This is a genomic window from Photorhabdus antumapuensis, from assembly GCF_020387775.1.
GTDB classification, from domain to species: Bacteria; Pseudomonadota; Gammaproteobacteria; order Enterobacterales; family Enterobacteriaceae; genus Photorhabdus; species Photorhabdus antumapuensis.
The window spans coordinates 1-57,671 of sequence record NZ_JAHZMK010000012.1; the positions used below are offsets into that span (position 1 = coordinate 1).

Consider the following 57,671-nt stretch of genomic DNA (forward strand, 5'->3'; position numbering starts at 1 on the left):
AATTGCTGAGCAGACCTAACACCAACCTTTCTGTATATTTGTGCCGTATAGTGTTCAACAGTACGGTAGGAAATATTTAACATTCGACCAATTTGTTTACTGGTATATTTATGTAAAGAGAGAAAAATGACATCCCATTCCCGTGGAGTGAATAAATCAGTCGGTGGTTGAAATATAATAGAAGCGGGGAGTTTTCCATGATACAAACGTGTTAATGAGAAATCCTGGACTTCCCATCCGTGGAAAATGACTCCGACACATTCGTTTTCATCATTATATAGTGGGTATTTTTCACAAAAATGAGATGATAAGAATTTATCGTTCCCATACATATGTGTTTCAAGCGAGCATACTGTTGTTTCGCTCTTCATTGCACTTTGATCATGAAGAACGAATTCTTTTGCAAATTCAGCGCCACTCCAAGGAAGTTCATAATCATACCGCCCTTCGTAATCAAATGAGTCTGGAAGATTTTCAAGATGTTTAAGTGCCAGATTGCCATAAATATAGCATGAATTTTTATCTTTAATCCCCCAGGGCTCATTACTTTGCTTCATTGTATTAATGACTTGAGGTGAAATAATCAGTTTATTATCCATGTTATTACTCCTTTTTTCTCTAGTCTTAAAGTTAGATTCTTGATATTTTATCATCAATTTAACTCTCTACTACCGATAGTGACAAACCTTGCTGGAATATAAAGATCAAATTTATTTTCTTTACAGAAATCCTTTAATTCTGCATGTAAGGGCAAATTGAATTTTTGGTAAATTGATTGAATGTGATTAGCCACATCTTCGGGACTTATCATTAATTCTTCACTGATCTTCTCTTCATCTAATGAGCGCAGAGTTAAAAAAAGAACCTCCCATTCAGGTTGCGTCAGTGTGTCATTAGGGGGGGTAAATTCCAGTGTTGCTGGAGGGGTTTTTTCATAGTAGTACGAAATAGAAAAGTCCTGAGTTTTATACATATGAAAGAAGATCCCAATGCAATCATTATTCTCATCATAAAGGGGAAATTTATCACAAATATAAGTTTGTTTAACGTTATGTTTCCCAAACTGATGTGTTTCCAGTGAAGTGACGCGTTGCATAGTTTGAATGGCTTTTTGATCCTGACGATGAAATTCTTCTGCATATTCGGCAATAGGTGAGGGTAATTCACCCATAGATAGCCCTATAATATCGAAATCTTCAGGAAGGTTGAGCAGCTGATAAAAAGCAGGGTTAGCATAAATAAACCTTGACTCGCGATCTCTGGCTCCCCAGGGTTCATTACTTTTATCCCACATCAGCGTTAATTGTGGCGTAATATGACCGGGTTTGTTTCTTATATTTGACATAGCAACTCCTAAATTTATATTTAAGTCATTATCTGAATGAACTGTTTTTTGGTGATACACAAAATAATTTAACTATATAATATAGTATAACAATTATCCAGCCAAAGACTGTATGTTTATTAATTTTATAATGGCATTATAAATACAAAATAATATAAGAAAAAATATTATTTTTATTGAAAATTATTTAAGTAGTTTATTTTACCCATTAAAAATTGCACACATATAACATCGCAATCCATTAAAACTGATTGCCTTATAAAAATATTATATTGCCATATGTTACATAAAAATTTTTAAATTCCGCATCAAATCGTAATCTGACGTAATTTTTCTTCTACACGTGAATTGAATAAGGTTGTTCGTAAAATGCCACAATTTTTCCTAAAATTTTGGCTGTATTGATTACTATAGATTTTTTATTTGTGTTATGCACCCAATTGAGGCTATTCATATTGTCAAATCGAGATGAGATGAATAATTCTTTATTATCTTCAATAAGAAAAAAACCGTTTCCTTTTCCATGCTTATTAACAACCAGAGTTGCCCCTTCCTCAAATAAGTCATTTTGAGATAGTGATATTGCAAATAGATCATCATCTTTATCTGCATATAAATATGGAATGCGAGCCATTTTCATATAACTTTTTTTACTATATTCATTAACTGACGTGTAAAGTGGAATATCGACATATACCTAATAGATTTCGAGTTGCATCGCGACGGCAAGGGAGCGAATCCCCGGGAGCATAGATAACTATGTGACCGGGGTGAGTGAGTGCAGCCAACAAAGAGGCAGCTTGAAAGATAACGGGTATAATGTGTCTCAGTTCCTACGACAGGTAGCCCATCCCCACTTTTAAGCCACGCAATATTGACATTGAGACATTCACTGATTGCGCCTATGTGCTTGGTGTTGCTGATTTGCCCCGAAAGCAGTTTCGAAATATAACCCCCTTGCACACTGATTCGGTGAGCTAGATTTGTTGGTGTCATTCCTCGTAACTCAAGCGCTTCTTTAAGACGTTCGTTAAAGTATTTCATACGGTTCCAGAATCCCCAAAAGTAACTAAAATTTTTGAACATTCTAGTATTCATAAAAGAACATTTCTGAACATTTAATGTTTATTTTTGAACAATTGAAGTTCATTTATGACCTTTTTGTCGTTAGACATAACATTTTCCATTTGGAGAATATTTGGCTGTACTTAGCGGGGTTTAATGTCTTAGTACAGCTATTTTTTAGCATTCCGCCCCAGCGCGGACTCAGGGAAAAAGCTGTAACAACATAAAAATATCAGTCTAAAGAGAGTATGAATATAGCACCTTGAATAACCAAACTGAGGAGAGAAGAAAGGAATGATTGTAAAAATCGACTGGCACCCGGCTGATATTATTGCAGGGCTTAAAAAACGGGGAACGTCGTTAGCTGCTATTTCAAGAGAAGCGGGGCTTGCATCATCCACATTAAGTAATGCGCTGCACCGTCCATGGCCCAAAGGTGAACGGCTTATTGCTGCTGCTTTAAATTGTGAGCCATGTGAAATATGGCCGAGCAGATATTTTAAATGAATTTCTATTTTCAAAATTAACATGAACTTCTCATATAAAAATCAATGAGAGGAAACTCATTACCTGAAACTTTTCTTGTGGAAAGTTTCAGGTGTGATAATAGAGTGAAAACAGGACCATTAACGCCCTGCTTTATTATCGTGCTCTAGTTAAAATTATAATCAGGCCAGTTTAGGATGTTTATCACCGTTAATTTTTTGTATTGTGTTAACATTTCTTCCCATATTTCTACTAATTTCGTAGATATCTTTTTATTTTATGATGTTAGCTGAGCTAAACCCGTGATTGCTTTTTCAAGATATTGACGAGGACAACCTAAGTTTATTCTGATAAATCCTTTTCCCCTGTCGCCAAAACTCCATCCCATTGAAACGACTATTTTGGCTTTTTGTAGTAAGACCTGTTGCAAAGTGTCATCATCCAAACCTAAATTGCGACAATCCAGCCAAGCCAGATATGTCCCTTCCGCTTTAGTCATTCGGCACCAAGGAACAGCAGACGTTAAAGCCTGCTCGAACCAGTGACGGTTTTCCGCCAGGTAATGCTGTAGTTCATCAAGCCACACATCCCCATATTGATATGCGGCTGTGGCCGCAGTCATAGATAGCGCGTTGAATACATCGAGTCCATGAGCATTCAACCGATCGATAAAGGCACAACGAAGTTCAGGGTCTGGAATGAGAAAGTTTGATATACGGAGTGATGAAAGTCCAAATGCCTTACTTGTTGAAGTGGCGGCAATGACATTGCTATGCCATTCACTCCCCAGATGCAGTATTGAAGTGAATTTTCCCCAAGGCAAAATTAAATCAGCCCAAATTTCATCGGAAATTACCGTCGTACCGTAACTTTTGCAAAGCATTAATAACTGGAGCAGTTCGTCACTATCCCAACATCGGCCAGTAGGGTTGTGTGGATTACATAACAATAACAGAGGTGGTTTGTGATACTTCAACATGCGTTCTAAATGATCATAGTCAATTTTGTAACCTTCCAGACTTGCAAGAAGCGGGTTTTCAATCACCATTCTGCCGTTCATAGTAATAATTTTGGCGAATGAAGCATAATAGGGCCCTTGCACAACAACACCTTCCCCCGGTTTACTGAGCATCTGTATCAGTAAAGCCAGTCCAGGAATGACACCTTCTATCGACGTAAACCAATCGCGGTATAAGGTCAATTTATGGCGTCTTGAAAACCAGTCTATTGCTGCTTGGTAATAGAGATCGTCACGTTCGCTATAACCGAAAATACCGTGACCAATGCGGGAGTAGAGTGTTTGCAAGACTTCTTCCGGGCATTGAAAATCGACATCAGACACCCACATTGGCAGCAGATCAGTCTTATTTAAGGGCAAGTAACGATTTAAAAAATCCCATTTAACAGAGCCTGTATTATGACGATCGATGATCTGGTTGAAATCAGGCAATTTCACTTTGGGCTTCCTTTTTATTCAGAGAGTTTTCCGGGGTGATTTTTGCGATACCGAAACCAGTAAAACCATAAATAAGGGCCAAGAAGATGGCAGCATAGCACTGGATTGCCCAAGGTAGCAGTTCAAGCGTACTGACACCCAATGTAGTCGCCATGTAAATACCAGCAGCAGTCCAGGGGATCAACGGTTCTATGACAGTACAGCCATCTTCTATTGTCCGTGACAGATTTTTATTATCCAGTCCCATGCAACGATAAGCATCTTTGAACAGCTCCGCCGGGATGAGGAGAGCCAGCTTTCCATTGCAGGTTGCGCCCGTTACCAGAATGGTTGTTGCCAAGGTTGCAGCGATAAGTTGCCCGGTTGTGTGAACAACTTGTAGAAGCCGGTTAATGATAATAGTCAAAGCGCCAGTGAGTGCTAAAGCACCGGCGAACGCGAATGCACAAAATGCAAGCAGGATAGTACTCATCATCGAGAACATACCACCACGATTGAGCAAGCGGGAAACATCGCTAACGACTCCGGTAATGTTGTGTCCCTGCTCAGAGAACATCGAAAGATTAAAACCATCTATCAACGCATTAAGGCCCTGTTTAAGGGTAAGCCCCTGGAAACCTATGCCAAGCACAATAGCTAATGCACATGCAGCAAGCATGACGGGTATCACCGGACGTTTTGTTATTGCTCCCCACAAAACCAGTATCGGAGGCAAAATCAGCAATAAATTGAAGTGATACAGGCTTTCAAGAGATTGCACGATTTCTGTGACTTTTTCAGGTGTTGCCACGTTACCCGTTAAGCTTGTATGACCCGCAATAAAATAGACAATAGCAGCTAAAACAAAGCCGGGAATAGTGGTATACATCAAATGTTGAACATGACTGTAAAGATCGGTATCGGCAACAATGGCGGCGAAGTTAGTTGAGTCAGATAACGGTGAAATTTTATCGCCGAAATACGCGCCTGAAACAACCGCTCCGGCGGCAGCGGCCAAAGACACATCAAGGCCAGCGGCAACTCCCATAAGGGCAACCCCCGCTGTTCCTGCCGATCCCCATGACGTACCGGTACAAACTGAGATAACGCTCGTGATAAAGAAAGCAGCAATCAGTATGTATTGAGGGCTAATCAACTTTAACCCCCAATACATCATGTAAGGTATGGTTCCGCTGAACATCCAGGTCCCAATTAATCCACCTACGCAAATCAGGATCATGATCACCGGCATCGCTTTAGCTAACTTTGCCACAATAGCATCGATAATGTCATTCCAGCGATAGCCTTGCCAATACGCCAAGGTAGCTGCTATGCCTGCTGATATCAGTAATAGGGATTCAATACGTAAATTCAATTGACCATACCCAATAACCAACAGTAAAAGCATTGCTGCAATTGGCAGTATAGCGAGTCCCAGATTAAGCTTTTTCTTGTCATCCATATTTAAACTCCAGTTTCAGGTGGGTTTTTGAGACAGAATAGAATAATGAATTTATTTTGAATGAGATGTGACAGATATTACTTGTTCATGTAATTGGTTTCATGAGATGTGAGATATGATCGGTATATCACTTTTACTCTTATGTTTATGTGTGATGTTTTTTATTACTCTATCCGAAAAACGGAATCTCTGATGACAAACATATTCCCGCATCTTTTCGCTAATGCAAGCGCGGCAGAATTACGATGGTAGTTGAATTCACGCATAGCTTTCTCCACACGCTCACGAGTACCCGGTTCAACATAAGCCGTGTTGTTGATGACGCGGCTTACAGTGGCTACGGATACTCCCGCTTGATATGCTACGTCTTTCATAGTGGCCATACTCTCGCCTCCGCAGTTATATAAAACTTAGTCCAGAAAGAAATGATTCATAGATTTGAAGTATTTTGGTGGAATATAGAGATCATAATTATTTTTCCCGCAAAATAGTTTCAATTCAATAATTGATCCTATTGATAATTTCTCATAGATACTTTGAAAATGCCCTTGCAAAGTACGACATGAAATTTTCATTTCATTAGCAATGCCTCGATTACTGATGCCACGGCAGAATAAAAAGATTACTATCCATTCTTTTTCTGTCAATATATTATTAGGGGGTCTAAGTTTAACAGACATAGTTGTATCATTTCTAATATAATGATGCACTGAAAAATGATTTATTTCTCTAATGTGACAAATTATTCCAATACATTGATCGTTTTCATCCATTAACGGGTATTTTTCACAAAAATAGGGCTTAAGTTGTTGGCTATCGCTTTGAAGATGAGCCCCAATAGATGATATTCGTTGCATAGACTGTAAGACTTTACAGTCATGTTTTTCAAAAAGGTGAGCAAGATAATGAAACGGTGTAGGTAATTCCTTAGCAGTATATCCCATGACATCAAAGTCTTCAGGTAACTTACTTAATTTGATAAATACTTTATTTGCATATATAAAACGAAGATTCTTATCTTTTACAAACCATGATTCATGGCTTTTATCCCACATATTTATTAACTGAGGGGTGATTTGACTCATATATGACCTTCAATAACTATTGAATATAAATAGAAAAATATTTTAACAATCAGCAAGAACAGCTATTCGTTCTATAGGGAATTCCCTCATAGTCAGAAGTTATAGTATTACTATACTCTCAATAATATAATTGGCCCCAAATTAAGATTGTTCTTAATCATACAGTTCAAACTCCAGTTTTGAATTGTTTGTTAAAATAGAGTAACAAATTTATTTTAGATGGAATGTGAGATAAGTTTGCTGTTCATGTAACCGGTTTCATGAAGTGTAAAAATGTGACTTGTGTATCGATTTCTGATCTTGCTTATAATCCATTGCCAAGTGTCAAAAAATTTTTGACGATTAAAGTAAATAGAACTCGTATGGAATATTCCAGTTTATCTAAAACACCGGAAATTTAAGGTCATGATTAAGTAACTAGTCCTATTTAAACATTATATTTAATTTTCCTATAATAGGAAATTATATTAAAACAGTTAGATATTCAATATAGAAGATTATTTAGCGGAGCTATTTTGTTAATTATATCAAGCATCATTGAGAGCGTAAAATGCACTTTATGTAAAATATCACTCCACAATTCACTAACATATGGGAAAAAAGTGATGAACCGTGGGGCGTAAAATAGGAAATTAAAACAATAAGTTAAATAATAAACAAAAATTCAGTCGGCCATAACATATAAAACTAGAAAATTCTTATGAAAAAAGTCAATTTTATTGCTATATCCCAGAAAACACTAGGGAATCCAAAAGTAGAACGTTTATTTAATTTTCAAATTATCAAGGAGTTTTTATGAAGCACTGTACGATATTACCTCAGATTATCAATACAATGGAAATAAGTAATGAACCTTGGGGAGTAAAAGATAGTTCTTCATGTTTTATTTATGGTAATAAAGCGTTAAGTTCTATCAAAAATTTCTCACCATCATTTGATTACAGTGGGCTTTATGATCATGAACTCCCTTGGGATAGCGCTGAATTTGCAAAGGAATATATTCATCATGATCAAAAAGTAATGAAAAAAGGGCAAAGAATATGCTCACTTGAAACACATGTATTCGGTAAAGAAAAAATTCTATCATCTTATTTCTGTGAAAAGATGCCTTTTTATCATGAAGATGGAAGTTGTATCGGCATTATATATCATTGTTGGAAGGCGAAAGATTATTCATTAACCTGTCTGTATCAATATCATAATAAACTTCCCTCATCCATTTTACTCCAACCACCGACAGATCTTTTTACTGAGCATGAATGGGATATTATTTTCCTTTTCTTACAGAAATACTCAAGAAAGCAGATTGGAACAATATTGAATCTTGATTCTAGTGTAATCGAAAACCATATGACCAAGATATATCATAAAATAAACATTAACTCCAATCTTCAATTAGAAGAATATTGTCGAGTCAATAATCTTTATCACTATATACCTGAGAAATTTTTATTAACTTAAAAGGCTTTTTCTGCGGATTCAGTGGCCTTACTTCATTATGACGCGCATCACTGACATGCCTGAGGTATGAACAGAATTTTCTTATGTTAAAACACCTCTCATTGACTGTAGTGGAATAAGAATCCCAGGCACCTCACAAGCCTGCTAATCTGATTAATATATACCCTTCATCTTTCAAGCTGCTGCTTTGTTGGCTGCTTTCACTCACCCCAGTCACATAGTTATCTATGCTCCTGGGGATTCATTCACTTGCCGCCTCGCTGCAACTCGAAATCTATTAGGTATAAAATTATAGAATAAACTCTTATTGATAAATTTAAACGAGCTCTGTCATCACTAATTTAGCGATTTCGAAATAGATAATCAGACCTGTACCATCAATAAACGTGGCAATAAAAGGAGCAGATACAACAGCCGGATCAACAGATAGCCTTTTCAATACCATCGGAATAATGGAAGAAACAATGGCACTCCAGACGGTGATTGCAATGATGGTCAAACTAACAACAATCGTCACTTGAATACCGACACCTAATATCCAGGCACGGATAAGCGCGGTAAAACCTATCGTTATTGCAACTAAAAATGAAGTGGAAACCTCTTTACGTAACACCGCCCATAGATTACGCAAACTCACTTCCCCCAATGCCATTGCTCTGACCAAGGTCGAGGTAATTTGCGTCCCACTGTTGCCCCCCGTCCCGATTAATAACGGAATGAAAAATGCGAGAGAAATTGCCGCCTCCAATTGATCTTCAAATGCTTTAAGCACAGCACCGGTATAAGCTTCCGCAACAAATAGCAATAATAACCACCCGACACGCTTACGCCATAATGTTATTGGGCTGGTACTCAGATAAGGCTGGTCCAGAGGTAAAGTTGCCCCCTGCAAATGAGCATCCAACGTATTTTCATCTTCAATCAATTCAGCAATATCCCGCGGTCGTAGCACCCCAACCAATTTGCCAAAATGAGTAACCGGGACACTATCCATGCCACTGTGATTTATCAAATGATAAACATCATGACGCGACTGTTCCGGTGATACGGAAAAATAGCTTTGCCTCATAATATCTGACACAAATAAATCATCGGCTACAGTTAATAACACTTTCACCGGTAATATGCCATTAAGATAGCCCTCAGCATCAATAACATATAAGTAGGTTGGGATCTGCTCACCTTCAAGCTGATCAATCAAATGACTTTTTACCGACAAAACAGAATCAGCAACAGATACAGAAATGAAACATTGGCTCATATATGCGCTGACCGTTGCCTCTTCATTTTTCAATCGATGTTTCCGCTGCTGATCAGCATTTATTTCATTAATAGAATGATTAGCAATCGCTAATGCATCCATTTTTTCATGGGATGAGATTTTCATGATGTTGGTCCCTATTACTGTTGTGAACTTCAAACAGCACTCACATAGGGGCGAAACCAGATGAGAGAATGCAACGACTATCTCTACGTCTCGGTTTTAGCACTATACAACGTATCCTGAATGATCAGAAAGTTACATGGGGATATACCTTGGTTCGATATATCCTGTCCTAATCTTGGGCGTCTCTCGACGTCGTCAGATCAGCAACCTGTGTTTGTATAGGAGCCTCGCCTAACGAGATACTGCACTTAGAATGCGGTGCATATTATAAACAAAGGTCGTAATAATTCAAAATTGAAAGTTGGCTTGTTTAAGTTTCATTTAAGTTTCTGATAATAATAAAAAAACGGCTTAGATTTCCACCTGTTGCCGTTTAATGAGAATAATCCTATGAAGGAATTATTCATTTTCTGATCTCTTAGACTCAATTTTTTCAACTTCAGCAATCAATTGGTCAGCAGTTTTACCATCCAGCAATTTATAAAACTTTTGTTTCGATTCCTTCATGTCACCATTAGAACCTGATTTAACCAAATCATTAAAATCGATACTATTAAACATAGCCGATTGAATTGATTCATCAAACTTCACTTTTTTATCATCAGGTAGCCTATCTCTTACTTTCTCAATGGATGCTTTCAACACGATTTCATTAGAAGCATCAATTTTAGGTTGGCTATCACAGCCCGCTAATACACATGCTAACAAACAAATTACTAATAATTTTTTCATATTCATCCCCCACAGAATATTAAACAAGGGAATAATAACAGAAGCAGAAACAATAAACCGTTTATATCCGTTATCTTTCAAGTTGCCTCTTTGTTGGCTGCACTCGCTCACCCCGCGGTCACATAGTTAGTTATGCTTCCGGGGATTCTCTCCCTTGCCGTCGCGATGCACCTTAAAATCCATAAGGTATATAATTAGTCAAATTGATAAAGAATAGCAAATAAGATGAAATTTCTCATCATGCTATTCCAGAATAATTATCCTTGTGATTAGCCACTACGATGCCAAAATACAATCATTTGTTATTTCTTCAACAACATAAAAACGACTTTCTGCCAAATCAACCAGATGATTAAAACACCCAACTAACCAACAACATGACAGGTCCAGATACGACCACAGTAACTGCCGATATTCAGATCAATATGTAGTTGGAACCATCACAATTAGATGAGATCATACTTGCGTTTATCGCTTCGCTTAGCCATTGAAAAACCAACACCGAAAACAAAGGAGAAATAATGGCAATCATCCACTGCACTGCAAAATATATTCTGACTGCCATATTGATATTACTGCCTGTCTTTGCGCAAGCAAAAGAAATTACAGTCAAAGACGTTGCTGGCCGGGAGGTTAAAATTGACGCACCGGTCAATCGGGTTATGCTGGCTGATAGCCGAGTATTGATTGCACTGAATATTCTTCACCCTGATAATCCGCTTAAAGGTATTGTCGCCTGGGATAATGCACTGGAAATTAAATCTCCAGATTTGGCAACTGCTTATGAAAAAGACTTCCCGCAATTGCGGGATATTCCGGTATTCCCTAACCCTTATCAAAGCGATTTTAACGTCGAAAAAGCGCTGACTTATAAACCCGATCTGGTTATTTTTGATATCGCTCTTCAAACCAAGCTCAATGATAGTGGAACCATCATTTTACTGGAAAAAACGGGTATCCCGGTTATCTTTATCGATTTCCGTCAATATCCGCTAATAAATACGATTCCAAGTATGATTCTACTTGGAAAGATATTCAATGAAGAAGAAAGTGCACAAAAATTTATTGAGTTTTATCAAGAGAGGATGAAAATCATTAATCAACGCGTTGGCACGCTAGGTAAAGAACAGCGCCCTCCGGTGTTTATCGAACGCCATGCAGGCATGTTAGGTGCGGAACATTGCTGTAAGACTTTCGGAAATGGCAATTTTGGTGAATTTGTTACTGCCGCAGGAGGTGATAACCTCGGTGCTCGCTGGTTCTCAGGTATAGATGGTGAGGTAAACGAAGAACAATTAATCGTCAGTAATCCTGAATTTTATCTGATGACCGCCGCAGATTGGGATAAAGTTCGCTCTGGAAGCTTCTCTGTGCCATTAGGTTACACCGGCAATTTGAAACAATCACAAGAACGACTGAAAAAATTACTGACACGCCCCAAATTAAGCGTATTAAGAGCCTTCCGCGAAAAACAAGTAATAGCACTGTACCACCAATATTACGATACGCCATTTAACATCATTGCTGTTGAAATCATTGCTAAATTCCTGCATCCGAAGTTGTTTGAAGATATCGATCCACAAGCTGACAGCCTATATTTGCATAAAACCTTTACCGCCCTTGATGGTAACGGGGTATTCTGGGTTACAGCAAAATAATATTGCTTTTCAATCTGTTGGCATATTCCAACGGATACTTAATCTCACCCTTTATTTATAATTTCCGTTCGTTAATATACCTGATATTTTATATAACAGGCTAATAGACATCTATTATTTTGTCATCTACTATAGTTGATGCTAAAAAAAATATAAAACATGACAAGATAAATTCGGTTAAGTAATAAATATAAAGTACAAATATATTCACATAATGAAACTATATAAAACTTGCTAATTAAGAATTTATCCCAAACAGGAACGATTAATTCAGGACCATTATTATCAATAAACCATGTGCACAGGCAAGGTACAAAAATCAGGCTATGCACATGATATGCGAGGAATCATTTGCTCTTTACTAACAAGAATGGAAAATAAAATAGCCTAATGAGATAGATTCTCGATGTAACTATTCTTAAACCAAAGTACTCGGAGTATGTTAATGAAACGATTACATGATATTGAGAAAGAGATGTTGCCCGTTGAATCCTACAAAATGCTTATTGGTGGACGATGGGTGGATAGTGTATCCAAAGAAACAACCAAAAGTTATAACCCAGCGACAGGAGAACTACTGGCTGAATATGTATCCGGTAATGCTGAAGATGTCGATCTTGCTGTCAGCGCCGCAAAAAATGCCTTCCCCGCATGGAGCCAAACCTCGCCAATCGAAAGACAATCAGTTTTGCTGAAAATTGCTGACCTATTAGAAGCGGAACAAGAACGTTTTGCTATCCTCGAATCACTGGATACCGGAAAACCATTAAATGAATCCCGGGATATGGATCTACCCGCCTGCATTGACCAGTTCCGCTATTTTGCGGGTGTGATCCGTTCCCATACCGATGAAGCTTCAGTTCTGGATACCAAGACACTCAGCTTGGTGATCCGTGAACCCATTGGTGTTGTCGGACAGGTAATTCCCTGGAATTTCCCACTACTGATGGCGGCATGGAAACTGGCTCCTGCTCTTGCAGCGGGCAATACCATTGTTATTAACCCAGCAACACTGACACCAATCACGCTGCTTGAATTGGGTCGAATATTGGATAAAGTCCTGCCAGCCGGGGTGGTTAACATTGTTACAGGTCGTGGTTCAGTCGTTGGTCAAGCCATTTTGGATCATAAAGATATCGAAAAAGTGGCATTCACTGGTTCCACCAGAGTAGGTTATACCGTAGCCGAAGCCGCAGCCAAAAAGTTGATCCCTGCAACACTGGAGCTTGGTGGTAAATCAGCCAATATTATCTTCCCTGATGCCAATATGAAAAAAGCAGTAAAATATGCGGCCAGAGCTATTTTGCTGAATCAGGGTCAAGCATGTGAATCAGGTTCCCGGTTGTTCCTGCATAAAGATATTCATGATGAATTCCTCAAGTCGCTGAAAGCAGAATTCGAATCTGTCCAGGTTGGTGATCCGCTGGAAAAAGAAACTCAGATGGGGAGCCAGGTTAGCCAGGAACAAATGGAAAAAATTCTCGGATATGTCGAGATTGCGAAAAAAGAGGGTGCAACCATTCTAACCGGCGGTAAACGCATTACTGGAGAAGGTTATGATGATGGTTTCTTTATCCAACCAACCATCATTACCAATGTCACTAATGACATGCGAGTCGCGCGTGAAGAGATTTTTGGCCCTGTATTAACCGTGATTCCATTCAGCGAAGAAGAAGACGTGATCAGAATGGCAAATGATTCTGATTATGGCCTGGCCGGTGCTGTCTGGACACAGGATATTGACCGTGCACTACGCGTAGCTAAAGCTGTCAGAACCGGTCGTATGTGGATTAATACTTACCATGAACTGCCAGCTCACGCACCGTTTGGTGGCTACAAGAAATCAGGCCTTGGCAGAGAAACACACAAAATGATGTTGGATGCTTATACCCAAGTCAAAAACATCTATATCAAAACTAGTGAAGAATAATCTCAATCAGTGATGAGAAAGCCTTCCAAATGGAAGGCTTTTATTCAATTTTTTGCTTTAATATCAATACTATCCGCATTCACATCTTTAATATGTTCTTTCGTCAACCGATAAACAACTGGGCTTAACAATGCTAATGCAATCAGGTTCGGTATTGCCATCATCGCATTCAATGTATCTGCCAATAACCAGACAAAATCCAATGACTGAGTAGCACCAACCATCAAAGCAATAATCCATACTACACGGAAAGGCGTAATGGCTTTTTGCCCAAATAGATACTGAGTACATTTTTCACCGTAAAAACTCCAGCCAAGAATTGTGGTAAAGGCAAATATTACCAGAGCACCCACGACAATATAGTTGCCACCAGGAATCGCCATAGCGAAAGAAGTCGCTGTCAGTGTCGCTCCTGTCTGACCGTTCAACCAACCACCCGTAATGACGATAGTTAAGCCAGTGATAGAACAAACAATAATGGTATCGATGAAAGTACCTAGCATAGCGATCAACCCCTGGCGAATCGGGTTTTGGGTTTTAGCTGTTGCATGAGCAATCGGCGCGCTTCCCAATCCCGCTTCATTAGAGAAAATACCACGAGCTACACCAAAACGAATTGCCGCCCACACTGCTGCGCCCGCAAAACCACCTTGTGCCGCAACAGGTGTAAATGCAGATTTAACAATCAGAACAAATGCAGCGGGAATTTCACTGACATTTATCCCCAGAACAATAATCCCGGCAACAAGATAGGCAACCGTCATAAATGGCACTAATTTACCTGCTACATCAGCAATACGTTTAATACCCCCGATAAGCACTGCACCAACTAGAATTGCCAATACGATGGCCGTTACCGTGGTAGAAACGCCGAAGTTACTTTGCAACACATCAGCGACAGAATTCGCCTGTACGGTATTACCGATACCGAAACAAGCAATACTGCCAAATACCGCAAACAACGTCCCCAACCAGGCCCACTTTTTTCCTAAACCGTTTTTTATGTAATACATGGGGCCACCAACATAGTGACCGTTTTTGTCAACCTCACGGAAACGGACTGCCAGTACCGCCTCTGAATACTTGGTTGCCATGCCCACTAATGCCGTTATCCACATCCAAAACAGTGCACCTGGCCCACCCAATACAACCGCGGTAGCCACGCCAGCTATATTACCTGTTCCTATGGTGGCAGAAAGCGCAGTCATCAGTGCGTTAAACGGCGATATCTGCCCTTCTCCCCGCTGATGATTACGCTCAAATAGTAATTTAAAACCCGTTCCCAATTTACGTATAGGCAGAAAAGAGAGACGGAGCTGCATGAACAACCCAACCCCTAGAAGACCGACCATCATCGGTACTCCCAATACTACCCCGTTAATAGCACTCAGCCATTCTGTGATTAATCCCATATATTCCCTCGGACATTTCATAACAAAATAACAACATATACGCAGCAACTTAATAAAGAATATTTATAGAAAATATGCGAGAAAAAATTTCGTAAAAATGGAAAAAGATTTAATACTTGTGAGTGATATCACTCGATAGAATTTTAAAATTAGAATGTTCAAAAGTTTATCACGCCCAATACATTAAAAAATATTTAGGTATAAACCGCTCTCTTAATCAAAATAATTTACTTTAATATTTAACCTTTTCAACTAATTAAAGCAAAACAACAAAATATTATTTTTAAAATCGATTTTTTAAGAAACAAATCATTGAGTAGAAATTATCAGCGATTTTTATGAGAATATCTTGCTCGCTCTACCTATCATGTTTTTCTTTTAAACAAACCACTATCCGAAATATATTTATTACATCAGTCAAAAGAACAATAGAAAATATCTGTGATATTTTTCTATCATCATAAAACCACCGAATCTTTTTCGAGCCGCTTCACAATAATTGAAGAACCTCATTGTTTTATTGTTCCACCCAACTCATTTTATCAGCCTGGGTTAATGAATAAGGGGAGAACTTTATGGTGGAACAACAATATTTCATTGGTGTTGATGTTGGCTCCGCCAGTGTCCGTACTGCGGTTTTTGACCAACACGGCAAACGGCATGCATTCTCCGCTCGCCCTATCCAGCAATTTCATCCAAAAGCTGATTTTGTTGAACAATCTTCTACTGATATCTGGGCACAAGTATGTGCAACAGTAAGAGAAGCTGTTGCACTGGCAAATATTAATCCTATTGATGTTAAATCAATCGGCTTCGATGCCACCTGTTCACTAGTCGCGGTAACACCAGAAGGACGTCCCCTTTCTGTGGCCGAAAATGGCAATCCTGAACACGATATCATCATGTGGATGGATCATCGTGCAATCAAGGAAGCCATCACGATAAATCAAACTAATGACCCTGCACTCTGCTATGTAGGTGGTGAAATCAGCCCTGAAATGGAACTACCAAAAATCTTATGGCTAAAAAACCACTTTCCCCAACGTTATCAGGATATATGGCGTTTCTTTGATTTAGCTGATTTTCTGGTGTGGAAAGCAACTGCCGCTGATGTAGCCAGTATCTGCACGCTCACTTGCAAATGGAACTATCTGGCTCATCAAAAACAATTCAGCGAAAAACTACTTTATGATGTGGGGTTAGAAGATTTAACCCATAAAGTTCCATCTACTATCCTCGAACTTGGCGAAAAAGCGGGTTACCTGACTACTAAAGTGGCTAAAGATTTTGGACTGCACACAGGAATCATCGTCGCCAGTGGTATTATTGACGCACATGCCGGCGGATTAGCACTGGCTGGCGCCTATCCAGAGGGCAGCCTGATCATTATTAGCGGCACCTCAAACTGCCACATGATTGTCAGTCCTCACCCTGTCATGGTACCGGGGGTTTGGGGCCCCTATTTCGGTGCAATGCTACCCGGTTACTGGCTCAACGAAGGTGGACAAAGCGCCGCCGGTGCATTAGTTGAGTGGTCAATTCGTCAACACAATAGCTGGCTAGAGCTGGAAGCCGAAGCCGAGGAATCTGGTCATCATTACTATCAGCGACTAAATGAAGCTGTTGCACAGTTAGAAAAACAAGAAATATATCCGACCGCACAGCTTCATATTTTAGGTGACCATCATGGCAACCGTTCACCAAGGGCAAACCCTAATGCCAAGGGAATGGTAAGCGGGCTGACGCTGGCAAATGGTCGTGATGATCTGGCCCGCCATTACTTAGCAACACTGCAATCTATCGCTTATGGTACCCGCCATATTATTGATGCATTAGTAGAAGCAGGACACCAGATAAACAGGCTAGTTATGTGTGGTGGCGCAACTAAAAACCCACTATGGTTACGTGAATATGCCAATGCCACTGGGCGCGAAATCCATCTCACTCAGGAAAAGGATGCTGTCAATCTTGGCTCTGCTTTGCTTGGTGCCGTTGCTTGCGGTTCCTTTGCAAACTTCGCTCAAGCAACGAAATCGATGGTACGTGACGGCAACATTATTAAACCGGAAAAAGAGACATTTTTATTTCATCAAGCCAAATATCAGGTTTATCTACAAATGTACCGAGACCAACAGCGATATAACGAAATCATGCAAGCCGATAATTAGCCTTTAATAATCAAAACTGGAATATAACAAGATAAAATACGCATTGTAGGTGGCAACTCAAAAAATGAATCAACAGCCGGTTGAAGCAGCCAACAAAGAGGCAACTTGAAAGATAACGGGTATAAATATTTCATCGCTTTCTGGCAATCAGCGTAGCGAAATTTAATTTTATTCTATTACCATTTTCATCTGTTTTATGAAGATGACCAGGGTTTTCATTATATTTAATGATTTCCCAACCAGAATAATAACTCTCCAATTCACCAGGCATAAGGAAACATTTGAATGGCAATAATGAATATGGTGCAAAATCTGTTTCAACCGGGCAAACAATCAGATTAATCCCACATTCATTCGTCTGTTTTTGCATATTATAAATAATATTATCAATCTTTTCCCGTTGCAGAAACATCATCACTACAGTTGAAATAATCAAATCATATTTTTCGGTGATATTGTACGAGTTGATATCATAAACAGCAGTGCGGATATTTTTAATCTGCTGTTTTTCTTTAATATCATTAATTGAGCCAATATATTGTGGACTAATATCCACGGCTGTAATGTCATAACCTCTTTCTGCCAGATAGAAAGTATTCCGGCCATAACCAGCCCCCAGATCTAATGTCTTACAAGGAGAAATAATATCTGCCAGATATCTGATTTCAGAGTGAGGTAATGACAAATTATTTTGTTTATAAAACAGATATTGTGGTTCACATAAAAAAGAGAGCTGGCATTTAATATCATCACTTACCCATTTGATTTTATGCCAAACCTGTGGCTGAATAATGGGAGGCTGTTTTTGCACATTAAAATAGGCGGTTTCTTCCTGATCACCATCGAAAATCACGAATTCCAGTTCACCTTCAAAGATCTCAAGAAAAGCGTAAGTCCCCTCTTTAGTATTATGCCTTTCAGTAAACATTTCAGGAATGGTATTTTTCTGCCAGATTGGTATTCGTTTATAACAAATGAGGTCGCTCATAGAAGGTTCCCTGACCATAAATTACATTTAAAATGCATCTTATAATGACATTCTACAACTGTAAAGCTATAAAGTAACAGGAGGAAAAGTCTCTGGGTTTTACCATACCTATGCTTGCAAGATGAAAGGAAAAATAATCCATTTTCTCTTAAATTGAACGAACTGACTCACTATTAGGAAATATATGAAAGAAAATAAGAACTCATTGATAAAATTTCTCCGGCCTCATAAGCCGGAGAAAAGGCGATCAATCCTTATAACTGTATTGATAATATCCGCCAGAATCATAATAGAGACCAGACTTCTTCTCTACCGCGTTTAGCAACACACCTTTAATATGAATGCCATTTTGCCTAAACCGGCGAATAGCAACATTAACTTCTTTAACCCTTGTTTTATGATAACGTGCAATTAACAATGAAGTTCCCGCATATCTCCCAATAATCGCAGCATCAGTTACAGCCAAAATAGGAGGAGTATCTACCAAGACATAATCATAATGCTCTTCTGCCCAAGATAATAATTCTTTAAGCTTGTTATGCATAAGCAATTCCGATGGATTAGGCGGGATAACACCTCGATTGACAAAATCAAGCTCAGTAAGGTAAGTTCTAGTAATAATATCTTTTAGCTGATGCTGACCAGCCAAATATTCAGAAAGCCCCAGAGATTGAGGACTTTCCAACACTTTATGTAAACGACCTCTTCTCATATCTGCATCGATTAAAAGCACGCGTTTATTACTTAATGCCAATACAGCGGCAAGATTTACTGAAATAAAAGATTTTCCTAGTTCAGGAGCAGAACCTGAAAGAAGAATGATTTTGTTTGCAGATTCCATCATTGAAAAATGCAAGGTTGTTCTAAGGCTGCGTAATGCTTCAATAGCTAAATCAGTGGGATCTTGAATAGCTAATAACCGACATTTCTGACGATGAGTTCGCTTTTTCTGTTGTTGCTCAAGTTTAATCTGGGTCCCAGATAGTGGAATAGTGGCATAAACAGAAACACCTATTTCTTCCAATTGTTCAGGACTTTCGATTCCTTTACGAAACATGACTCGTATACAAATCAACCCAGCAGACAATATAAATCCCAATGCCATCATCGATGCAATAATCAGTGACTTCTTCGGTTTTACCACTGAACTTTCTACAATGGCCTCATCAATAATACGCACATTACCAACTGTCCCCGCTTTCACGATGTTCAACTCTTGCTGTTTATTGAGTAGCTGCACATAAATTTCTTGGTCAACTTGAACATCTCTGGTCAAACGTAAAATTTCCTGCTGTGTTTTAGGTAACCGTTTGATTGACTGATTCAGCTTCTTTTTGGTATCAACCAAAGTTTCACGTTTATCAAGCAACGCAACATAAGCGGGATGTTGTTTGGTATACAATTGCTGTAATTCAGCTTCTTTGAAAGTCAATTCATTAATCTGTTTCTCAATTTGGACCAATGTCTCCAGAGCCGATTTTGCTTCAAGTGATAAATCGATAGATTCATTCGCTTGACGATATTGGTTAAGCAACTCTTCAGAACGATTGAGCTCAATTTTAACTTTAGGTAAATGATTTTTTAAAAAATTAAGACTACTTTCAGCTTCTTCCGTCTTTCTTGTCACATTTTGTTGCAAGTAATTTTTACCGATACTATCAAGTGTCGATTTTATTCTTGCACGATCATCACCTTCTATTTCAAGCAAGATAATACCGGTATTATTACCTTTTTCTTTTACCCGCAAAGCTTGTTGCAGCCCGCGAATAACACCCAATTGTCCCCGTTTAACCAACGTGAAACTTTGCCCTGAAGAAGCTGAAATATTTGAGATAAGCAAATTTATGCCATCAGTATCAAATACTTTGTTCACTTGCCCGTGGAAAACCTGATCGTCAAACAACAACCGATAATTTTCTGCATCGTCAATATATATTTTTATTCCTCTATTAATATATTCAGGTGATACCGTAAAATGTTTAATAACAATATCAGGCTTCGGCATACCACGAACACGGGCAATTCCCCTACCTATCACAGGAAAATAATCTGCTGTAACCTGAACATCCAAATTTAGATCCTTTACTGTCTTTCCTAATATCATTCTGGAAGTCAATAACTCCAATTCTGCCGATGTATCTGATGGTCTTCCAGAAAGCATATCCGACATATCGCCGATTAAAGGTAATGCACTACTTCTCTTTTCAACCTGCAATAAAGCATTTGCCTTGTATATCGGAGTCGCAATCAAGGAATAACAAAGGCCAATAGCTGTGAACAATAGGGTAATTCCACCAATCACCCAGCGATAATCGAATAAGGCACTAAGAAGACGGCCTAAATCAATTTCATCACCATCCGTATGAGTGTGACTTGATTTATCTGATGTAGTCATAAAAAGCCTATAATTACTTTATTGATAAGTAATGAAGAACAGCAAACCCAGAATATAAAAATACTTATAAGTTATAATTTCCCTAACCAACTATTAGCACTCTTAAATAACAATTGATATACATATTCATAAACCTCGATATCAAACTTATAAGGATCGGGGATTGCCATTTCATTTAACCAATGACCTAAAAGCATTGTTTTCCCCCTTGCCCCTAGATTTATCCTATTTACAGCCTCAATATGTTTTTTTTCCATAACCAAGATCAAACTTGACTGCTGGCATAATTCACTGGTTAGTTGGCGAGCTATATGCCCTTCTAAGGATAATCCATGTCTAGCCGCAATCCTACTTGAGAACTCATTTGCAGGTTTACCAATTAAAGCCGATATTCCCGCAGAATAAATCTCTTTCTGAGGAAATAGTTGCCGCAATAAACGCTCTCCTGTTGGCGATCGACAGATATTACCCACACAAACAATCAGAATAGAATTGAACATTAATTCGGCCACTTACGAATCCACTTAGTTGTTTCAGTCAGGCTATTAATGCTTGATATCGTTGGCACCAACTGATTGATAACTCGATTCCAGCGAACGACTGGTGCACTGGTAACATAGACAATATCGTAAGGTTGCAAGTTAAACTCTGTTCCCAGGACTAACGCCGTCGCATCCTTCGCATTAAGCTGATAGATATTGGCTATTTTCCCTTTATTATCAGGTACATTGCGCAGTGAGCGGATGACAAAGATGCCATTAGCATCACTTGATAATTGATCTATACCCTCAGCATTACCCAATGCTTCGGTCAAAGTCATCCCACTGCGGTCCATACGTAGGGTGGTTTGTTTTTTAACTTCCCCCATAACAAACACTTTCAAATCATCATTACGAGGAATGTATAAGATATCGCCAGAATAAAGCAGACGATTTTGCTTCAGATCACCATTTTGCATCAAATCATGAAGAGAAATAACCGTTTCTTTTCCCTTATGAGTCAAAATGATCCTCCTCCAGTCAGCATTTTCAGTTAAACCGCCAGCATGGTTAATCGCATCAATAATCGTTAAAGGAACGTTAGTGATAGGTTGTTGAGCAGACCTGGCAACTTCACCTGTTACATAGGCTTTTTGTGAACGGAAAGCAGCAATATTGACATCGACTTGAGGTGACTCGATGTACTTCGATAACTTATCAGTAATCATCGTACGCACCTGAGTGACCGTTTTCCCTTTCACATGAAGTTTACCAACATAGGGATAAAAAATCGTCCCATCAGAATGCACCCAATTACCCGTATCACTAGCACTACGATATTGTCCTGCCGGTATTGTCAATTCAGGATGATCCCAAACAGTGACCATAATGACATCACCCACACCAATACGGTATTCATACTGTTGTAATTCTTTATCTAATTCAGGATTAGAACGTGCAATAGCAGAACTCACTCGTAACTTTTCAATTAACTGTGGTGTTACCGGATAAACATTTACCAAATTATTAATATCATAGTTACTATCATCATCATTGATTATTTCTTTATTATAAATAGTAAGGCCACTCCCAGGTATAACCGTACAACCACCTAATAGCATAGAACAGGACAATGCCAGTACTATAATTAATTCCTTAATATTCATCAGAAATTTATCCTTAAAAAATAATAAACAAAAAAGAATACAGAAAATAGTATTAATTATAATCTCCCTAACAAAACCAGATTATAATATAATAAAATATAATATAATATAAAAATTTTGCTTAAGGGCTAAAAGCCACTAGATTACGAGTCATATCACTTGGTAAAAACAATAGAAATCAACTTAATAGCTTTGAAAAATTCAAACTACTAAATAATAGGTAATAAATTTATTAATTATTTTATCATTTAATATATCTTATAAGATATTATTACAAACAGAAAGTAAGAGCTACCCCTCAAATAAAAGATAGCGAGGATATTTATCAGAATTTATCGAAACCGAATACATACTCTCAATGGTATTGTGAAAAAAACACATACTTACATCAAATCAGTGTTCATATAATCAACTTTGGTGCTTAAAATGGTGATAAAAAATAAAAAAACAGACAATCAATTTATCAAACAACTCCAATTATAAAACCCTAAATTTAGTCATATTATAAATAATAGCTCGGCAGTATCAGATATTTTTATACCCTTCATCTTTCAAGCTGCTGCTTTGTTGGCTGCTTTCACTCACCCCAGTCACATAGTTATCTATGCTCCTGGGGATTCATTCACTTGCCGCCTCGCTGCAACTCGAAATCTATTAGGTATAGATTGTTTTAATTTTGAAGATCACCACTTTGTACTTTTCACGTTTATCAACTACCATTACCGGTTGTTTTATATAGCAATAGAAGATCTAAGAATTGGACATATTCCATAAAAACTTTATCAACTGGGATTACCATGAAAAAATCAACTATACTAAGAATCGCCAGGCCAACTGACAATTTAACTCAAATTGCTGAAATGTACTGCCGAGGTTTAGGATTTATTATCCTAGAGAAATTCGAAAATCATGAAAATTTTGATGGAATCATTCTAGGGCATCCAAATCATCTCTGGCATCTCGAATTTACGCATCATCGTGGCACTACAGTAGGAAGATCTCCCACACAGGACAATTTATTGGCCTTCTATATACCAGACCATCCAGAATGGTTAGATCAGATATCACTAATGAAAAACGCTGGCTTTATTGCAGTCCCCTCTTACAACCCATATTGGGATATTGATGGTAAAACATTTGAAGATATTGATGGTTATCGGGTTGTGTTACAAAACACAGTATTCCCTGTTTGATTATTAATCGACCTTAAGCATACTTACCCTAATAACCAATCCATACCTACGTTGTTTTACATTACGCAATAACATTATCAAAACTCAGCTATTGACACTGAGTTTTGATATATTCTTGCAAGTATTTCGTTTGCTGTTCGTTCTCAACAATCATTCTTCGGAGATCGAAATAATCTTGTTCAGTTGCCGGGTTAAGTCTTGGGGTGGCTGCATGGCCCACGCTGCCGGAGGAGCCGGTTTCGCCTTGATGACAGGTGGCCGCGATGCGCAACCGGCGATGACCAGCGGCAACATCATTGCGAAGAACATCAATTTCAGATTTCGCATGAGCAAGCTCCTTTGTATGCTGATTATCCAGTTCAGACAGGAGCCTTATCCGCTCCTGCTGATTGACGATTTCACTCTGCTGCTCCAGCAGTTCACTCTGTAGCTGAACTGTCGTATCAAGCTGTTTGGTATACTTACCGTAATAGTGATAAGCCAGAAGCGAGACAAGCGCTAGTGCAATAACAGTATAACCATGAGAGTTAAACTTCATAATATCGCTCTACAAAAGTGAAAAGGCTTTATCAATGACCTCATCGTTATAGGGCTGACCCCCATTTTCTACGGTAATAATGGCTTTGATGAGCTTTGTCATGAATATCTGATTAAATACATCAACAACCTGAGCGCCAGTCGTTCCCGTGTCTTCACATACACGGTTAATATAGGCATCAGTATTATTTTCATTAGAGGGAGCCCATCGTGAAATAATGCCGTTGACAGTATTAATACCGTACTTCCTGTTATAATTTCTGATAACCTTCACTATTGCCCGAATACCATACTCAGGGCTGACAAACTGACAGAAAGATTTGTCGGTACGTTGTGATTGAGGGACCAATCCTTGCCAGTCATCACCCCAACGAATATTACCTGGGTTATTATTTCGAATACCTCTGCTCATAATTCACTCCTTTTGTTTATTACCTGTTCTGTTATTAACAACTTTTCTTAAGATCTGACCAAAATAGTCAGTTCCCAAATAACCAATAATGACACTGCCGATGTAAGCCAAATCCGTGCTCATACCAAAAAAATTCAACACATCACGGATAAACCAGGCAATCATGGCACACATAATAGAATCCATAATTGTCGTCCAAAATTTACCGCCGTTATATCGACCTCTGAGATAAGCCATTGCGGCAGCCAACGCCGCACCTATACCTTGTTCTTTGACTGACAGCAGCCATAACCATAGCTGCATCCAGATGTCAGGCTGTTTATCCATGTATTTCATCCTTTACTCCCATTCACATAAATGGGAATCCATAGGCTGCCGTGTAGCCTTAAATTTGAGTTAATAGGAATACTGCGAAATCAGTAGAATAAGAAAAGGCCACACATAGTGCAGCCTTAAATTTTATAAGGTGATTACTTACATTTAATATAATACCGAGCTCATCAACAAACTCTGCTGGTGTATCATTATGTGTAAGGGAATGATAATAATTAATAGATAGATAATTTATTAAGGCATTGACTATTCCAACGCCCTATCCCTAAATTAAAAAAACAAGCCGCTATTACCTTACCTTGAAATTACTTATTTTGAGTAGCAACATGATCGCCTTAAATTCTGAAATATATTGTGGCCTTGTCATAGTACCTCCTATTTATGTTGATTCATTTAAAAAAACAAGTACCAGATAAAGGCCAAGTCACTTTCCCACCCTTCTAATATAAATATCTTTATTTCCTATCAAGTTGCTCAAACATCCCTAAATGTAGGCTGATATTTTCAATCATTTAACCTGAAAAAGTGAATGTTTACCGGAAGATTTTTTCTACACAAGCAAATAATCATATCGGAAATATTTAATCCTCACCGTCAAAATTAAATGTTGGATTACCTGTCACAATAGATTATAAAAGGACAAAGTAGTCAGGTGAAAAAAATTAAGAAAAAATCATCTAACGTATCATAGCTGCTTGCCCATAAACCTCCTCAATACTAAGATTAGATTACAACGTATAATAAACCACAGCTCATGATAATTATGCACTCCGGGTAATAAATCTCTAAAAGCAATTTGATCAACAAAACGTTTCGCAAGTAATGTTTTTAAGGAAGGATCTTGTATTCTTTTTCTATACAAAATAAAAAAACTGCCTACCTCTCTTATTGCATGACGACTAAGTGCTCTTCTTAATGGCTTTTCACCTTTAATCTCTTTTGAGATTTTAATAATTGAATTAACGACAGTAATATAGCTATCAGCTCGATGATATAATTTTTTACTTTCTCTTGTTCGAGTTATTGATTGCAAATTATGTCGATAACAATACAATAGCTCCTCACAAAAACCGATTCGATTCGCGATGAGTGACAACTTAATTGTCCATAAGATATCTTCATGAAGGGTATTTTCCATAAAACTCAGTTGGTTATTTACAATTAATTCTTTTTTAATGAGTTGTAACCAAACAAAATGTGGCCACTCTCTACATTCAACACAATATTTTATCCACTCTTTACCCGTTAACACCCTACCATAAGGCTGTCTGCGTGTTATTCTTCTATTCTCTTGTGAGAATGGATCTTCTGTAAAACTAACTCCATTACCAACTAACACATCTAATCCCTGTTCAATAGCCTGATCAAGCCACTTTTTTAATATTTGTGGTTTTAGCCAATCGTCACTATCAACAAATAAAATCCACTCTCCTCTGGCATATTTTACTCCATAATTTCTAGCTATTGAAACACCACTATTTTCTTGATTAAATATCCGTATTCTATTATCTCTTTTTTTATATTCATTAATTACTTCTAAGCTATTATCCGTTGAGCCATCATTAATAATGATGACCTCAAAATTAATGTTTTCTTGCGAAAATATTGAATCCAATAAATAGATTATATTATTTTCATCATTAAAAACAGGGATAATGATAGTAATATCAAACTGAAACATCTATCGTCCTTTTAATGAGTTAGTTGTTTTTGATAAAAATACCATTTTCATAATAAAAATGCGCCTTTTCCCCATTGCTATTCACATACCATACAATATTTTCAGTATCAGTTATAGATGGAATTGACAACTTCCACCAAAACAGTAAACCATTAAGTATGACAATGACAGAAGAATACATTAGGAATTTAGGTATTACTATCTCCTGTAAAGATAGCAACGGTAAAAAAATCTATTGGAGCAATTCAAATAAATCGGCAAATATAGCAGATAAAATTAAAACAATTAAAACAATTAAAAGTGATATTAATTTAAAATGGCTTATGTAATCTACATTAAAAATATAGTTAAATACTTTGAGGATAAAAATCGAATATAATCAAACATGAGAAACAAAAGGAAATAACAGAGGAGGGAGAGATAAAATATTCCATAAAATTATTAGATATAAGGCCATGTAAATTAAATAATATTTGGAAATTCACAAAACAATATTATTCCCTTATTAATACAGAAATATTCAAAATTCACAGACATTCTGGATAACACGGTAAGGGAGACAATTGCACTACAATTCTTTTTCCTGTAACGATTCGTTGTTGGCTTTTCGCCTGCACTGCCCGTTTCTCATCCCAACGTAGACGAGTTCTTAAGAATAGCTCACTATGAGAAAACTGCGGACTTAAACGCATAGAAAAAGTGACGGGTAGCATGTCCAAACGATAATGCATCTCACCTACTGTCAACACTTTTCCTTCAACCACAGTCAACAATGACACCTCAACGTTTGCCGTTCTGGGTAGAGAGGCCCGCATGGTCACATCGCCCTCAATCAGATGTGATTCTTCATGCTCAATAGCCTCACTAACACAACCGGTAATCAACAAACACAACAAGACCAACCCTATTTTGGTCATGTTAGGCTGATCTTGCGTTGTGACAACGGAGTATGCTGCCCATCCAATAAACGCTGTAATGTTGTCTCATGTTCAAGCCCCATGACAAGACCTCTACTCAGCACCGCAGAAAGCGGCTCATGAACGTTTTGTGGTATATACCCTGATGTAATCCGACGACCACAACAAAGGCTATCATTTTCATGGGGCACATTTGTTAAATGAATGGGTAACGAATTCTCAATTTTCATACTCGCATTCCCAAAGATTCGTTCTGTTGAGAGCCAATCGGAAGTTGAGCTTGCAATAATTCCTGCCAAAACTCAGCATGATCCAACATACTTGAAAGACTCTCTTCAAAAACAGCCTGATTCAGCCGACTTGCTGACATTTGCCGATAAAGCTGCACCATCAGCGTTGACTCATCAAAACCAAAGTGAAGATCAAACTGATACCAATGACGATTAAAGCTAGCTAATTGACGGAAAATCCCCTCTCCGACCGCAGTGATATCAGCGACATCTATCTGTAAAACGAGCTGGTCACGTTCAGGAATTAAGATCAAAGAGAGGTGAAGGTGCTCATCAAAACAGAGAGCAGCCACACCTTCATGATTTAAAGCTAAGTGCGGCAAGCCGAATTTAGCAGCAAATTCAGCCAAAACTTGATTGACGATGGCTATCACATCCATGGGTTACTCCTGCTAGAGAAGGCAATCAGACCAACTTGAATTACCGAGTAGTCAAACAAACGGGTTACTCCCGCAGAAAAGGGGCTCAGTTTACTACCATCGCCTTTTGTGCCTCTGTCACTCACGGGCAATTCTTTTAATAAAAAGGTCACCCCAGTGATTATCAGAAACCAAACACCGGAGCATAGGAAAATGCTTTTTTTCCTTAACACATTCTGCCTGTTAAGGAGTGAAATCTTGATTTGATATTTTCGCTTTTCGGTACCTTTGACGGTATGAGTAAATTTTAAAAACGAGATCAAATAACGGTATCCATCAATAAGAGCGCACCCCTCGGTGCGCTCAGACTTATTATCCAACGGGTCTACTCTGCCAGCATTACACCACACCAGTCGCTGCACGAAATGCCTGGACATGGCTCTGATAAAGCTGCTGTATCAATTGCAAAACATCTCTCATGAAATTGTTATTCAATGAAATCTGATCTTCACTCTTCTGTTTTTCATGTTGAGCAATAGATGAATCCACTTCATGTTCCTTAGCTTTAGCCTGAGAAAGTCCCTGTTCTACCTGCACCGAACTATTAGACATACCCTCTAAAGATTTCATCACTGAAGTTAAGAATTGCTGCTTGCTGTTACGATTTTCAAAAACCAGGGTAAGAGATTTCAAAGCCTTTTCATCAAAAAGCTGATCTTTGTCCCACACCTTACCAATCACCGCTCGATCCGCATCGCCATTCTTACCTAGCTGTTGCAATTTAAGATCGATTAATTCGTTACGACCAGCAATATTATTTTCCAACGTCTTCTGCTGCTTAACCGCCTGACTGTTTTTAACAACGGAGAAACCACCTATCAGCCCTGATCCCACCGTCATTAAGCCTGAAACCACAGCCATAGCAATCATCAGCTTAGCACCATGTCGCATTTCATCTACTTGTGACTTCTGCGCATCAATGGACGCTTTATTTTCGGTATCACGCTGTAAAATCCCCAGTTCTCGCATCCTTTTGGTGATCTCAAAAAGCAGAGACATCATATCCAACGTGTTACTTAATTCTCGCGCGGCATTTCCTAAACGACTGATATCAAAACTCTGTTCCGGTGCAGGCAATTCAACCTGAGCTGTAAGCCCAGCTTTTCCCGGCTGTTGAATAGCGGCTTCATGTGCTGTCGGTGTCAACACCGAGTTGTCAGTTCCAACTTCAACACCGTGGCTGGAAGTGATCCCTTGACTACTGACGTTATCATTGATTTTCATCTTTTTTACTCCTTAAATTTCCTGTGGTCGGCTGGCAAGGTTATTTATCATGTCGCCTCTGGCATTAAGCATCTGGAAAATCATTTCCATCACATTCTGGAAAGACTCTACCAGTTGAGACAATTCCTCTTTGAGCTTATCCATAACAGCCTGAAATGCAGTCAATTCGCTACGTGAAAGCTGTACATCAGCTTGTCGGTTAGCCGCTTTACTCTGGAAAGCAGCATTGGTCGTTTGAGCAGCACCATTAGCAGCATCAACCAACAAATCACTCGCCTGCATACCCACTTTCAAGCTACGAGTCATAGTATTTGCCGTCGTACCAGCAACTTTTGCAGAAAATTCCGCCGCCTTTACTGCGACCTTGGACGCTACCTCAGCCGCGACCTTAGCCCCTACCTCAACAACTTTACTACCAATCTTAGATGCCACTTCAGCGACTGCGTTGCCCATCTTAGCGCCCATCTTGGCTATCATTCCGACTGCCGAGCCACCGAAACTGACCGCCGCCGCCGCTACCGCCATCGTAATCTCAATCGCAGTTATGACTGGCCCTAGCCATTTCATGGTTTCCTTGCTGATTAAACCATCTTGAGCCGCTTGTTGTAGTCCTTGAGAAACCACGCCCATTACCCCACCGGCAATCAGCAAAGCGCCTGCTACCGCACCAACGCCGGTAGCAACCATAATCGCACCAACCACAATTGAAGCAATCGCACTGATCCAGCCAAAGATCTTGGAAAATAATCCAGATTTCTGCGCCTCTTTAGCAGAATTTTCAGCCTCTTTAATCTTCTGCTGGTTCTCATCCATTTTCTGCAAGCTTTGTTGACGTGCTCGATGGATATCTTCGATTTTGAGATTCGTCTGATTACGCTCAATCTCGCTGGTCAGTTTGCTCAGTTCAATCTCTATTGCTTCAGATGAGAGCAAATCTCCTCTCTTCCCCTCTGAGGCCAACAACGAAGCTCCTGCTGTTAGCTTTATTATCACCGCCTCTGTCAGCTCTTTTGCCTGCTTAACCTCTTGCTTCACCTCTTGCATAACTGATTCGAGCCTAGCCATATCTTCTGGTTTAAGGTGAGCATTCATCACTGCCAATGGCGCTGGCAATGATACTCCTCGTGACTTAGCGGCATCAGAAGACAGCAAGTTACTAGCCTGACTAGGCGTAACAAGCTCCTCGCTTTTAAGGGGTGTATTTGCAGGGATCCCATCAACCTGAAAACTATTGACCCTCAGTTGAGGAACTTTAGATTCACTGACTTGAACCATTTTCCTGAGTCCTTTTTATTGTGATGGCTTCTAACATTGCACTAGAACTAGCAGCCAAAGCGGCCTGTTCCGGCAAAGCTACCGCAAGCTGTTGGGCCGAGTAGAAGCCACTCTCAGCCCCATCAAGTTCTCCTAATTGCAGGAGACATTCGGCAGCATGAAATGGAAAACGAGGCTCATTAATATCAAGCATCGCTCCGTAGCTATAACTTTGAACTGCCTGTTCCAATTGCCCCATTGCCTGGCGACATGCACCCAATCCAAGGAAGAACCGGGAATCGTAGTGATCCAACATACACAAAGCCTGGAATATCTTATGCGCATCCTGCCATTTGCCTGACTTGTACTGGTTGAACGCTAATGAGTAAAGTTGCTCCAACGTATCACTAGAAATATCCCTCAACATGGAAAGGGTGCCACCATCATTAAAAAAAGCTTCCAATTCTTGTGCATACTGGTCAGAAGTCGTAGATGTTTCTTGGTGCTCCATAATCATTCCTTAAATTGCGCCGAGAATATTGCGCATAATGCTGTCGTATTTCTGGATAAAACGGTTTAACGCTTCAATAGCCGCGTTATAACGGGAACTAGCCTCATTTAAGCGTGTTGTTTTTTCTTGGACAGTATTGTTTAGTGGATTTACACGATCGTTAACTGAAGTCGAAAAGTTAGCTAAACGATTATTTTCTTTATCATATTCGTAAGAATTCTCCAAACCTGTCATAGCGCCACTTTGCTTATTAGGGCTTGCTAAAAATTCCTTAATAGAGATTTTTTTTCCTAATTCAGGGAACATCTTTTTTAACAGATCATATTCACCACTATCTTTAAAAGCGTTCTCATCGCTAAAGCCATATTTCTTATAGTCCCGTAAATTGAAAGATATATCATTAATATCAAGTTTCTGTTTATCTTTCCCTGCTGATAATTTCGCATTAATCTCCGACTGGATAACACTGTAAATCTTTAATTCTGCGGTCAATGCAGCTAGTTCATCACGCAACTCAAGTCGTTTTTTATCATGACCTGACATAACAGAAACAAATATATCGATTACATCATCATCAAGACGATCCGCCGTTAAATTAAAATGAACAGCAGCCAGAAAATCTCTTAATGTCCAAGTTTTTAATGTCGTGCTATCCAAGAAGGATTTAAGATTCTTGATTCCATTCTTTATTTGGCCATCTAAATGACCATCTTTGACAATAGCGTCCGCTGGCAGAAAATAGGCAATCAGCTTTTTCAGGAGTTCTTTATCGTTAGTGATAACATCAGAACCAGATTCAATCTTGATCCCCTTACCAATAATAAGATTAACCAATCCATCAAGCTCTGAAGATCCAGAACCTTGTAGTTGATCCAGCGAAACATCTTTCAAACTGTTCCAGAAAAGCTGTGGGTCATTTTGATATGGCTTAATTTCCACCTTCAAATCCTTATACAATAATGCCACGCATACGAGGTGGGCGACGGAGACGCTTTCCCTCTTCTAAAGAGTGAGGATGGTTGCTTCGTAAGCGATTAACTTCTGTCAGCAACTCTTGTTCAGCACTCTGAACCAAAGTAACGTCAGTATGACCAAACAGTTCCACACCCACATTTGGGTTGATGCCAAGAGACTGCCACATCTCCCGCAACAGTTGCAGTCTGTGATCACTGTCCTTAATGGCTGCCTCAGCAGCTTGCTGTACTTTGGCGTTGGGTTCCTCTTGCATCAGTGACTCCTATAATAAAGAGAGATATTGATTCTTCCTGTCAAAGTTAGACTTTTTTTTGTTGTTTTCTCATTTGATGTAACGATATAACGCAACTGGCTTCTAACTCGAACCAGCCAGACGCGACCTCACTCGCGCCTGTCCAGCGGTGATAGAACCGGGCTAAACGTTCATCATTAAGGGGAGAATCAACCAAAGTATTAACTTGACCATAAAGTCGGCTACCCGGCCCAAGCACAGCCATCGTTGCTGTTGCCAACAGATAAAGAGGCGCAAACGGATTAGCAAGCCCTTGGCGCTGCCGAGTACGACGTAACATCACGATCCAAACTCGCGGTGCATCATAGCGCCAGGCAATTTCACAACCTTCACACCACACACGCCAGCCAAGAGGAATTGAGCTGCTCCCCATACAGTGAGGCTGTACCGAATAACCTTGCTCCTCAAACCAAGGAGTCAACGGATCACGGTTCATAGACACACCCTACCAAGCGGTTGGATATTGATCTGTTGAGTCAACTCTTGATACGAGAGCACTGGCAAGCCGTGGTGATCACCTTCAATTAACTTACGTACATAACGGCGAATATCCATTGATACGATCAACACCGGCTTATTTTGCATTTGCGTTAAATCGCCCACCGTTTTTTTCATCTGTTCAAGGAAGCTTTGCGTTACCGCCGGATCTAGTGCCAGATAACTACCCGCGCTCGTTTGACGAATACCTCCCCGGATCTGCTCCTCTACCTGCTGATCCAACAGATAGGCGGGCAAGATGTTGTTGCCATTAGCATACTTGTAACAAATGTAACGCTTAAGGCTACTGCGAATATATTCCGTCAACTGCACCACATCTTTTTCCTTCTGGCCCCACACCACCATAGCTTCGAGAATCGTACGTGTATTACGAATAGAGATGTCCTCTCCAACCAATCGTTGCAGTATCTCCGTCATCCGTTGCAATGGGATTATGCGCATAGCCTCCTTGACCAACTCCCCATAACTACCTTCCATCTGTTCCAGAAGATAACGGGTTTCCTGCACACCAATAAAATCTTCAGAGTACTCCCGCAACACATGTGACAAATGCCAGGTGATCACTTGAGACATGGATAAAAACGCCAGCCTTGACTTAGCCAAACGTTCCTGATGTGCTTCGGCTACCCACAGGGTAGGCTGATTAGGTAATAGCGGTTCCCCTTCTTCATAAGGGATAGCCAGTAACTCCAACTGACTGACCGGTTCCTGTACCAACAAATGTGCTGAACGCAACCGACCTCGGGCAACAGGTACCTCTTGTAGCTGGATTAGGTATTCTCCCGCCTTCATTCCCTCATTAAAGCGTAAGTGGATACCTGGAAAGGGTACGCCCAAATCTAAATAGAGCGCGCGTCGTACTCGTATTAATTCATCATTCAGTGAAATAGCTTCCAGTTCAGCCTGTAATCCCGCATCCACATCAATAAGTAAAGGAACCGTCATAGCAAATTCCTCTTTCTCACCCAATTTTCCAGTTTTGGCCTTACTGCCGCTCTTAGGTTTAGGTTTGGCCGCTGGTGCACCTGCCCCCTGAGCTAACAAGCTAGGAAGATCCGTTTGCTGGCTGGCATTAGCTTGTCGCTGACGCTGAAACAGAAAATAACCGCCACCCGCCACCACCAGTGCAAGGATTAAGAAAGTTAATGTAGGGAATCCAGGAATAAGGCCAAATAGCACCAATAAAACACCGCCAATCAATAGTGCCTTTGGTTGAGCAACGACCTGATCACCAATCTCACTACCCAGATCAGAGGAGTCTTCCGACGAAACTCGGGTAACAATGATGCCTGCCGTAATCGCAATCAACAGGGCAGGAACCTGAGAGACCATACCATCACCAACGGTCAAAATGGCGTAGAGCTGCAATGCATCGGACGCTGACATCCCTTTCTGGGTGACACCTATGGTTATCCCGCCCAAAATGTTGACAAAGATGATGAGGAGACTCGCAATCGCATCACCCTTAACAAATTTCATCGCACCATCCATCGAACCAAACATCTGGCTCTCTTTTTCGATAATGCTACGCCTCTCCCTAGCTTCATGGACGTCAATAACACCAGCACGCATATCTCCGTCGATACTCATTTGCTTGCCAGGCATGGCATCAAGAGAAAAGCGAGCACTAACCTCAGCCACCCGCTCCGAACCTTTGGTTATGACGATAAATTGTACAATAGTGATGATCAAAAAGATGACTATCCCGACAACCAAGTTGCCACCGACAACGAAATTACCGAAGGTATAGACTATCTTACCGGCATCCGCTTGCAGGAGAATCATCCTGGTGGTACTGACGGAAAGCGCCAAACGAAATAGCGTTGTCACCAGCAAGACCGCAGGAAAAGCGGAAAATTGTAAAGGGGAATTTATATAGACAGCCATCATCATGAGCACAACAGAGATGGTCATATTAATGGCGATCAAAATGTCAAGCAGGATAGGGGGAAGCGGCAACACCATCATGAAGACCACAGCTAGCAACAACATTGCCAACATGATGTCTTTACGCTCGCCAATCAGGCGCAATAACTCAAACCCACGGTTCATAACAGGGCCTCTTGAGCGAGATAACGCTGATAAGCACTGCGTGCTTCTTCCAGATTCCCTTCCTGTTGACAGGCACGGCTAACACAAAGCCAGAGGGCGGCGCTTTGTTCACCCTGCTCTTGTAAGAGAGTGCAATGTTCTTTTGCTATGCTTCCCTCTTGCAGTTTAAGTAATGAAACCACCAAGGCACGACGCCCTTCCTGATGTTCAGGATGCAAAACCAGTAATGCATCCAATAAAATACGAGCTCGGTCAGGATGACCGTATTGAAGTTGAAGCCAGCCGAGTAGCAACAGAGCGCTCTGCTGTTTAGCACTGAGAGTCATGGTCATACCTTGTGCAACAGGTGCAGAGCCATCTGCAACAACTGTTCATCTTGATTCATCTTTTCCAACAGGGAGACAGCATGCTGTACCCTAATGTCATTACCTTGTTGCAAAATTGTACGCAGACCACTAACAGCCTGACGAAAATCATGTGGACGCAACAGAGAGTGAAACCCATCTTGCGGGCAAGCAAAAGCCAACAAAGCCTGATCAGCCTTGTTGGCCGGATAAAGACGTGCGGCGTGAGTCTCAACGGATTGACCATCGGGCAATAACGCGTAACGATCGGGTAAGCTAACCTCTATCTCTTCCCGACTGATCGCCGTTAGTTGTTCAATTCCTATATGGGCGGCAGCGATTTTGCTCACGAAGCGAGCACCTCACTCTGTACTCTTAGCAAAGAGCGAAATGCCTGATGCAGCAAGGGCAAGGTTATATGTCGTTCATCTAATGTCACGAACAATAACAGACGATCTTCTCCCAGCCAGCCACAGCGCAAGGGCAGTTCGGGCCCCTGACCACTGAAAGTGAGCAGCATCGCCTTAACCATTACCTCTTTTCCCTGATGCCAAGGAATCTCACGAGCCAGCCAAAGTGTTAACGCGCCACCATAGTGCTCAATTTGTAACGTACCAGAATATTCAAAATCGATTTGGATCAAGGGGCTAGAAGCATCAGACATCTCCATACCTAAATCCTGACAAAACTGGAGTAACTGTGGCTCTATCCAGTTCATGATGCTCCCTCTCCCGACCACAATTCGTCTTCTTCTCTCTCAATTGCTGTATCTAGCGCCAGTTGACAAGCATTAAGCAGGTTTTGGCGCTGTTCTTCATCACTGAACACTTCTACCGGAATCAATCGAATCAATCGTTTCAACTCCCGGTAGAAATGAATTTGAGCTTGGCTATCCTGCAATCCCAAAGCATGACCGAGCATTTCAACATCCCGCACATTGGCCCAACGTTTCTCAACCAGAGAAACGACATCCCCCATAAGGTCAGAAGGCCCGTATGCCATGATTTTCTCCCTCTACCACGCTTTTCCATAAATGCTCAACCTGAACCGATAAACTGTTAAGCAAACGGAGTTTATGCATGTCACTCATCACACGTTCCAACTTAATAGGATCAAGTTGCCGCTGTTGGCTGTCCAGATCAGCACTCAACGCTTTCATGATGAATCCTGTTACTTCCATCAGGGAACTACTCTTGAAATTGGATTGAATATCCCGCCAGGCAGCCGACAACCCTTGATAATCCATAACTGCATCACGATAGATGTTGCGCAATGCTTGCAAATTACCAACCCCATTTCTAGCGGCTGCCGTGGCATCAGGCGTAATGCGAGCTCCCAACTCGATAGCAATTCCCTGCTCTTGCGCTAAACGTGACAATTCCTGTTCAACTAATGTCAATATGGCATGTGCCTCTGGCCTGCCTGCCAGCGCATCGCGGGCCTGACTTAGCGCATAGAATTGCTCACTCACCTCTCCAGAGAAACTTTCCAGATAAGCCTGTAGTTGAGCAATATTAGTCAACTGAGCGCTATTTAAGTGAGAGATCAATGCGTTGACTTTTTGTTGACGCTCTAAATCTGGCACCTTCTGCAAATATTCACCCACCAGCGCCTCAATTTCTCGCACCCTGGCATGTCCATCGCTAACTTTACGTTTAGAAAGTGGCATATCCTTGCGTTCCGAAAATGCAAAAGTCATCTCTTCGGCCGCATCAGCAAAAGACTGGGATGCTGATACCAACACGACTTTCTCTCCCTGAAATTGACCTACCTTAGCCTGTTCTTGTTGTGCGGTAACCCCGGCACCCAGTTCTGATAAAGTTACCGAATGAAGATGATTCTGGATAATATCCATAGTCTACCTTGTCATGTCAGAGTTAATAATGAACAAATTATAAAGATACCGTCCCAGTGCCTATGCCAAAATCAGTCGTGAATTTTTAGCAAAACCCGCCGTAACTCAAGGAAAAGCCCTATTGCTCTGATATAAGACTTATAAAACATGAGCAACACGCTGTGAATAAAATAGAAAATTTCACCGATAAAGCAGAGAACAGCCAGGTAAACTCCAACCATTTTCTAAAAACTCCCGACTCAGATTGCAATCTCTTCCTCCTTCCCTTCTTTATAGTATTCGTAGCAGAGGTTATATAAACGATCATGAAGCTTTCCCTTGACCATATTCCCGGCAAAATGCGCCACGCCATTAATGAATGCCGACTAATTCAGATTCGCGGCAGGGTTACTCAGGTCACGGGTACACTACTTAAAGCCGTTATTCCCGGTGTGCGGATAGGTGAACTTTGTCATTTACGTAATCCTGATAACTCGCTGTCACTTTTGGCAGAAGTCATTGGGTTCCAACAACATCAAGCCTTGCTAACACCTCTTGGCGAGATGTTTGGTATTTCTTCAAATACTGAAGTGAGTCCAACCGGAGCCATGCACCAAGTTGGCGTAGGTGACTACCTGTTAGGGCAAGTCCTTGATGGGCTAGGTAATCCATTTTCCGGCGGTCAATTACCAGAGCCACAAGCCTGGTATCCAGTTTACCGAGATGCGCCGGCCCCCATGAGTCGCAAACGGATTGAGCACCCGCTTTCTCTCGGTGTACGAGCTATTGATGGCTTACTCACTTGTGGTGAAGGTCAACGTATGGGGATTTTTGCCGCAGCCGGTGGCGGAAAAAGTACGCTGTTATCTACGTTGATTCGTAGCGCCGAAGTCGACGTTACTGTGCTGGCACTCATCGGTGAACGTGGCCGTGAAGTGCGGGAATTTATCGAATCAGATCTCGGTGAAGAGGGGCTAAAACGCTCAGTGCTGGTGGTAGCAACCTCAGATCGCCCAGCAATGGAGCGAGCTAAAGCAGGATTTGTCGCTACATCAATCGCTGAATATTTTCGTGATCAAGGCAAACGTGTACTCCTACTGATGGATTCAGTGACCCGTTTCGCCCGAGCGCAACGAGAAATAGGTTTAGCTGCCGGCGAGCCGCCAACCCGACGTGGTTATCCCCCGTCCGTGTTTGCCGCTTTGCCACGGCTAATGGAACGTGCTGGTCAATCCGACAAAGGTTCGATTACCGCCCTCTATACCGTCTTGGTGGAAGGCGATGACATGACAGAGCCTGTGGCAGACGAGACCCGCTCTATTCTTGATGGTCACATTATTTTGTCACGTAAGCTGGCTGCGGCTAACCACTATCCAGCTATCGATGTGTTACGTTCCGCCAGCAGGGTGATGAATCAAATTATCACTCCTGAACATCAGGCTCAGGCTGGCCTGTTGCGCAAATGGCTAGCTAAATATGAAGAAATTGAGCTCTTGTTGCAGATTGGAGAGTACCAAAAAGGGCAAGATCCCGTTGCCGACACTGCCATTGCGCGCATTGAAGCAATACGTGGCTGGTTACGCCAAGGCACCCATGAGCCAAGTGATTTACCGCAAACCTTAGCTCAATTACAGCAGATAACAAAATAATGATTAGCCGTTTACAACGCATAAAAGCCTTGCGAGTTGAACGTGCTGAAAAACATTTTTCCTTGCAACAAACGAAACTACAAACGGCCCGTCAGCACCATCAGCAGGCTTTGCAAACCTTGCAAGATTACTGTCAATGGCGAATAGAAGAAGAACAACGGCTTTTTGAATTATGTCAGGGCCAACCTATTGACCGCAAAGGTCTTGAACGCTGGCAGCAACAAGTTGCCCTGTTACGCGAAAATGAAGCGCAACTGGAAAAACAAGTGGCTGAAATGACCGAAAAAGTGGAGCTGGAACTCCGTCAATTACAAGAATGTCAACGTGTACTGCACTACGCACGCCAACAGCAAGAAAAATTTAATGAATTGGGTCGCCAGCAACAAGAGGCGATCCGTGCCCAAGGTGAATACCAGGAAGAGCTGGAACAAGAAGAGTTCCATCGCCAAGAAAGAGTGTAAAACAGAAGAGTATGAACCCACTGACAGCCATCAGCAAAGGTGTCTCCTCCCTCCCAACGTCGTCCCCCACAGAGGCAGACGCAGATTTGCAACGCCGTTTCGAGCTAGCTATCACCTCTCACGCAGCCAACACACGCCAGTCAACCACACGACGGGCGGAACAACCGTTAACCAACACGACAACAAACAGTAAAACTGCCGATCAACATGCCACACATGACTCAGATGAGGAGCAGCCCTCATTCGACTCTCCCCAACCGGCAATTCTGGCACTTGATGATCCACGCAAGCAAGCCCTAGCATTGTCAGGTCATAACAGACCTACATTGCCTGAAAATCAGAAAAAAAGCTTATCAAGCTCCGTTCATCACCTTAGTGAGATCGCTAACGAGATAAGGCAGTCTCTGCCAACACCCGAAGTCCCAACACGTCAGTCAAACCTGAACACCTTGTCAGCTTCTGACCTAAAACCGGTTGATATCATGTCCTCTTTGACTTCTTCTTATCCTGACACAACCGAGATTCCTGTACTGCAAGACGCAAACGATGAACTGGCATATCATACAGTTATGCAAACAACGCCTGGCCGATCCCCATCTCAGCCAGACACACAACACGGTTCCACTCTTCATCAACAGACAGACCCGACTTTATCTATACCTGCCCGCTATGCCAACGAAATCAACACTACAGAAAGAAAAACACTAGCTGAAATCGAGACATACCATTTGTTGGTATCAAAGCCAAAAGAGTCCGACTCTCAATCCTCTCACTCTGGTGGATCAGAAGGGAAAACACCTTTCTTCCCACAAACACAACTTCTGCCGGGGGAGCGCATCCTCGCCTCGATGCAAGCAACTTCAACCATATCTCCTCTTTTGGAAGCGTTGATCGACAAACTGAGTGTGGAGATCAGTATCGAACTAACACAGCAGCAGCGTCCGGCGACATTACATCTGACACTCCCTAGCTTGGGGGAGCTTGAGATCCAACTCACCAACGAGCATGGCAAACTTCAAATAGAGATTTTGGCGAATCCCGCCGCTCAACAACTCTTGAAACAGGCACGTTTTGAACTGATTGAACGTTTACAGCTTCTTTACCCAACACAAACTGTCGAACTCTCCCTTCCGTCTCAAACGGATGGTGAACACGGATCACGTCAACGTCGCAGTGTATATGAAGAATGGAAAAAAGATGCATGAATAGCCTGGCCTTATCCAAAGTTTCATTGGAAGAATTAACGCTGCATCAAACCCTGAGTCGCCACCAGCAACAATTTAGTTGGGATAATAGCCATCTCTCCCTAGATGTGATCTCCCCTCCCCAAACGTTAGACAGGGTACTGATCGCCCATTGGCAGGGACAAACTTTTTCCTTTTACTGCCATGCAGCCGAGCTAGCGCTGTGGCTCGCTCCTGATCTACAACAAGCGGACCTCACATCACTCCCTCAAGATCTGCTGTTGGCACTACTGGAATATCAGAGCAAAGTGCTACCCACTCTGTCATGGTCAGCACTAAGTACCACGTCAGAACGCCCTTTGTCAGCTTGTTTACGACTACGCTTTGAACGGTCAGGGGCCACATTGCCGCTCTGGTTACCAGAGCCATCCCCTTTAATTGCCATATTGCCAAAACGTCAACTTGGCGAATGCCTGCCTATTCCATTACGACTTTCTCTACAATGGGGGGCAATAATCCTGACTTTAGATATGTTTCGTACTCTGGAATCAGGGGATGTGCTGCTACTGCCCCCACAGCAACAATCAGATGACCCTTTATTAGTACATCTGGAAGGACGCCCTTGGGCCTATTTTAAATCCCATGACCATAAATTGGAGTTAATCACTATGCACACACCTTCTCCTGACAGTTCTGACAACACTCTGCCAGTAACAGACTTAAACAATCTGGAGGTTCATATCAGTTTCGAAGTGGGCCGTCAGACCTTGGATCTACAGACACTCACCAGCCTGCAACCCGGCTCATTACTCGATCTTGGTGTTCCTTCAGACGGTGAGGTTCGTATTCTCGTCAATCAGAAATGCCTGGGCTCAGGGCGGTTGGTGGATATTGAGGGACGTCTGGGAGTAAGAGTCGAACATCTCTCCGTGGAGAAACAATCATGATCCAACTACCGAACGAATTGGATCTCATCATCGGTCTGGCTTTACTGGCTCTGCTTCCCTTTATTGCCGTGATGGCAACCTCTTTTCTCAAACTGGCTGTGGTATTTTCCTTACTGCGTAACGCGTTGGGCGTACAGCAGATCCCACCCAACATGGCTATGTACGGATTGGCCATTATCCTCACTATCTATGTGATGGCTCCAGTGGGTTTCGCTACTCAAGATTACCTGCGTCAAAATGAAGTTTCATTCAGCAATGCGCAATCAGTCGATAAATTTGTGGAAGAGGGCCTGACACCTTACCGGAATTTTCTCAAACAACATATTAAGCCCAGTGAACGTACTTTCTTTATCGATAGTACCCGACAAATTTGGCCAAGCCAGTATGCAGATCGGCTAGAACCAGACAGCCTATTGATACTGTTACCTGCCTTTACCGTCAGTGAATTAACCCGGGCTTTTGAAATTGGGTTTCTTCTTTATCTACCGTTTATTGCAATCGATCTCATTATTTCTAACATTCTGCTCGCAATGGGGATGATGATGGTTTCTCCAATGACTATCTCTCTTCCTTTCAAATTACTGTTATTTGTCCTGCTTGATGGCTGGACACGCCTGACACATGGCCTTGTTATCAGTTATGGAGATTGAATATGAGTAATGCTGATATTTTGCATTTCACTAGCCAATCTCTCTGGTTAGTGTTAATCCTTTCCCTACCACCGGTACTCATGGCTGCGGCAGTGGGAACATTGGTCTCGTTGATCCAAGCACTCACCCAAATACAAGAACAAACATTGGGTTTTGTTATCAAATTAGTTGCGGTCATTATTACCCTGTTCGCTACAGCTACCTGGCTTGGCAACGAACTCTACAGCTTCGCCAATATGACCTTTCTTAAGGTGCCACTGATCAAATGACCCTACCAGAGCTCCAGCAGCAAATACTTGCTTATACCCTGTTGTTACCACGCATCATGAGCTGCTTTGTGATATTTCCTGTGCTCAGCAAACAGATGCTAGGTGGTGGGTTAATTCGCAACGGCGTTGCCTGCTCACTGGCCCTTTATGCTTACCCAACAGTAGCCGGTAGTCAGTTGCCCACATTAGGCAGCCTGGAATTGACGCTGTTGCTCGGTAAAGAAGTCCTGCTTGGTCTGCTCATCGGCTTTATCGCTTCTATCCCATTTTGGGCTATGGAAGCCACGGGTTTCATTATAGATAACCAACGGGGAGCAACAATGGCTTCAGTGCTTAACCCTTCCCTGGGAAGTCAAACCTCCCCCACAGGTCTGTTATTGACTCAAACACTGATCACACTTTTTTTCTCCGGCGGCGCTTTTCTTGGCCTGCTTGGTGCCCTATTTCAGAGTTATAACAGTTGGCCGGTAACGCAATTTTTCCCCCAAATTACCGACCAGTGGCTCCACTTTTTCTATGGACAGTTTAGCTATCTACTACAACTCTGCGCTTTAATGGCAGCCCCTTTGCTAATTGCCATGTTTCTGGCAGAGTTCGGACTGGCACTGATTAGCCGTTTCGCTCCTTCTCTCAACGTTTTCGTGTTAGCAATGCCGATCAAAAGCGCAATTGCCAGCCTGTTACTGGTTATCTATATCCAGTTATTGATGCACCATGCCCATGATAAGGTGCTGTTAATTCTCTCCCCGGTACGTATGTTAATCCCTATCCTGGAGACGCCATGAGCGGAGAAAAGACTGAAAAACCTACCCCAAAGAAACTCAGAGATGCCCGGAAGAAAGGCCAGGTAACCAAAAGTAACGAAGTGGTATCTAGTTCCTTAATCCTAGGGCTGGTCGGCATGATGATGGTCATGTCTGAATACTATTTGGAGCATCTGAGTAAACTGATGCTGATCCCAGCTAATCTGCTGGACAAACCTTTTCCCCAAGCCTTCAACCATGTGGTTGAAAACCTGATGCAGGAGATGGTCTACCTCTGCCTGCCAATTCTAAGCGTTTCCGCTTTGCTATCGCTGGTATCACACTTCGCTCAATACGGTTTTCTACTTAGTGGACATTCCATCAAGCCTGATATTAAAAAGCTCAACCCTGTTGAAGGTGCTAAGAGAATCTTCTCTATCAAGAGTCTGGTGGAATTCATCAAATCGATACTTAAAGTAGGGCTGCTCTGTACCTTGGTCTGGGTGACTCTGGCAGGCAATCTACAAGCATTACTGCGCCTGCCAGAGTGTGGGGAAGAATGCATTATCCCTGTACTCGGAATAATGTTAACCCAACTAATGACCGTATGTGGCATGGGGTTTATCGTGATTTCTATTGCCGATTATGCCTTTGAACATTACCAACATATTAAACAGCTTAGAATGAGCAAAGACGAGATCAAACGGGAGTATAAAGAGAGTGAAGGTAGCCCAGAGATCAAAAGCAAACGACGCCAATTTCACCAAGAATTACAATCAAGCAATATGCGCGCTAGCGTCAAGAGTTCATCAGTTATCGTCGCCAACCCAACTCACATTGCGGTAGGTATCCGTTATAAGAAAGGAGAGACACCGTTACCCCTTATTACACTCAAGTTCACCGATGCGCAGGCCCTACAAGTTCGACGTATTGCCGAAGAGGAAGGTATTCCGGTATTACAACGCATTCCTCTGGCACGAGCACTTTATCAAGATAGCCTGATAGATCACTATATTCCGGCTGATCTTATCCAAGCTACCGCAGAAGTTTTACGCTGGCTAGAACAGTGGCAAGATCGTGCTTCCGAGCCGTAACCTGTTCCTAAACAACGTTTTTTGGCGGCCATACTAAACATATATAAACTGAACATTGGCGTTTAAAATACTTCGCCAATATTCAATACAAATGAAATATAATTCAGATTCGTTTCTTAAGCATTACGATTCAATTACATAATAACAACAAATTTAATATAAATAAAAATTACTGCTAATAACCTAACATTATATAAACAATATTATAATAAACAATCCAATTCGGTTAGGTTGATTTTATATTTTTATCGATTGATCAAATAGCTGAAACCAGATTGAATTTATTATTAAGTGATTTATATTACACGTAGCTATTTGGATTTCACTTTGCGCTGACTTCTATACCAGTTAATTCGTTAATATTACTCTAGCAATCATCCATTACAATTACTAACGTATTATGCATCACTAATAGATTGCCTGAATAAAAAGGAGATAACTATCAGTATCAGCCAAGACACAAGGCTCGGTTTATAACTATCGGTTTATAATTATCGGTCTATAACTAAGGGTGCAAAATTTATAGGCAATCGTTATCGTGCAAAAAATGATCGCTTTTTTACTCTTCGTTTATAAAGTGTTTATAAAACGTGAGAATAATACGATATTTGGACCAAGGAACATAATAGGCCCACTAGCAAAAATCATTTTAATTAAAAGGTGCTATAGTTAACCATCAGGTTAAATACGTAGAACTATTCTTGCTGTCTATTTAAGGCAGCGAAACTAAAGAAAATATCTATTAATAATAATAATGTGATTTGTATTTTTAAGACATACACCAACAGATCCAGGACAATAGAATGAACGGCATCACAACATCAGGGAAGGGAATGGATATCTCGCTATTCCAGCGTAGCATGCCTGCTTTTAACGTTATAGAGCACCCTCAAGAAGGGATATATATCCTGCTCGAAGGTGAAATGACATGGCAGGACAGCACCAATACCTACGATATCTCCCACAACGAATTGCTTTTTGTTCGTCGTGGCAGTTATGCAGCAAAAACGCGCAGTGATACCTGTAAGCTACTCTGGTTGCCCCTGAGTACCCCTTTTCTCCACAGTTTTCTGCAACGTTTTGGTACTCTGCTCAGTGAAGTTGAGCGGCACAATATGTCAACATCCGAATTAATTGCATTTACCTCGTCGCCTCTGTTATCTCAAAGTATAAATGGGTTGGTCGATCTACTGGCTCACGATTACCCCACAGCTTTGGGTCAACTCAGAACAGAAGAGTTGTTATTGTTATTAGCATTTGGAGAGCAAGGCACTTTGCTCATGTCAGTATTACGACAATTGAGCAATCGCCAAGTGGAACGTTTGCAAAGTTTTATGGAAAATCACTACCTTAAGGAGTGGAAACTCAGTGAATTCGCTAAAGAATTTGGTATGGGATTAACCACTTTCAAGGAGCTGTTCCGTTCGGTATACGGGATATCACCACGCGCCTGGATCAGTGAACGCCGCATTCTTTATGCACATCAGCTACTACTCAACAGCGAGATGAGTATTGTTGATATCTCGATGGAAGCAGGATTTTCCAGCCAATCCTACTTCACTCAAAGCTATCGGAGACGCTTTAATTGCACGCCCAGTCGAGCCAGGTATGGCAAAGAGTAACGATTGGCTAAAATAATCTGACGTTTTTTACAAGTTAACCGTTGGCCTGACAGATAAAATAAGGCCATTCCTAATTTAATCGACAAGAGTGACTAGCAGCAAGATGAGCATAGCATGAGCCAGCAAGACCATAATCAGACTCGAACCAGCATGTTTCTCGGCCGCAAGATCTCTGTCACGCAGTCGGGAATACCACGCCGAGATAAATTACTCGGAAAATCATCGGCTATTCAGTATCAGAATAGAGACATTATTAATAGCCAACAGTTTATTTTATTACAACGCTTGCTACCCAGACACCTGCTGGAAAGCTTGATGAAGTCCGTCTGGTTTCGTAGACGGTTAAATTGTGGGCAAACTTTGCGGCGTGACGACCTACAACAGCTCATCAGAGCGGTGGCAGAACCGGAATGTGACTGGAATAAAGTACTGGGTGACCACATAAACCTGGCTGACAGACATCTTTTACAGCACTGGGTATTACAGCCGCTATTTGACTGGTGGCTCCGTTTGTTGGAGCCAGAGATAGACTTCTGGTTCACTGAATTTGATCAGTTACAGATCCAAGAACGGCAACTGCGTGCTAAAGCGCATTTTTGGCAACAAGCCGAAAGCGTCTCATCTCAATGCCGGGAACAACAACATGAAGAGGTTATATCTTTGCAAACAGCGCTTAACCAACGCAAACAACTATTAGAAAAACGGCTGTTGACAACGGAAACCCAGGCTCGCGAAGCATGGCCTAACTGGTTTACTGGGCTAGATGCACTCCAGACTGGCGGTGACCTAACCGCTTTTATGCCGGTTCCCGAAGCACTGTCATCCTGTTGGGCGTGGTTGACGACTTTAGAACATGACACCGAGGCGGCTACTCACTTGCAAAAATGGCTTTGTGCCCGTTTTCTGTGCCTGCCACAGGACAATTTTCACTGGCAATCGACGACCTAATTATTAGAGGAAACATGCAAACTCTACTCAATCATTTGGCCAGTCGCTTAGGCCAGAAGCCCTTTGTTTCCGATAGACAAGGGCATTACCATTTGCACATTGATAACTACAACCTATTTTTTCGCCAACAGGGAACTGAACTTGTGTTATCCAGCCCGCTAAGCTGGCGCCATAACCCAAAAGATCCGTCAGGCGCTGAATTACTGAAAACACTATTGCAACAAGTTACACGCTGGGGACGCCATGCTCCCCATGCACTGACCTTAGATGAATCAGAGAATCTTATTCTGGAAGCACGCCTTGACCTTGATAGTTTGGATATTCAAATACTGGAACAGATGCTAACCCTGCACGTTGATCTACTGGAACAAGTCATGGCTTTATTGTCGGAAACCCAATCCGCCCCTCAATGGAAACAGGTAATATGGCAACCATGAAACCATTCCAAAGGCTATGCCGTTCCCTACTGTTGTCGTTGAGTATCAGCGGTGTGATGCTTCCTTCTGCTTATAGCCAAGATCTGGATTGGTTTCCTGCGCCTTATAACTATCTGGCAAAAGGAGAAAGCTTGCGGGATGTACTGGTTAATTTCGGCGCCAACTATGAAGCATCAGTGATTGTCAGCGACAAGGTGACCGATCAAGTTAACGGCCATTTTGAGCAGGACACTCCTCAGGAATTCCTGCAACATTTATCCTCTCTCTATAATCTGGTCTGGTACTACGACGGGAGTGTGCTTTATGTATTCAAAAACAGTGAAATACAATCGCGCCTGCTTAAACTTGAACGAACCAACGCAACGGAATTACAGCAAGCTCTAAAACGTTCCGGTATTTGGGAGCCACGCTTTGGCTGGCGTCCTGATCCAGGTAACCAACTGGTTTACGTATCAGGCCCTCCCCGTTATCTTGAACTGGTTGATCAGACTGCATCCGCACTAGAACAGCAATCATTATTACGTAGCGAAAAAACGGGCGCCTTAACAGTGGAAATTTTCCCGCTCAAATACGCCTCAGTGGTCGATCGCAAGATTCAGTATCGTGATACCAGTATTGAGGCGCCTGGCATAGCCACCATTCTCTCCCGTCTGCTCAGTGATACCAATGTAACCGCTGTTACTGGTGAGGCATCATCTTCTATGGGAGGAAGCTACTCAAGCCGTGCTGTCGTACAGGCAGAACCCTCCCTAAATGCCATCATTGTACGGGATAACCCGGAAAGGATGTCCATGTACGCCCACTTGATCAACGCACTGGACAAACCCTCCGCCCGGATTGAAGTTGCCCTTTCCATCGTCGACATCGACGCAAACAACCTTTCAGAACTGGGAGTTGACTGGCAAGTTGGCATCAACACTGGGCCTCGTCATATTATTGATATCACAACCTCCGCTGGGGGAAAAAAGGAGGGTAAGGAAAAAGGGGAAAGCATCGGTTCAGCCGCATTAAGTAGCCTGGTCGATCGCCGTGGCCTGGATTACCTGCTCGCCAAAATAACTTTGCTAGAAAGTAAAGGAAGCGCTCAGGTGATTTCCCGCCCAACGCTTTTAACGCAGGAGAATACGCAAGCCGTCATTGACAACAATGAAACCTACTACGTGAAAGTGAATGGCGAACGGGTTGCCGAGCTTAAAAGCCTTACCTATGGCACTATGCTACGCATGATCCCCAGAGTCATCCAAGTAGGAGACTCTCCTGAAATCAGTTTAGACCTGCATATTGAGGACGGTAACCAGAAACCTAATAGCTCAGGACCGGATGGCATCCCGACCATCAGCCGAACCATTGTCGATACCGTTGCCAGAGTTGGACATGGGCAAAGTCTGCTGATTGGCGGCATCTACCGCGACGAAATGAGTCAAATAACACGCAAGGTGCCATTTTTAGGCGATATCCCTTATCTGGGTGTCTTGTTTCGCAATACCAGTGAGCAAGTTAGGCGATCAGTACGGCTATTCATTATTGAACCACGTCTGATTGATAGTGGAATCGCCCATTATCTGGCTCTTGGTAACGGGCAAGATCTACGTCCTGGATTACTAGCAACACAAGATATCTCTAATCAGAGCCTATCGCTGAGTAAAGTTCTGGGAAGTGCACAATGCCAACCATTATCCTCGGCCCGTCAAGTACAGGAAACCCTACGGCAAGCAGGCAAAAGCTCATATCTATCCTCATGCCGAATGGGTAACACTTATGGATGGCGAGTCATTGAACAGCAATGTTCACTGAAAGAAACTTGGTGTGTTCGTGCGCAAAATAAGGCGAACAGATGAGTTGGAAAATTCGCTTTTACCGCGGACTGAATAAAAGTATTGAGGTTAATTTAGCTGAGGGACGTTTAGCCATCGGCTCAGACCCCCTACAGGCAGATATCGTTCTGGTGGATGAGGATGTTGCTCCTGTGCACCTGATCTTAGAAATCGAACCAGACTCAATTCGCCTGTTGGAATGGGCCGGTGAAGTTGCACCAAGTCAGAATGGCGAACCGCTATCACCGGGTGCGACATTGCAAGCGCTGGCCCGTCAGGAAGTAGGGCCGTTATTGTGGGCTTTTTGTGACCAACAACATGCATTCCCAAACCAACTCGCTGAACCGGCAGTTACACCACGCCAGCGCCCTGCCCGCCAAAATCGTAGCCGGGTAGCAGGCGGGATGTTGATATTTTGTCTGGTACTGGCACTTGGCCTCTTGGCGCTGCTTGGACATGAAGGATGGCAAAGAAACAGCATGTCCAATGGCATAGCCGAGCAAGAACTACGCCGTTTTCTCAGTGGCGATTCGGCTTATCGCCAGGTAAGTGTACAAATGATGCCCGATCACGGCCCACTACTGCTTAAAGGTTATGTGGACCTCAATCAACAACGGCTGGCCCTGCAACAGTATCTCGATACTCACTCTCCCAATTATCGGCTGGAGTTACGTACGATGGAAGAATTACGTCAGGGGGTGGATTTCATTTTACAAAAATTAGGCTATGCCCAAGTCCAGAGCCGCAATGGCAAACAACCCGGTTGGGTCCGCCTTACGGGAGAAGTCACTGATACCAGCCAGCAATGGAACGATATCGAGTCACTACTCAAACGTGATGTTCCGGGCCTACTGGGCATAGAAAACCAGACGAAGTTCACCGGTAATCACCTCAAGCGGCTGGATATGTTATTGGCTAAACATGATTTACCCGACACGCTGATCTACAAGGATAAAAATGATCGTATCGAGTTCACAGGTCAGTTGGATGAGCACCAGACGCATAACTTCTACCGCTTACAAAAGGTATTTAAACAAGAGTTCGGCAATCGGCCAGCACTGGTATTGCTGAATAATAAACAGCTCACCCACAATGATGAACTCAATTTCGACGTCCGGGCCGTTTCCTTCGGGCGTGTACCCTATGTGGTACTTAAAAACAACCTGCGTTACCCCGTTGGAGCAACCACAGAAAACGGTTTAAGAATCGAGGCCATCCGTCAAGATGCAATTGTTATTATCAAGGGTGGACAACAATTTATCGTCAAACTTAACAGGAGCCCTGCTTCATGATGACATCCCTGGAAGCACGACTGTTTGGTGCTGATCCCACTTATGTCAACGAAATACAACACCACCTCTCTCAGGCGCTGAACGATATCAAACAACGCCTGAGACGTGGCGGTTCGGTACAAGAATACCAACAATGGCAACTGGAGGCTGATGCCATCCAAGCTGCAATCACAATACTTAACACAACAGAAGGAGACCATCATGGCTAAAACTTTTACTGCCGCAACAGACGCTAATACCCTCGATAGGGTTGCTGCCCAGCTGACTACACAAGCCAACGCAGCCGACACAGATGTCAGTGCCGCCATTACCGAACTCAGCAAAGGTGCTGACAACCCTGCTTTACTAGCTGATTTACAACACAAAATCAACAAATGGTCGGTAATCTACAACATCAACTCTACTGTCACCCGGTCCATGAAAGACCTGATGCAGGGTATATTACAGAAGATCTAATCATGACACGTTCACTCAAAGGGCTACTGGCAGATATTGCTCTGGTTGGAAGTGGCCATCACTGTCATGACGAAGCCAATATTATTGCTGATTGGCTGATGTCAATCGAGGAAGGACAAGAAGCAGCAAACCTGATTCGACTCTCTTCTTTGACGAACCAAGGAAAATATCAACAGGCTCTGGATTTTGGTCGGGAGTTTCCCTGGCCCAGTCTCGAACCTTGGTTAGCGTTGTGTGAGTGGCGTCTGGGGCTAGCATCAGCCCTGGAACAGAGACTGACGCGAATGGCGGGCAGCGACGATCCACAACTGCTCTCCTTCGTTGACGGCATGCGGGAACAACTGGCTCATGAATAGGATTGAAGGACCATCCTATAACACCGTATCGCAACCAACGGTACAGACTTCGGTCAGTTCCAGGCACCAGCACAGCTTTGAGCAAGCACTGGAAACTACGCCGGATCAGCAAATGCTGAAAGAGCGCCAACAACGCTGGCTACAGGGAGAATCGCTGGAAAACGTTTTAGGCGACTTCGATCCAGCGACACAACGCAAAGTGATATGGCAGTGGTATCAGGCTTTATCGTCCGATAAACAGTCCTCCCAACGTACTCAGTTAGAAGACAAGCTGATCGCTCCAGTACAAGAGCAGCTATGGTCGCAGTTTGGTGGCTTGACAGGCAATATCAAGCCACCACTGGATATGCCAGAACTTAGAAAGATTGTTCGTGAATTCGCACCCACAAGTCGACAACAAGAGACGGTTCTTCTCAAGGTGCTCGGCAAGATTGAATCTATCCCTGGCAATGAGTACCTGAGTGACCTTATTAAGCAGGAGTTAAAAACGCTGATTCCCCTTAATGGTATGGTGACAAACATGATGCAAAACTCACATAAACCTGATTTGGAAGAATAATGGGCCAACCACAACACCGTGAAACAAGGACAGACAACCTAAATAAACTCAACATACCTCAAATTTGGAGGAACAATGGATCTACCACATATAAGCGAGACACTGATCACCAGCCTGGATGAACTCAACACATCTCAGGCCAGTGCCGAAAATATTGCGAGTTTTGAACTTGCTATGTCCAATCAAGATCAGGGGATTGAAAACAATCTGATCAATGAATTAGGTCAGATCAGGCAACAACTTACTCAGGCGAAACAAGATCTGGAAACACAGCTAGCTATCCCTAGCAGTGATCCTAACAGCCTGATGCAAATGCAGTGGTCTCTGATGCGGATCACCCTGCAAGAAGAGCTGATTGCCAAAACGGTAGGACGACTCAATCAAAACATTGAAACCCTAATGAAAGCCCAGTGAGGAGCTGTGAAGAAACACTATATAATCTGCGTTATGCTCGCTATCCTGATGCTAACTGGCTGTAAAATCGAACTCTATACCGATGTGAGCCAAAAAGAAGGCAACGAAATGTTAGCCTTGCTCAAGGAAGCGGGCATTTCCTCTGATAAGCAACCAGACAAAGATGGCAATATCAAGCTGTTAGTCGAAGAGTCTGATGTGGCACAAGCTGTTGAAGTGCTCAAACGTAAAGGATATCCACGGGAGAACTTCTCTTCGTTACAAGATGTCTTCCCCAAGGACGGCCTTATCTCCTCGCCAATAGAAGAACGTGCGCGGCTCAACTTCGCCAAAGCGCAGGAGATTGCCCGAACACTTTCCGAGATTGATGGCGTGCTCGTAGCACGAGTACACGTTGTTTTACCCGAGGAGCAAGACCGACTGGGCAAAAAGCTATCGCCAGCCTCTTCCTCGGTGTTTATCAAACACGCAGCGGACGTGCAACTCGACACTTACATCCCTCAAATCAAGCAACTGGTTAATAACAGCATTGAAGGGTTGAGTTATGATCGGATCAGTGTCGTATTAGTGCCCGCAGCAGGCGTACGTCAGGTACCGTTGGCACCACGCTACTCCACTCTGTTCTCTATCCAAGTGACTGAAGAGTCACAAGGACGGCTGATTGGGCTGTTTGTACTATTATTAGCCCTATTATTTATCAGCAATCTGGCACAATTCCTGTGGCACCGAAGCAGGATACAATAATGGTAACAGCATTAACGCCCTATCAGTTTCGGTTTTGCCCTGCCAGCTATATTCATTCTGATCATCTATCACCAGAATGGCTTGCGGTCTTATCTTCCCTACCTGAGTGGCGAAACTCTCCCAAGCTTAATGGACTACTGCTAACCCAATTTGATCTGAATGTGGATTATGAATTACCAACTGGATTGGGAAACATCGCCCTGTTAGAGCAATCGTGCTTAGAACAACTTCTTACCTGGCTAGGCGCTTTACTTCACGGGCAAGCTATCCGCCATTGCCTAATGGCGGCAGAACTTCGCCACTTACATGGCTCACTAGGAAAAGAGGGACATCACTTCTGCTTAAAGTATCTCGACATCATTATCGGCAACTGGCCGACTGGCTGGCAGCGCTCATTACCATCAGAAATCAATGCAAACTATTTTCGTACCAGTGCCTTACAGTTCTGGCTAACAGCGATGGAGTCTCCTCCTATCGATTTCGCTAAGCGCCTGAGCCTGCGGCTTCCCTCTCATGAAAACCTCGCGGCCTGGCCTGTCAGCCAGGCAGAACGACCGTTGGCACAAGCATTGTGTCTCAAATTGGCTAAGCAAGTGAACACAGAATGTTACCATTTATTAAAATAACAACAGAGCATCTTCAACTGTCTCCTGAACTCCAAATACTGCGTAAAGCGGACTATCAAACCTGCCTCAGTGCCAAATCTCTGCTTGAGGCTGCCCGGCTCCAGGCACAAGAAATTGAACGTGACGCGCAGGCGGTGTATGAGCAACAAAAAGAGTTAGGTTGGCAAGCAGGCATCGATGCTGCCCGCGCAGAACAAGCGAATCTGATTCATCAAACCCAGTTGCAATGCCAGCAATACTACCGGCAGGTCGAACAACAAATGAGCAATGTAGTATTGCAGGCTGTACGTAAAATCCTAAAGAATTATGACCAAGTTTCCCTCACCTTACAGGTAGTTCGTGAGGCCCTGTCATTAGTCAGTAACCAAAAACAGGTTATCCTGCGCGTTAATCCTGAACAGGCCGCAACAGTTCGCGAACAAATATCACGGGTACACAAAGATTTCCCTGAAATCGGCTACTTAGAGATCACTGCTGATGAGCGTCTCGATCAAGGGGGCTGTATTTTAGAAACAGAAGTCGGGATCATTGATGCCAGTTTGGATAGCCAATTAGACGCGCTGATGTCAGCCATCAATAATCAATGGCAAAGTTGACGACGCCATCACGTTTCAAAGAGGTAACTAGTTTTCGACGGAAAGTGAAAATTTCTTCTGCCGTTATTAATATTCTCTATTTCGACAAAACATTATGATTCACTCTATCTAATATCCAAGCGCATATCCCTTGGAATAATCTCAAAAAAACCACTTAAGGAGTGACCATTGTCTCCCATTTCAGGTATTAATCACCAAAGAATATTTCCTACCCAACAGCTTGATACCACAGCGGTTAATCAACCACAAGGGGAACTGTCGGGCAAATCCCTGAAAGTCTCTTCACCCAGACCAGGATTGTTAGAGCGCCTTTCAGCGACGATTCAACGCAATCTACCGGGCCACTCTATGCTCGATCGCCAACTAACTACCGATGACAAGAAGAATCAGGAGAGCCGCTTCTCGTTCAGCATGATAAAGGACAGAATTGTTCACTTTGCGGTAAGCACTAAGCTAGGGAGCGTTCGGGATTCCGCGAGTAAGCACGGCGGTGAAATCACTTTCAAATTTGCCCAGACCAAAGGTGCCTTTCTGGACCAAATCATGAAACATAAAGACACCTCTGGCGGGGTTTGTGAATCCATCTCTGCCCACTGGATAAGCGCTCATGCCAAAGGTGAAAGCGTCTTTGACCAGCTCTATGTGGGGGGCCAGAAAGGGCAGTTTCACATTGACTCTCTGGTTTCCATTAAACAGTTACAGATGGATGGTATGGACCCGGATGCCGAGCAAAGCAAAATAACCGAATCCTGGCTCAGTGAGAATGGCATCCAACCACGAAGCCCGTTTGAAGTAAACGGCGAAACTGGCGGTAAAGGCACAAAAGATCTATTAAACGCCATCCTGGATACAGGTGATAAAGGATCGGGCTACAAGAAGATCAGTTTTGAAGGACAAATGGCCGGACACACAGTAGCCGCCTATGTAGATGACCAGAAGGGAGTTACCTTCTTCGATCCTAACTTCGGCGAGTTCAACTTCCCGGACAAAACTTCATTCTCCAACTGGTTCTCTCAAGATTTCTGGTCCAAATCCATGTACAGCAAAGAAATCGGGCTAGGTCAAAATTTCTACATTTCCAACTTCGAGCCTAAAACACTATGACACACGACTATCACCAACTTATAGAAGCGCTGTTCTCTAAACTCGGGGTATCCGCGTCCCCCACCGACGATGATATCTACACTCTGGAAGTCGATGGACGTTTTCAAGTATTGATTGGCTGTTATCACGACAACTGGCTACAGTTGTTCTGCGAATTAGGGTCCGAAGTCAGTCATGCCAACAATCTTTTTGGGCAACATTGGCCGGCTCATGTCCAGGGAAATTTGGATGGACAAGCCATTCTATGGTCACAACGCCCCTTAGCCGAAGTAGATGTAGCGGAACTACAAGCCTGGTTAGAACGGTTTATTGATGATATTGAACAACGCCTGACACCTAGCACAGCCCAACAGCCTAAAAATCTGCCGCCTTCCTTGATGCGGGTTTGATTACTAAACATGAGCCACTACTGGGCTATAGGTTCAATGGAAACTTCAATATTTAGTCCCCTTTAAACTGAAAGGTAAAAGTTAAATAAGCCAAATAGAGAATCAAATAAAATACTACTTGTCACCATGCAAAAAACCCGCAACTAAGCGGGTTTTTTCTCATTAACAACTTTAACTACTCAGGATATTACCTTCATCGCTATCGTAAAGTCGCTAATAGATTTAAACAGTTAAGTTAAATCAAGATAATACGATAACATTTACTGCGGATGGACCTTTAGCGCCACTCTCAACAGAGAATGAAACTTCCTGACCTTCTTCCAATGTTTTGAAATTATTACTCTGGATTGCAGAATAATGAACAAAAACATCTTTGCTACCATCTTTCGGAGAAATAAATCCAAAACCTTTATCGTTATTAAACCATTTTACTGAACCAGTCATTGCATTAGACATAGAATTTTCCTTTAATTTTATTAAGTTGCCATAAGGCGTTATGAGGTCTGTTTTTCAGTTTTACTTATGGGTACTAATTAGAAGGAATTCGCAATGAAGTGGTATCGGGGATAGCGCTAAATGGTGAACTGCTTTAACTTTCTTTTCATAAATAGGTCTGTACTTCCAAACCAGTGACGCTATTAAATCACATTGATTGGTCATTAGCAAATTTTAATTTCATTTATTTTTTTCTATTTGATCTTTACCTTTTCCTAAATTACGGCTTTGTTCATACTTGCATAGCTTTACCATAGCCATAACTGACTAATTATAAAAAGTTTTTATCTACAAGCCCCTATTTTTCAAAGTTATAGCAACTGATTTAAATTTACAATTTATCCCTAACAACCTAATCAGGCTACAATCCGTAGCCTGAAATTAATGAAAATAAAGTTAACATGCATCAATCTTCAAATAACCATTGCAGTTCATGAGCTGTGATACCTTAAAATACGGGAAAAACTGAGTACGGTTATCGATAACTTGTCCATTAACAGCACGACATAGTGCTGAAATAGAGCAAAAACTCTCTCCGATTTTCGTGATGGATACATCACAAGACTGGGAAGCACTAGACATATTCCACTGCGCCATACACTCTTGATCAGTTAGTTCAATAGACTTATCAGCTCCACTGCCTGCATTTGCGGCAGACGCAATCCCGAAAAGCAATGCCCCTAACATAAATTTCTTCATATTTATATATCCATTCAATTATCGTAATAATGGTATTAATTAATTGAAATTAATTTTCATAGCTATTTTAAGTAAGTATGTAAATATCTTTCTTAAAAAATATTTAATTTCTGAATAAAATCATAGAATCAATATTCTTTAGTAAATCGGATAATTTCATATATCCACATTAAAAAACGTGATCCATCTTCCATATTATTATAAGTCAATTGGAATATGATATAAAAACTATATATTGATTTCAAATGGTTATCATTAAAATCATACTATTTTCCTTACAAAACCCCAATAACTAAATATGAAATTTCATTAACCTAGCATTTATTAATTCGATAAATCAACAGGGATAAATTTCGAACAAGAAAAACTAGAATTCAACTTTAAATCAATCAATTATAATATTATACCCTTAAAATGGTACAAAACACGATGATAATACTGATGAAGAAAAATATTATTACAATATAGAGAAAATTCCACCTATGATCTTACTGTAAAACTAGATAGCTTTTCATAATACCGATACAGTTGGTCTATTTGATTAATATCCGAGCAATGCAAGTCTGATGCCTGATAAGCCACACTAACTCATTGCTCTGCTATGCATAGCGCACAACCCTTGCTACACAAGGAGTTGTCCAAAGTGGAGCACTATTTTGGAAAATTATTTATAGCCACGAGTATTAAGTGATTACAGATTATT

At 41.8% G+C, this 57,671-nt stretch carries 64 protein-coding genes, 1 pseudogene and 1 riboswitch; of the genes and pseudogenes, 29 read left to right on the forward strand and 36 right to left on the reverse strand.

Translation table 11 applies throughout. From position 1 onward, the window contains the following. From KZ793_RS03435 to KZ793_RS22810, 4 genes are all read right to left on the reverse strand, one after another. On the reverse strand, positions 1–599 hold a 599-nt coding region (locus KZ793_RS03435), incomplete at its 3' end, for a helix-turn-helix transcriptional regulator (protein WP_225813540.1). A 53-nt stretch (positions 600–652) separates the two neighbouring features. After that, complete coding sequence (locus KZ793_RS03440) at positions 653–1,345, reverse strand: PAS domain-containing protein (RefSeq protein WP_225813542.1); 693 nt, start codon at positions 1,343–1,345, stop codon at positions 653–655. A gap of 337 nt (positions 1,346–1,682) precedes the next feature. Further along, a complete protein-coding gene (locus KZ793_RS03445; RefSeq protein WP_225813544.1) occupies positions 1,683–1,979 on the reverse strand; it encodes a hypothetical protein in 297 nt (98 codons plus the stop codon). Positions 1,980–1,981: 2 nt separating this feature from the next. Beyond that, entirely contained in the window at positions 1,982–2,443 is a 462-nt protein-coding gene (locus tag KZ793_RS22810; RefSeq protein ID WP_397443570.1) for a helix-turn-helix domain-containing protein, read from the reverse strand. A 264-nt stretch (positions 2,444–2,707) separates the two neighbouring features. On the opposite strand from KZ793_RS22810, the gene KZ793_RS03455 reads away from it, so the two are divergent. After that, positions 2,708–2,917, forward strand: coding sequence for a helix-turn-helix domain-containing protein (locus KZ793_RS03455; RefSeq protein ID WP_225813838.1), 210 nt, complete (start codon positions 2,708–2,710; stop codon positions 2,915–2,917). A 256-nt stretch (positions 2,918–3,173) separates the two neighbouring features. Here KZ793_RS03455 and KZ793_RS03460 read toward each other — a convergent pair whose 3' ends face one another. The 4 genes and pseudogenes from KZ793_RS03460 to KZ793_RS03475 all read right to left on the reverse strand — a co-directional run bounded on the left by KZ793_RS03460 (position 3,174) and on the right by KZ793_RS03475 (position 6,878). Next, a complete protein-coding gene (locus KZ793_RS03460; RefSeq protein ID WP_225813546.1) occupies positions 3,174–4,352 on the reverse strand; it encodes a MalY/PatB family protein in 1,179 nt (392 codons plus the stop codon). Then, on the reverse strand, positions 4,339–5,793 hold the full coding sequence (gene nhaC / locus KZ793_RS03465) for a Na+/H+ antiporter NhaC (protein WP_225813548.1): 1,455 nt from the start codon (positions 5,791–5,793) through the stop codon (positions 4,339–4,341). The genes KZ793_RS03460 and nhaC overlap by 14 nt, the downstream gene beginning before the upstream one ends. Before the next feature lie 200 nt (positions 5,794–5,993). Further along, a pseudogene (locus tag KZ793_RS03470) lies at positions 5,994–6,176 on the reverse strand (LacI family DNA-binding transcriptional regulator); the annotation flags it as partial. A gap of 27 nt (positions 6,177–6,203) precedes the next feature. Next, the gene (locus KZ793_RS03475) at positions 6,204–6,878 is read right to left on the reverse strand and encodes a helix-turn-helix transcriptional regulator (protein WP_225813550.1); all 675 of its coding nucleotides are present in this window, start codon (positions 6,876–6,878) and stop codon (positions 6,204–6,206) included. Positions 6,879–7,673: 795 nt separating this feature from the next. On the opposite strand from KZ793_RS03475, the gene KZ793_RS03480 reads away from it, so the two are divergent. Further along, positions 7,674–8,339, forward strand: a complete 666-nt coding sequence (locus KZ793_RS03480; RefSeq protein WP_225813552.1) for a PAS domain-containing protein — start codon at positions 7,674–7,676, stop codon at positions 8,337–8,339. Positions 8,340–8,655: 316 nt separating this feature from the next. Here KZ793_RS03480 and KZ793_RS03485 read toward each other — a convergent pair whose 3' ends face one another. Both KZ793_RS03485 and KZ793_RS03490 read right to left on the reverse strand, forming a co-directional pair. Beyond that, positions 8,656–9,726, reverse strand: coding sequence for a magnesium transporter (locus KZ793_RS03485; RefSeq protein ID WP_225813554.1), 1,071 nt, complete (start codon positions 9,724–9,726; stop codon positions 8,656–8,658). 74 nt (positions 9,727–9,800) lie between these two features. Beyond that, positions 9,801–9,972, reverse strand: a riboswitch (M-box (ykoK) riboswitch). A gap of 153 nt (positions 9,973–10,125) precedes the next feature. Beyond that, on the reverse strand, positions 10,126–10,539 hold the full coding sequence (locus KZ793_RS03490; RefSeq protein ID WP_225813556.1) for a DUF6694 family lipoprotein: 414 nt from the start codon (positions 10,537–10,539) through the stop codon (positions 10,126–10,128). 440 nt (positions 10,540–10,979) lie between these two features. Here KZ793_RS03490 and KZ793_RS03495 point away from each other — a divergent pair, with 440 nt between their 5' ends. Together KZ793_RS03495 and KZ793_RS03500 are read left to right on the forward strand one after the other, a co-directional pair. Then, positions 10,980–12,116, forward strand: coding sequence for an ABC transporter substrate-binding protein (locus KZ793_RS03495; RefSeq protein ID WP_225813558.1), 1,137 nt, complete (start codon positions 10,980–10,982; stop codon positions 12,114–12,116). Between the two features lie 445 nt (positions 12,117–12,561). Further along, on the forward strand, positions 12,562–14,046 hold the full coding sequence (locus KZ793_RS03500) for an aldehyde dehydrogenase family protein (RefSeq protein WP_225813560.1): 1,485 nt from the start codon (positions 12,562–12,564) through the stop codon (positions 14,044–14,046). Between the two features lie 44 nt (positions 14,047–14,090). On the opposite strand, the gene KZ793_RS03505 is transcribed toward KZ793_RS03500, so the two are convergent. Beyond that, positions 14,091–15,458 (reverse strand): alanine/glycine:cation symporter family protein, encoded by a 1,368-nt coding sequence (locus tag KZ793_RS03505; protein WP_225813562.1) that lies wholly within the window; start codon positions 15,456–15,458, stop codon positions 14,091–14,093. A gap of 575 nt (positions 15,459–16,033) precedes the next feature. Between KZ793_RS03505 and KZ793_RS03510 the strand changes: the two genes are divergently transcribed. After that, a complete protein-coding gene (locus KZ793_RS03510; RefSeq protein WP_255619142.1) occupies positions 16,034–17,626 on the forward strand; it encodes an FGGY-family carbohydrate kinase in 1,593 nt (530 codons plus the stop codon). A gap of 130 nt (positions 17,627–17,756) precedes the next feature. On the opposite strand, the gene tehB is transcribed toward KZ793_RS03510, so the two are convergent. The 4 genes from tehB to KZ793_RS03530 form a co-directional block, all read right to left on the reverse strand. Beyond that, positions 17,757–18,614: an SAM-dependent methyltransferase TehB gene (gene tehB / locus KZ793_RS03515; protein WP_225813563.1), complete on the reverse strand. Its 858-nt coding sequence runs from the start codon at positions 18,612–18,614 to the stop codon at positions 17,757–17,759. Positions 18,615–18,861: 247 nt separating this feature from the next. Next, positions 18,862–21,009, reverse strand: coding sequence for a polysaccharide biosynthesis tyrosine autokinase (locus KZ793_RS03520; protein WP_225813565.1), 2,148 nt, complete (start codon positions 21,007–21,009; stop codon positions 18,862–18,864). Between the two features lie 71 nt (positions 21,010–21,080). Further along, entirely contained in the window at positions 21,081–21,509 is a 429-nt protein-coding gene (locus tag KZ793_RS03525; RefSeq protein WP_225813847.1) for an arsenate reductase/protein-tyrosine-phosphatase family protein, read from the reverse strand. Next, positions 21,509–22,654: a polysaccharide export protein gene (locus tag KZ793_RS03530; RefSeq protein WP_225813567.1), complete on the reverse strand. Its 1,146-nt coding sequence runs from the start codon at positions 22,652–22,654 to the stop codon at positions 21,509–21,511. The genes KZ793_RS03525 and KZ793_RS03530 overlap by 1 nt, the downstream gene beginning before the upstream one ends. Before the next feature lie 797 nt (positions 22,655–23,451). Here KZ793_RS03530 and KZ793_RS03535 point away from each other — a divergent pair. Then, the gene (locus KZ793_RS03535) at positions 23,452–23,847 is read left to right on the forward strand and encodes a VOC family protein (RefSeq protein WP_225813569.1); all 396 of its coding nucleotides are present in this window, start codon (positions 23,452–23,454) and stop codon (positions 23,845–23,847) included. A gap of 88 nt (positions 23,848–23,935) precedes the next feature. On the opposite strand, the gene KZ793_RS03540 is transcribed toward KZ793_RS03535, so the two are convergent. The 19 genes from KZ793_RS03540 to sctW all read right to left on the reverse strand — a co-directional run bounded on the left by KZ793_RS03540 (position 23,936) and on the right by sctW (position 37,441). After that, positions 23,936–24,385: a lysis protein gene (locus KZ793_RS03540; protein WP_225813571.1), complete on the reverse strand. Its 450-nt coding sequence runs from the start codon at positions 24,383–24,385 to the stop codon at positions 23,936–23,938. A gap of 9 nt (positions 24,386–24,394) precedes the next feature. Beyond that, positions 24,395–24,796 (reverse strand): structural protein, encoded by a 402-nt coding sequence (locus KZ793_RS03545; protein WP_225813573.1) that lies wholly within the window; start codon positions 24,794–24,796, stop codon positions 24,395–24,397. Positions 24,797–24,799: 3 nt separating this feature from the next. Then, on the reverse strand, positions 24,800–25,132 hold the full coding sequence (locus KZ793_RS03550; protein ID WP_225813575.1) for a phage holin, lambda family: 333 nt from the start codon (positions 25,130–25,132) through the stop codon (positions 24,800–24,802). Positions 25,133–25,814: 682 nt separating this feature from the next. Then, positions 25,815–26,810 carry a glycosyltransferase gene (locus tag KZ793_RS03555; RefSeq protein ID WP_225813577.1) on the reverse strand — a complete coding sequence of 332 codons (996 nt, stop codon included), beginning with the start codon at positions 26,808–26,810 and terminating at the stop codon, positions 25,815–25,817. A 527-nt stretch (positions 26,811–27,337) separates the two neighbouring features. Beyond that, positions 27,338–27,727 (reverse strand): YscW family type III secretion system pilotin, encoded by a 390-nt coding sequence (locus KZ793_RS03560; protein ID WP_118985007.1) that lies wholly within the window; start codon positions 27,725–27,727, stop codon positions 27,338–27,340. After that, complete coding sequence (locus KZ793_RS03565) at positions 27,724–27,957, reverse strand: T3SS regulon translocated regulator ExsE family protein (RefSeq protein WP_225813578.1); 234 nt, start codon at positions 27,955–27,957, stop codon at positions 27,724–27,726. The genes KZ793_RS03560 and KZ793_RS03565 overlap by 4 nt, the downstream gene beginning before the upstream one ends. After that, the gene (locus tag KZ793_RS03570) at positions 27,954–28,397 is read right to left on the reverse strand and encodes a type III secretion system chaperone (protein ID WP_041380314.1); all 444 of its coding nucleotides are present in this window, start codon (positions 28,395–28,397) and stop codon (positions 27,954–27,956) included. Before KZ793_RS03570 ends, KZ793_RS03565 begins: the two co-directional genes overlap by 4 nt. A 378-nt stretch (positions 28,398–28,775) precedes the next feature. Beyond that, positions 28,776–29,660: a YopD family type III secretion system translocon subunit gene (locus KZ793_RS03575; RefSeq protein ID WP_225813579.1), complete on the reverse strand. Its 885-nt coding sequence runs from the start codon at positions 29,658–29,660 to the stop codon at positions 28,776–28,778. A gap of 12 nt (positions 29,661–29,672) precedes the next feature. Continuing rightward, positions 29,673–30,935, reverse strand: a complete 1,263-nt coding sequence (gene sctE / locus KZ793_RS03580; RefSeq protein ID WP_225813580.1) for a type III secretion system translocon subunit SctE — start codon at positions 30,933–30,935, stop codon at positions 29,673–29,675. Further along, positions 30,919–31,425, reverse strand: a complete 507-nt coding sequence (locus tag KZ793_RS03585) for a SycD/LcrH family type III secretion system chaperone (protein ID WP_225813581.1) — start codon at positions 31,423–31,425, stop codon at positions 30,919–30,921. The genes sctE and KZ793_RS03585 overlap by 17 nt, the downstream gene beginning before the upstream one ends. Positions 31,426–31,434: 9 nt before the next feature. Continuing rightward, entirely contained in the window at positions 31,435–32,364 is a 930-nt protein-coding gene (locus KZ793_RS03590) for a virulence-associated V antigen (RefSeq protein WP_225813582.1), read from the reverse strand. A 10-nt stretch (positions 32,365–32,374) separates the two neighbouring features. Beyond that, complete coding sequence (locus KZ793_RS03595; protein WP_225813583.1) at positions 32,375–32,653, reverse strand: LcrG family type III secretion system chaperone; 279 nt, start codon at positions 32,651–32,653, stop codon at positions 32,375–32,377. A gap of 46 nt (positions 32,654–32,699) precedes the next feature. Then, positions 32,700–33,128, reverse strand: a complete 429-nt coding sequence (locus KZ793_RS03600; RefSeq protein ID WP_225813584.1) for an LcrR family type III secretion system chaperone — start codon at positions 33,126–33,128, stop codon at positions 32,700–32,702. Then, positions 33,125–35,242 carry a type III secretion system export apparatus subunit SctV gene (sctV, locus tag KZ793_RS03605; protein WP_225813591.1) on the reverse strand — a complete coding sequence of 706 codons (2,118 nt, stop codon included), beginning with the start codon at positions 35,240–35,242 and terminating at the stop codon, positions 33,125–33,127. The genes KZ793_RS03600 and sctV overlap by 4 nt, the downstream gene beginning before the upstream one ends. Next, positions 35,239–35,568 carry a type III secretion system chaperone SctY gene (sctY, locus tag KZ793_RS03610; RefSeq protein ID WP_118985017.1) on the reverse strand — a complete coding sequence of 110 codons (330 nt, stop codon included), beginning with the start codon at positions 35,566–35,568 and terminating at the stop codon, positions 35,239–35,241. Before sctY ends, sctV begins: the two co-directional genes overlap by 4 nt. 2 nt (positions 35,569–35,570) lie before the next feature. Then, entirely contained in the window at positions 35,571–35,936 is a 366-nt protein-coding gene (gene sctX / locus KZ793_RS03615) for a YscX family type III secretion system protein SctX (protein WP_112879040.1), read from the reverse strand. Further along, complete coding sequence (sycN, locus tag KZ793_RS03620) at positions 35,933–36,304, reverse strand: type III secretion chaperone SycN (RefSeq protein WP_225813593.1); 372 nt, start codon at positions 36,302–36,304, stop codon at positions 35,933–35,935. Before sycN ends, sctX begins: the two co-directional genes overlap by 4 nt. Then, positions 36,301–36,588: a TyeA family type III secretion system gatekeeper subunit gene (locus KZ793_RS03625; RefSeq protein WP_118985019.1), complete on the reverse strand. Its 288-nt coding sequence runs from the start codon at positions 36,586–36,588 to the stop codon at positions 36,301–36,303. The genes sycN and KZ793_RS03625 overlap by 4 nt, the downstream gene beginning before the upstream one ends. After that, positions 36,569–37,441: a type III secretion system gatekeeper subunit SctW gene (gene sctW, locus KZ793_RS03630; protein WP_225813595.1), complete on the reverse strand. Its 873-nt coding sequence runs from the start codon at positions 37,439–37,441 to the stop codon at positions 36,569–36,571. The genes KZ793_RS03625 and sctW overlap by 20 nt, the downstream gene beginning before the upstream one ends. A gap of 305 nt (positions 37,442–37,746) precedes the next feature. Here sctW and sctN point away from each other — a divergent pair, with 305 nt between their 5' ends. The 23 genes from sctN to KZ793_RS03745 all read left to right on the forward strand — a co-directional run bounded on the left by sctN (position 37,747) and on the right by KZ793_RS03745 (position 55,774). Beyond that, a complete protein-coding gene (gene sctN, locus KZ793_RS03635; protein ID WP_118985021.1) occupies positions 37,747–39,069 on the forward strand; it encodes a type III secretion system ATPase SctN in 1,323 nt (440 codons plus the stop codon). Further along, entirely contained in the window at positions 39,069–39,530 is a 462-nt protein-coding gene (locus KZ793_RS03640; RefSeq protein WP_225813597.1) for a type III secretion protein, read from the forward strand. Before sctN ends, KZ793_RS03640 begins: the two co-directional genes overlap by 1 nt. A gap of 11 nt (positions 39,531–39,541) precedes the next feature. After that, on the forward strand, positions 39,542–40,735 hold the full coding sequence (locus tag KZ793_RS03645) for a type III secretion system needle length determinant (RefSeq protein ID WP_225813599.1): 1,194 nt from the start codon (positions 39,542–39,544) through the stop codon (positions 40,733–40,735). After that, a complete protein-coding gene (sctQ, locus tag KZ793_RS03650) occupies positions 40,732–41,661 on the forward strand; it encodes a type III secretion system cytoplasmic ring protein SctQ (protein WP_225813601.1) in 930 nt (309 codons plus the stop codon). The genes KZ793_RS03645 and sctQ overlap by 4 nt, the downstream gene beginning before the upstream one ends. Beyond that, the gene (gene sctR, locus KZ793_RS03655) at positions 41,658–42,311 is read left to right on the forward strand and encodes a type III secretion system export apparatus subunit SctR (RefSeq protein ID WP_113024615.1); all 654 of its coding nucleotides are present in this window, start codon (positions 41,658–41,660) and stop codon (positions 42,309–42,311) included. Before sctQ ends, sctR begins: the two co-directional genes overlap by 4 nt. Before the next feature lie 2 nt (positions 42,312–42,313). Next, positions 42,314–42,580, forward strand: coding sequence for a type III secretion system export apparatus subunit SctS (gene sctS / locus KZ793_RS03660; protein WP_049582485.1), 267 nt, complete (start codon positions 42,314–42,316; stop codon positions 42,578–42,580). After that, positions 42,577–43,365: a type III secretion system export apparatus subunit SctT gene (gene sctT, locus KZ793_RS03665; RefSeq protein ID WP_225813603.1), complete on the forward strand. Its 789-nt coding sequence runs from the start codon at positions 42,577–42,579 to the stop codon at positions 43,363–43,365. Before sctS ends, sctT begins: the two co-directional genes overlap by 4 nt. Further along, positions 43,362–44,417, forward strand: coding sequence for a type III secretion system export apparatus subunit SctU (gene sctU, locus KZ793_RS03670; protein ID WP_225813605.1), 1,056 nt, complete (start codon positions 43,362–43,364; stop codon positions 44,415–44,417). The genes sctT and sctU overlap by 4 nt, the downstream gene beginning before the upstream one ends. Before the next feature lie 803 nt (positions 44,418–45,220). Continuing rightward, a complete protein-coding gene (locus tag KZ793_RS03675) occupies positions 45,221–46,039 on the forward strand; it encodes a helix-turn-helix transcriptional regulator (protein WP_397443571.1) in 819 nt (272 codons plus the stop codon). Between the two features lie 114 nt (positions 46,040–46,153). Further along, positions 46,154–46,987, forward strand: a complete 834-nt coding sequence (locus KZ793_RS03680) for a T3SS regulon anti-activator ExsD domain-containing protein (protein WP_225813607.1) — start codon at positions 46,154–46,156, stop codon at positions 46,985–46,987. 14 nt (positions 46,988–47,001) lie between these two features. Further along, positions 47,002–47,424, forward strand: coding sequence for a YscB family type III secretion system chaperone (locus tag KZ793_RS03685; protein ID WP_225813610.1), 423 nt, complete (start codon positions 47,002–47,004; stop codon positions 47,422–47,424). Next, the gene (sctC, locus tag KZ793_RS03690) at positions 47,412–49,262 is read left to right on the forward strand and encodes a type III secretion system outer membrane ring subunit SctC (protein ID WP_317987438.1); all 1,851 of its coding nucleotides are present in this window, start codon (positions 47,412–47,414) and stop codon (positions 49,260–49,262) included. The genes KZ793_RS03685 and sctC overlap by 13 nt, the downstream gene beginning before the upstream one ends. Beyond that, positions 49,259–50,530 (forward strand): type III secretion system inner membrane ring subunit SctD, encoded by a 1,272-nt coding sequence (gene sctD / locus KZ793_RS03695; protein WP_317987439.1) that lies wholly within the window; start codon positions 49,259–49,261, stop codon positions 50,528–50,530. The genes sctC and sctD overlap by 4 nt, the downstream gene beginning before the upstream one ends. Beyond that, complete coding sequence (locus KZ793_RS03700; RefSeq protein WP_225813613.1) at positions 50,527–50,739, forward strand: EscE/YscE/SsaE family type III secretion system needle protein co-chaperone; 213 nt, start codon at positions 50,527–50,529, stop codon at positions 50,737–50,739. The genes sctD and KZ793_RS03700 overlap by 4 nt, the downstream gene beginning before the upstream one ends. Then, complete coding sequence (gene sctF, locus KZ793_RS03705; RefSeq protein WP_225813616.1) at positions 50,732–50,986, forward strand: type III secretion system needle filament subunit SctF; 255 nt, start codon at positions 50,732–50,734, stop codon at positions 50,984–50,986. Before KZ793_RS03700 ends, sctF begins: the two co-directional genes overlap by 8 nt. 2 nt (positions 50,987–50,988) lie before the next feature. Further along, entirely contained in the window at positions 50,989–51,342 is a 354-nt protein-coding gene (locus KZ793_RS03710; protein WP_225813618.1) for a YscG family type III secretion system chaperone, read from the forward strand. Next, the gene (locus tag KZ793_RS03715) at positions 51,335–51,901 is read left to right on the forward strand and encodes a YopR family T3SS polymerization control protein (RefSeq protein WP_225813620.1); all 567 of its coding nucleotides are present in this window, start codon (positions 51,335–51,337) and stop codon (positions 51,899–51,901) included. Before KZ793_RS03710 ends, KZ793_RS03715 begins: the two co-directional genes overlap by 8 nt. A 75-nt stretch (positions 51,902–51,976) precedes the next feature. Further along, complete coding sequence (gene sctI, locus KZ793_RS03720) at positions 51,977–52,315, forward strand: type III secretion system inner rod subunit SctI (RefSeq protein WP_225813622.1); 339 nt, start codon at positions 51,977–51,979, stop codon at positions 52,313–52,315. Between the two features lie 6 nt (positions 52,316–52,321). Further along, positions 52,322–53,059 carry a type III secretion system inner membrane ring lipoprotein SctJ gene (gene sctJ / locus KZ793_RS03725; RefSeq protein WP_397443572.1) on the forward strand — a complete coding sequence of 246 codons (738 nt, stop codon included), beginning with the start codon at positions 52,322–52,324 and terminating at the stop codon, positions 53,057–53,059. After that, positions 53,059–53,685: a Yop proteins translocation protein K gene (locus KZ793_RS03730; RefSeq protein WP_225813624.1), complete on the forward strand. Its 627-nt coding sequence runs from the start codon at positions 53,059–53,061 to the stop codon at positions 53,683–53,685. Before sctJ ends, KZ793_RS03730 begins: the two co-directional genes overlap by 1 nt. Further along, on the forward strand, positions 53,664–54,281 hold the full coding sequence (locus tag KZ793_RS03735; protein WP_225813626.1) for an HrpE/YscL family type III secretion apparatus protein: 618 nt from the start codon (positions 53,664–53,666) through the stop codon (positions 54,279–54,281). Before KZ793_RS03730 ends, KZ793_RS03735 begins: the two co-directional genes overlap by 22 nt. Before the next feature lie 168 nt (positions 54,282–54,449). Beyond that, entirely contained in the window at positions 54,450–55,385 is a 936-nt protein-coding gene (locus KZ793_RS03740) for a YopT-type cysteine protease domain-containing protein (RefSeq protein WP_225813627.1), read from the forward strand. Next, the gene (locus tag KZ793_RS03745; protein WP_225813629.1) at positions 55,382–55,774 is read left to right on the forward strand and encodes a CesT family type III secretion system chaperone; all 393 of its coding nucleotides are present in this window, start codon (positions 55,382–55,384) and stop codon (positions 55,772–55,774) included. The genes KZ793_RS03740 and KZ793_RS03745 overlap by 4 nt, the downstream gene beginning before the upstream one ends. Positions 55,775–56,014: 240 nt before the next feature. Here KZ793_RS03745 and cspE read toward each other — a convergent pair whose 3' ends face one another. Together cspE and KZ793_RS03755 are read right to left on the reverse strand one after the other, a co-directional pair. Further along, positions 56,015–56,230 (reverse strand): transcription antiterminator/RNA stability regulator CspE, encoded by a 216-nt coding sequence (gene cspE / locus KZ793_RS03750; RefSeq protein ID WP_225813631.1) that lies wholly within the window; start codon positions 56,228–56,230, stop codon positions 56,015–56,017. A 435-nt stretch (positions 56,231–56,665) separates the two neighbouring features. After that, the gene (locus tag KZ793_RS03755; RefSeq protein WP_225813633.1) at positions 56,666–56,956 is read right to left on the reverse strand and encodes a hypothetical protein; all 291 of its coding nucleotides are present in this window, start codon (positions 56,954–56,956) and stop codon (positions 56,666–56,668) included. Positions 56,957–57,671: the final 715 nt, after the last annotated feature.

Bases quoted from the DNA above. Each gene is read 5' to 3' on its own strand.
- KZ793_RS03735 (WP_225813626.1), top strand. From the start codon at position 53,664: ATGTTACCATTTATTAAAATAACAACAGAGCATCTTCAACTGTCTCCT.
- sctI (WP_225813622.1), top strand. From the start codon at position 51,977: ATGGATCTACCACATATAAGCGAGACACTGATCACCAGCCTGGATGAA.
- KZ793_RS03545 (WP_225813573.1), bottom strand. From the start codon at position 24,796: ATGAGCAGAGGTATTCGAAATAATAACCCAGGTAATATTCGTTGGGGT.
- nhaC (WP_225813548.1), bottom strand. From the start codon at position 5,793: ATGGATGACAAGAAAAAGCTTAATCTGGGACTCGCTATACTGCCAATT.
- sctE (WP_225813580.1), bottom strand. From the start codon at position 30,935: ATGGTTCAAGTCAGTGAATCTAAAGTTCCTCAACTGAGGGTCAATAGT.
- sctV (WP_225813591.1), bottom strand. From the start codon at position 35,242: ATGAACCGTGGGTTTGAGTTATTGCGCCTGATTGGCGAGCGTAAAGAC.
- KZ793_RS03565 (WP_225813578.1), bottom strand. From the start codon at position 27,957: ATGAAAATTGAGAATTCGTTACCCATTCATTTAACAAATGTGCCCCAT.
- KZ793_RS03445 (WP_225813544.1), bottom strand. From the start codon at position 1,979: ATGGCTCGCATTCCATATTTATATGCAGATAAAGATGATGATCTATTT.
- sctF (WP_225813616.1), top strand. From the start codon at position 50,732: ATGGCTAAAACTTTTACTGCCGCAACAGACGCTAATACCCTCGATAGG.
- KZ793_RS03710 (WP_225813618.1), top strand. From the start codon at position 50,989: ATGACACGTTCACTCAAAGGGCTACTGGCAGATATTGCTCTGGTTGGA.
- KZ793_RS03535 (WP_225813569.1), top strand. From the start codon at position 23,452: ATGAAAAAATCAACTATACTAAGAATCGCCAGGCCAACTGACAATTTA.
- KZ793_RS03600 (WP_225813584.1), bottom strand. From the start codon at position 33,128: ATGAACCGTGATCCGTTGACTCCTTGGTTTGAGGAGCAAGGTTATTCG.
- sctC (WP_317987438.1), top strand. From the start codon at position 47,412: ATGGCAACCATGAAACCATTCCAAAGGCTATGCCGTTCCCTACTGTTG.
- KZ793_RS03485 (WP_225813554.1), bottom strand. From the start codon at position 9,726: ATGAAAATCTCATCCCATGAAAAAATGGATGCATTAGCGATTGCTAAT.
- tehB (WP_225813563.1), bottom strand. From the start codon at position 18,614: ATGAGCGACCTCATTTGTTATAAACGAATACCAATCTGGCAGAAAAAT.
- KZ793_RS03540 (WP_225813571.1), bottom strand. From the start codon at position 24,385: ATGAAGTTTAACTCTCATGGTTATACTGTTATTGCACTAGCGCTTGTC.
- KZ793_RS03500 (WP_225813560.1), top strand. From the start codon at position 12,562: ATGAAACGATTACATGATATTGAGAAAGAGATGTTGCCCGTTGAATCC.
- KZ793_RS03550 (WP_225813575.1), bottom strand. From the start codon at position 25,132: ATGAAATACATGGATAAACAGCCTGACATCTGGATGCAGCTATGGTTA.
- KZ793_RS03715 (WP_225813620.1), top strand. From the start codon at position 51,335: ATGAATAGGATTGAAGGACCATCCTATAACACCGTATCGCAACCAACG.
- sctQ (WP_225813601.1), top strand. From the start codon at position 40,732: ATGAATAGCCTGGCCTTATCCAAAGTTTCATTGGAAGAATTAACGCTG.
- KZ793_RS03575 (WP_225813579.1), bottom strand. From the start codon at position 29,660: ATGAAAATCAATGATAACGTCAGTAGTCAAGGGATCACTTCCAGCCAC.
- KZ793_RS03585 (WP_225813581.1), bottom strand. From the start codon at position 31,425: ATGGAGCACCAAGAAACATCTACGACTTCTGACCAGTATGCACAAGAA.
- KZ793_RS03640 (WP_225813597.1), top strand. From the start codon at position 39,069: ATGATTAGCCGTTTACAACGCATAAAAGCCTTGCGAGTTGAACGTGCT.
- KZ793_RS03645 (WP_225813599.1), top strand. From the start codon at position 39,542: ATGAACCCACTGACAGCCATCAGCAAAGGTGTCTCCTCCCTCCCAACG.
- KZ793_RS03570 (WP_041380314.1), bottom strand. From the start codon at position 28,397: ATGGATGTGATAGCCATCGTCAATCAAGTTTTGGCTGAATTTGCTGCT.
- KZ793_RS03475 (WP_225813550.1), bottom strand. From the start codon at position 6,878: ATGAGTCAAATCACCCCTCAGTTAATAAATATGTGGGATAAAAGCCAT.
- KZ793_RS03505 (WP_225813562.1), bottom strand. From the start codon at position 15,458: ATGGGATTAATCACAGAATGGCTGAGTGCTATTAACGGGGTAGTATTG.
- KZ793_RS03745 (WP_225813629.1), top strand. From the start codon at position 55,382: ATGACACACGACTATCACCAACTTATAGAAGCGCTGTTCTCTAAACTC.
- sctY (WP_118985017.1), bottom strand. From the start codon at position 35,568: ATGACTCTCAGTGCTAAACAGCAGAGCGCTCTGTTGCTACTCGGCTGG.
- sctD (WP_317987439.1), top strand. From the start codon at position 49,259: ATGAGTTGGAAAATTCGCTTTTACCGCGGACTGAATAAAAGTATTGAG.
- sctU (WP_225813605.1), top strand. From the start codon at position 43,362: ATGAGCGGAGAAAAGACTGAAAAACCTACCCCAAAGAAACTCAGAGAT.
- KZ793_RS03510 (WP_255619142.1), top strand. From the start codon at position 16,034: ATGGTGGAACAACAATATTTCATTGGTGTTGATGTTGGCTCCGCCAGT.
- KZ793_RS03520 (WP_225813565.1), bottom strand. From the start codon at position 21,009: ATGACTACATCAGATAAATCAAGTCACACTCATACGGATGGTGATGAA.
- KZ793_RS03440 (WP_225813542.1), bottom strand. From the start codon at position 1,345: ATGTCAAATATAAGAAACAAACCCGGTCATATTACGCCACAATTAACG.
- sctT (WP_225813603.1), top strand. From the start codon at position 42,577: ATGACCCTACCAGAGCTCCAGCAGCAAATACTTGCTTATACCCTGTTG.
- KZ793_RS03560 (WP_118985007.1), bottom strand. From the start codon at position 27,727: ATGACCAAAATAGGGTTGGTCTTGTTGTGTTTGTTGATTACCGGTTGT.
- KZ793_RS03595 (WP_225813583.1), bottom strand. From the start codon at position 32,653: ATGCAAGAGGAACCCAACGCCAAAGTACAGCAAGCTGCTGAGGCAGCC.
- KZ793_RS22810 (WP_397443570.1), bottom strand. From the start codon at position 2,443: ATGAATACTAGAATGTTCAAAAATTTTAGTTACTTTTGGGGATTCTGG.
- sctR (WP_113024615.1), top strand. From the start codon at position 41,658: ATGATCCAACTACCGAACGAATTGGATCTCATCATCGGTCTGGCTTTA.
- KZ793_RS03530 (WP_225813567.1), bottom strand. From the start codon at position 22,654: ATGAATATTAAGGAATTAATTATAGTACTGGCATTGTCCTGTTCTATG.
- KZ793_RS03625 (WP_118985019.1), bottom strand. From the start codon at position 36,588: ATGGCATACGGGCCTTCTGACCTTATGGGGGATGTCGTTTCTCTGGTT.
- KZ793_RS03700 (WP_225813613.1), top strand. From the start codon at position 50,527: ATGATGACATCCCTGGAAGCACGACTGTTTGGTGCTGATCCCACTTAT.
- sycN (WP_225813593.1), bottom strand. From the start codon at position 36,304: ATGAACTGGATAGAGCCACAGTTACTCCAGTTTTGTCAGGATTTAGGT.
- KZ793_RS03525 (WP_225813847.1), bottom strand. From the start codon at position 21,509: ATGTTCAATTCTATTCTGATTGTTTGTGTGGGTAATATCTGTCGATCG.
- KZ793_RS03675 (WP_397443571.1), top strand. From the start codon at position 45,221: ATGAACGGCATCACAACATCAGGGAAGGGAATGGATATCTCGCTATTC.
- KZ793_RS03480 (WP_225813552.1), top strand. From the start codon at position 7,674: ATGAAGCACTGTACGATATTACCTCAGATTATCAATACAATGGAAATA.
- KZ793_RS03685 (WP_225813610.1), top strand. From the start codon at position 47,002: ATGCAAACTCTACTCAATCATTTGGCCAGTCGCTTAGGCCAGAAGCCC.
- sctN (WP_118985021.1), top strand. From the start codon at position 37,747: ATGAAGCTTTCCCTTGACCATATTCCCGGCAAAATGCGCCACGCCATT.
- KZ793_RS03555 (WP_225813577.1), bottom strand. From the start codon at position 26,810: ATGTTTCAGTTTGATATTACTATCATTATCCCTGTTTTTAATGATGAA.
- KZ793_RS03495 (WP_225813558.1), top strand. From the start codon at position 10,980: ATGGCAATCATCCACTGCACTGCAAAATATATTCTGACTGCCATATTG.
- KZ793_RS03755 (WP_225813633.1), bottom strand. From the start codon at position 56,956: ATGTTAGGGGCATTGCTTTTCGGGATTGCGTCTGCCGCAAATGCAGGC.
- KZ793_RS03730 (WP_225813624.1), top strand. From the start codon at position 53,059: ATGGTAACAGCATTAACGCCCTATCAGTTTCGGTTTTGCCCTGCCAGC.
- cspE (WP_225813631.1), bottom strand. From the start codon at position 56,230: ATGTCTAATGCAATGACTGGTTCAGTAAAATGGTTTAATAACGATAAA.
- sctS (WP_049582485.1), top strand. From the start codon at position 42,314: ATGAGTAATGCTGATATTTTGCATTTCACTAGCCAATCTCTCTGGTTA.
- sctW (WP_225813595.1), bottom strand. From the start codon at position 37,441: ATGGATATTATCCAGAATCATCTTCATTCGGTAACTTTATCAGAACTG.
- KZ793_RS03680 (WP_225813607.1), top strand. From the start codon at position 46,154: ATGAGCCAGCAAGACCATAATCAGACTCGAACCAGCATGTTTCTCGGC.